At 71.6% G+C, this 56,750-nt stretch carries 50 protein-coding genes, 1 tRNA gene and 1 riboswitch (2 of these 52 cut by a window edge); of the genes, 19 read left to right on the top strand and 32 right to left on the bottom strand.

Annotated features, from left to right (window positions below):
• Positions 1–2,546, top strand: the 3' portion of a protein-coding gene (locus RT054_RS09065) for a carboxyl transferase domain-containing protein (RefSeq protein ID WP_313023200.1). Its footprint begins 661 nt before the window's first position; only the last 2,546 of its 3,207 coding nucleotides appear in the window; its start codon lies off the left edge, out of view; it ends in the stop codon at positions 2,544–2,546.
• A gap of 11 nt (positions 2,547–2,557) precedes the next feature.
• Positions 2,558–4,207, top strand: coding sequence for an AMP-binding protein (locus tag RT054_RS09060; RefSeq protein ID WP_312717689.1), 1,650 nt, complete (start codon positions 2,558–2,560; stop codon positions 4,205–4,207).
• A gap of 148 nt (positions 4,208–4,355) precedes the next feature.
• Here the strand turns inward: RT054_RS09060 and RT054_RS09055 are convergent.
• Positions 4,356–4,431, bottom strand: a tRNA-Thr gene (locus tag RT054_RS09055).
• Between the two features lie 253 nt (positions 4,432–4,684).
• Here RT054_RS09055 and RT054_RS09050 point away from each other — a divergent pair.
• Positions 4,685–4,831 (top strand): hypothetical protein, encoded by a 147-nt coding sequence (locus RT054_RS09050; protein WP_312717687.1) that lies wholly within the window; start codon positions 4,685–4,687, stop codon positions 4,829–4,831.
• A gap of 152 nt (positions 4,832–4,983) precedes the next feature.
• Here RT054_RS09050 and RT054_RS09045 read toward each other — a convergent pair whose 3' ends face one another.
• Both RT054_RS09045 and RT054_RS09040 read right to left on the bottom strand, forming a co-directional pair.
• Positions 4,984–5,610 (bottom strand): transglycosylase family protein, encoded by a 627-nt coding sequence (locus tag RT054_RS09045; RefSeq protein ID WP_312717685.1) that lies wholly within the window; start codon positions 5,608–5,610, stop codon positions 4,984–4,986.
• Positions 5,611–5,621: 11 nt separating this feature from the next.
• Positions 5,622–5,790, bottom strand: a riboswitch (cyclic di-AMP (ydaO/yuaA leader).
• Positions 5,791–6,193: 403 nt separating this feature from the next.
• Complete coding sequence (locus tag RT054_RS09040; protein ID WP_312717683.1) at positions 6,194–8,266, bottom strand: protein kinase domain-containing protein; 2,073 nt, start codon at positions 8,264–8,266, stop codon at positions 6,194–6,196.
• 627 nt (positions 8,267–8,893) lie between these two features.
• Here RT054_RS09040 and RT054_RS09035 point away from each other — a divergent pair.
• Together RT054_RS09035 and otsB are read left to right on the top strand one after the other, a co-directional pair.
• Positions 8,894–10,321 (top strand): trehalose-6-phosphate synthase, encoded by a 1,428-nt coding sequence (locus RT054_RS09035; RefSeq protein WP_312717682.1) that lies wholly within the window; start codon positions 8,894–8,896, stop codon positions 10,319–10,321.
• A complete protein-coding gene (gene otsB, locus RT054_RS09030; protein ID WP_313023199.1) occupies positions 10,318–11,154 on the top strand; it encodes a trehalose-phosphatase in 837 nt (278 codons plus the stop codon). The genes RT054_RS09035 and otsB overlap by 4 nt, the downstream gene beginning before the upstream one ends.
• Before the next feature lie 28 nt (positions 11,155–11,182).
• Here the strand turns inward: otsB and RT054_RS09025 are convergent, their stop codons facing one another.
• Positions 11,183–12,232 (bottom strand): LacI family DNA-binding transcriptional regulator, encoded by a 1,050-nt coding sequence (locus RT054_RS09025; protein WP_313023198.1) that lies wholly within the window; start codon positions 12,230–12,232, stop codon positions 11,183–11,185.
• A gap of 188 nt (positions 12,233–12,420) precedes the next feature.
• Here RT054_RS09025 and RT054_RS09020 point away from each other — a divergent pair, with 188 nt between their 5' ends.
• The 5 genes from RT054_RS09020 (at position 12,421) to RT054_RS09000 (ending at position 18,390) form a co-directional block, all read left to right on the top strand.
• Positions 12,421–13,725, top strand: a complete 1,305-nt coding sequence (locus RT054_RS09020) for an extracellular solute-binding protein (RefSeq protein ID WP_313023196.1) — start codon at positions 12,421–12,423, stop codon at positions 13,723–13,725.
• A gap of 137 nt (positions 13,726–13,862) precedes the next feature.
• Positions 13,863–14,819 (top strand): sugar ABC transporter permease, encoded by a 957-nt coding sequence (locus tag RT054_RS09015; protein WP_312717676.1) that lies wholly within the window; start codon positions 13,863–13,865, stop codon positions 14,817–14,819.
• A gap of 1 nt (position 14,820) precedes the next feature.
• Complete coding sequence (locus RT054_RS09010) at positions 14,821–15,759, top strand: carbohydrate ABC transporter permease (protein ID WP_313023194.1); 939 nt, start codon at positions 14,821–14,823, stop codon at positions 15,757–15,759.
• 159 nt (positions 15,760–15,918) lie between these two features.
• Positions 15,919–16,998 carry a sn-glycerol-3-phosphate ABC transporter ATP-binding protein UgpC gene (locus RT054_RS09005; protein ID WP_312717671.1) on the top strand — a complete coding sequence of 360 codons (1,080 nt, stop codon included), beginning with the start codon at positions 15,919–15,921 and terminating at the stop codon, positions 16,996–16,998.
• 135 nt (positions 16,999–17,133) lie between these two features.
• Complete coding sequence (locus tag RT054_RS09000) at positions 17,134–18,390, top strand: DUF4032 domain-containing protein (RefSeq protein ID WP_313023193.1); 1,257 nt, start codon at positions 17,134–17,136, stop codon at positions 18,388–18,390.
• An 80-nt stretch (positions 18,391–18,470) separates the two neighbouring features.
• Here the strand turns inward: RT054_RS09000 and rlmB are convergent, their stop codons facing one another.
• From rlmB to RT054_RS08975, 5 genes are all read right to left on the bottom strand, one after another.
• The gene (gene rlmB, locus RT054_RS08995; RefSeq protein WP_312717667.1) at positions 18,471–19,454 is read right to left on the bottom strand and encodes a 23S rRNA (guanosine(2251)-2'-O)-methyltransferase RlmB; all 984 of its coding nucleotides are present in this window, start codon (positions 19,452–19,454) and stop codon (positions 18,471–18,473) included.
• Position 19,455: 1 nt separating this feature from the next.
• Positions 19,456–20,901 (bottom strand): cysteine--tRNA ligase, encoded by a 1,446-nt coding sequence (gene cysS, locus RT054_RS08990; RefSeq protein WP_312717665.1) that lies wholly within the window; start codon positions 20,899–20,901, stop codon positions 19,456–19,458.
• A gap of 314 nt (positions 20,902–21,215) precedes the next feature.
• The gene (ispF, locus tag RT054_RS08985) at positions 21,216–21,725 is read right to left on the bottom strand and encodes a 2-C-methyl-D-erythritol 2,4-cyclodiphosphate synthase (RefSeq protein ID WP_313023192.1); all 510 of its coding nucleotides are present in this window, start codon (positions 21,723–21,725) and stop codon (positions 21,216–21,218) included.
• On the bottom strand, positions 21,722–22,387 hold the full coding sequence (gene ispD / locus RT054_RS08980; protein WP_313023191.1) for a 2-C-methyl-D-erythritol 4-phosphate cytidylyltransferase: 666 nt from the start codon (positions 22,385–22,387) through the stop codon (positions 21,722–21,724). Before ispD ends, ispF begins: the two co-directional genes overlap by 4 nt.
• Positions 22,388–22,440: 53 nt before the next feature.
• Complete coding sequence (locus RT054_RS08975) at positions 22,441–22,923, bottom strand: CarD family transcriptional regulator (RefSeq protein ID WP_312717658.1); 483 nt, start codon at positions 22,921–22,923, stop codon at positions 22,441–22,443.
• Positions 22,924–23,238: 315 nt separating this feature from the next.
• Here RT054_RS08975 and RT054_RS08970 point away from each other — a divergent pair, with 315 nt between their 5' ends.
• Complete coding sequence (locus tag RT054_RS08970; RefSeq protein WP_313023187.1) at positions 23,239–23,913, top strand: hypothetical protein; 675 nt, start codon at positions 23,239–23,241, stop codon at positions 23,911–23,913.
• 244 nt (positions 23,914–24,157) lie between these two features.
• Here RT054_RS08970 and RT054_RS08965 read toward each other — a convergent pair whose 3' ends face one another.
• Both RT054_RS08965 and RT054_RS08960 read right to left on the bottom strand, forming a co-directional pair.
• Positions 24,158–24,838, bottom strand: a complete 681-nt coding sequence (locus RT054_RS08965) for a response regulator transcription factor (protein WP_313023185.1) — start codon at positions 24,836–24,838, stop codon at positions 24,158–24,160.
• Positions 24,835–26,019, bottom strand: a complete 1,185-nt coding sequence (locus RT054_RS08960; RefSeq protein WP_313023239.1) for an ATP-binding protein — start codon at positions 26,017–26,019, stop codon at positions 24,835–24,837. Before RT054_RS08960 ends, RT054_RS08965 begins: the two co-directional genes overlap by 4 nt.
• A 257-nt stretch (positions 26,020–26,276) precedes the next feature.
• Here RT054_RS08960 and phoU point away from each other — a divergent pair, with 257 nt between their 5' ends.
• Complete coding sequence (phoU, locus tag RT054_RS08955; RefSeq protein WP_313023184.1) at positions 26,277–26,936, top strand: phosphate signaling complex protein PhoU; 660 nt, start codon at positions 26,277–26,279, stop codon at positions 26,934–26,936.
• Between the two features lie 123 nt (positions 26,937–27,059).
• On the opposite strand, the gene RT054_RS08950 is transcribed toward phoU, so the two are convergent.
• The 3 genes from RT054_RS08950 to mshA form a co-directional block, all read right to left on the bottom strand.
• Positions 27,060–27,803 carry a phosphoglyceromutase gene (locus tag RT054_RS08950; RefSeq protein ID WP_312717649.1) on the bottom strand — a complete coding sequence of 248 codons (744 nt, stop codon included), beginning with the start codon at positions 27,801–27,803 and terminating at the stop codon, positions 27,060–27,062.
• Positions 27,804–27,941: 138 nt separating this feature from the next.
• On the bottom strand, positions 27,942–28,628 hold the full coding sequence (locus RT054_RS08945; protein WP_313023181.1) for a YbjN domain-containing protein: 687 nt from the start codon (positions 28,626–28,628) through the stop codon (positions 27,942–27,944).
• Positions 28,629–28,839: 211 nt separating this feature from the next.
• On the bottom strand, positions 28,840–30,141 hold the full coding sequence (gene mshA / locus RT054_RS08940) for a D-inositol-3-phosphate glycosyltransferase (protein ID WP_313023179.1): 1,302 nt from the start codon (positions 30,139–30,141) through the stop codon (positions 28,840–28,842).
• A gap of 326 nt (positions 30,142–30,467) precedes the next feature.
• Between mshA and RT054_RS08935 the strand changes: the two genes are divergently transcribed.
• Positions 30,468–31,208, top strand: a complete 741-nt coding sequence (locus tag RT054_RS08935; protein ID WP_313023176.1) for a class I SAM-dependent methyltransferase — start codon at positions 30,468–30,470, stop codon at positions 31,206–31,208.
• Positions 31,209–31,271: 63 nt separating this feature from the next.
• On the opposite strand, the gene RT054_RS08930 is transcribed toward RT054_RS08935, so the two are convergent.
• From RT054_RS08930 to RT054_RS08885, 10 genes are all read right to left on the bottom strand, one after another.
• Positions 31,272–31,643: a phosphomannose isomerase type II C-terminal cupin domain gene (locus tag RT054_RS08930; RefSeq protein ID WP_312717642.1), complete on the bottom strand. Its 372-nt coding sequence runs from the start codon at positions 31,641–31,643 to the stop codon at positions 31,272–31,274.
• Positions 31,644–31,947: 304 nt separating this feature from the next.
• On the bottom strand, positions 31,948–32,811 hold the full coding sequence (locus tag RT054_RS08925) for an alpha/beta hydrolase (RefSeq protein WP_313023175.1): 864 nt from the start codon (positions 32,809–32,811) through the stop codon (positions 31,948–31,950).
• A complete protein-coding gene (locus RT054_RS08920; RefSeq protein ID WP_313023173.1) occupies positions 32,811–33,149 on the bottom strand; it encodes a DUF2516 family protein in 339 nt (112 codons plus the stop codon). Before RT054_RS08920 ends, RT054_RS08925 begins: the two co-directional genes overlap by 1 nt.
• A 194-nt stretch (positions 33,150–33,343) precedes the next feature.
• Positions 33,344–33,769 (bottom strand): D-aminoacyl-tRNA deacylase, encoded by a 426-nt coding sequence (dtd, locus tag RT054_RS08915; protein ID WP_313023172.1) that lies wholly within the window; start codon positions 33,767–33,769, stop codon positions 33,344–33,346.
• Complete coding sequence (locus tag RT054_RS08910) at positions 33,769–34,875, bottom strand: hypothetical protein (protein WP_313023171.1); 1,107 nt, start codon at positions 34,873–34,875, stop codon at positions 33,769–33,771. The genes dtd and RT054_RS08910 overlap by 1 nt, the downstream gene beginning before the upstream one ends.
• Positions 34,876–34,877: 2 nt before the next feature.
• A complete protein-coding gene (locus RT054_RS08905; protein ID WP_313023169.1) occupies positions 34,878–35,882 on the bottom strand; it encodes a helix-turn-helix domain-containing protein in 1,005 nt (334 codons plus the stop codon).
• A 358-nt stretch (positions 35,883–36,240) separates the two neighbouring features.
• On the bottom strand, positions 36,241–37,299 hold the full coding sequence (locus tag RT054_RS08900; RefSeq protein WP_313023166.1) for a folate-binding protein: 1,059 nt from the start codon (positions 37,297–37,299) through the stop codon (positions 36,241–36,243).
• A 245-nt stretch (positions 37,300–37,544) separates the two neighbouring features.
• Positions 37,545–38,048, bottom strand: coding sequence for an FABP family protein (locus tag RT054_RS08895; RefSeq protein WP_313023164.1), 504 nt, complete (start codon positions 38,046–38,048; stop codon positions 37,545–37,547).
• 25 nt (positions 38,049–38,073) lie between these two features.
• Complete coding sequence (locus tag RT054_RS08890; protein ID WP_313023163.1) at positions 38,074–39,132, bottom strand: hypothetical protein; 1,059 nt, start codon at positions 39,130–39,132, stop codon at positions 38,074–38,076.
• A gap of 12 nt (positions 39,133–39,144) precedes the next feature.
• Positions 39,145–39,393 carry a MoaD/ThiS family protein gene (locus tag RT054_RS08885; protein ID WP_313023162.1) on the bottom strand — a complete coding sequence of 83 codons (249 nt, stop codon included), beginning with the start codon at positions 39,391–39,393 and terminating at the stop codon, positions 39,145–39,147.
• Positions 39,394–39,620: 227 nt separating this feature from the next.
• Between RT054_RS08885 and RT054_RS08880 the strand changes: the two genes are divergently transcribed.
• The 4 genes from RT054_RS08880 (at position 39,621) to RT054_RS08865 (ending at position 44,721) form a co-directional block, all read left to right on the top strand.
• Positions 39,621–40,286, top strand: a complete 666-nt coding sequence (locus RT054_RS08880; RefSeq protein WP_313023161.1) for a response regulator transcription factor — start codon at positions 39,621–39,623, stop codon at positions 40,284–40,286.
• 82 nt (positions 40,287–40,368) lie between these two features.
• Positions 40,369–41,316 (top strand): mycothiol synthase, encoded by a 948-nt coding sequence (mshD, locus tag RT054_RS08875; protein WP_313023160.1) that lies wholly within the window; start codon positions 40,369–40,371, stop codon positions 41,314–41,316.
• A 182-nt stretch (positions 41,317–41,498) separates the two neighbouring features.
• The gene (locus tag RT054_RS08870) at positions 41,499–43,751 is read left to right on the top strand and encodes an RNA degradosome polyphosphate kinase (RefSeq protein ID WP_312717619.1); all 2,253 of its coding nucleotides are present in this window, start codon (positions 41,499–41,501) and stop codon (positions 43,749–43,751) included.
• Positions 43,714–44,721, top strand: a complete 1,008-nt coding sequence (locus RT054_RS08865) for an NUDIX hydrolase (protein ID WP_313023158.1) — start codon at positions 43,714–43,716, stop codon at positions 44,719–44,721. Before RT054_RS08870 ends, RT054_RS08865 begins: the two co-directional genes overlap by 38 nt.
• 729 nt (positions 44,722–45,450) lie before the next feature.
• Here RT054_RS08865 and pstB read toward each other — a convergent pair.
• From pstB to treY, 7 genes are all read right to left on the bottom strand, one after another.
• A complete protein-coding gene (pstB, locus tag RT054_RS08860; protein WP_312717616.1) occupies positions 45,451–46,230 on the bottom strand; it encodes a phosphate ABC transporter ATP-binding protein PstB in 780 nt (259 codons plus the stop codon).
• Between the two features lie 33 nt (positions 46,231–46,263).
• Positions 46,264–47,364: a phosphate ABC transporter permease PstA gene (pstA, locus tag RT054_RS08855; RefSeq protein WP_313023156.1), complete on the bottom strand. Its 1,101-nt coding sequence runs from the start codon at positions 47,362–47,364 to the stop codon at positions 46,264–46,266.
• Position 47,365: 1 nt separating this feature from the next.
• Positions 47,366–48,304: a phosphate ABC transporter permease subunit PstC gene (gene pstC, locus RT054_RS08850; RefSeq protein ID WP_313023155.1), complete on the bottom strand. Its 939-nt coding sequence runs from the start codon at positions 48,302–48,304 to the stop codon at positions 47,366–47,368.
• Between the two features lie 125 nt (positions 48,305–48,429).
• Entirely contained in the window at positions 48,430–49,536 is a 1,107-nt protein-coding gene (gene pstS, locus RT054_RS08845) for a phosphate ABC transporter substrate-binding protein PstS (RefSeq protein WP_313023154.1), read from the bottom strand.
• Positions 49,537–49,828: 292 nt separating this feature from the next.
• Positions 49,829–50,428: a hypothetical protein gene (locus tag RT054_RS08840; RefSeq protein ID WP_313023153.1), complete on the bottom strand. Its 600-nt coding sequence runs from the start codon at positions 50,426–50,428 to the stop codon at positions 49,829–49,831.
• A 26-nt stretch (positions 50,429–50,454) separates the two neighbouring features.
• On the bottom strand, positions 50,455–52,260 hold the full coding sequence (treZ, locus tag RT054_RS08835; protein ID WP_313023152.1) for a malto-oligosyltrehalose trehalohydrolase: 1,806 nt from the start codon (positions 52,258–52,260) through the stop codon (positions 50,455–50,457).
• A 43-nt stretch (positions 52,261–52,303) separates the two neighbouring features.
• Positions 52,304–54,775 carry a malto-oligosyltrehalose synthase gene (treY, locus tag RT054_RS08830; protein ID WP_313023151.1) on the bottom strand — a complete coding sequence of 824 codons (2,472 nt, stop codon included), beginning with the start codon at positions 54,773–54,775 and terminating at the stop codon, positions 52,304–52,306.
• Positions 54,776–55,040: 265 nt separating this feature from the next.
• Between treY and RT054_RS08825 the strand changes: the two genes are divergently transcribed.
• Positions 55,041–55,829 (top strand): alpha/beta hydrolase, encoded by a 789-nt coding sequence (locus tag RT054_RS08825; protein WP_313023150.1) that lies wholly within the window; start codon positions 55,041–55,043, stop codon positions 55,827–55,829.
• The gene (locus tag RT054_RS08820; RefSeq protein ID WP_313023148.1) at positions 55,826–56,377 is read left to right on the top strand and encodes a hypothetical protein; all 552 of its coding nucleotides are present in this window, start codon (positions 55,826–55,828) and stop codon (positions 56,375–56,377) included. The genes RT054_RS08825 and RT054_RS08820 overlap by 4 nt, the downstream gene beginning before the upstream one ends.
• Here RT054_RS08820 and RT054_RS08815 read toward each other — a convergent pair.
• Positions 56,351–56,750, bottom strand: the 3' portion of a protein-coding gene (locus RT054_RS08815; protein ID WP_313023147.1) for a hypothetical protein. The gene runs 182 nt beyond the window's last position; only the last 400 of its 582 coding nucleotides appear in the window; its start codon lies beyond the right edge, outside the window — the gene reads right to left on this strand; it ends in the stop codon at positions 56,351–56,353. The two genes, RT054_RS08820 and RT054_RS08815, sit on opposite strands and share 27 nt — an antisense overlap.

The raw sequence follows: 56,750 nt of genomic DNA, 5'->3' as shown, positions 1-56,750 counted from the left end.
CCCGGGACTGCTCCCTCCAACGGCGGCGACAGAAGGTGATCGAGACCGCTCCCGCCCTGCTGACACCGGCACTGCGCGACCGGATCACCGACGCGGCCGAACAGCTCGTCGGTGCGACGGAGTACGTCGGCCTCGCGACCGTCGAGCTGCTCGTCACGGGTGACCGGTTCGTCGTCATGGAGGTCAACCCGCGCCTGCAGGTCGAACACACCGTGACCGAAGAGGTGACCGGCCTCGACCTCGTCCGCGGTCAGCTCGACCTCGCGGCGGGGGCTTCGCTCGAGGAGGCGCACCTGACGCCGGTTCCCGAGCGCGGAGTCGCGCTGGAGGCGCGGATCAACGCCGAGACCGTCCTTCACACCGGTGAGGCCTACCCGTCGGCAGGCACGGCGAGCACGGTCGAATGGCCCTCCGGGCCAGGGGTGCGGGTGGACACCCAGCTGCGAGCCGGCGTGGAGGTCACCGGGCGCTTCGACCCCCTCCTCGCCAAGATCGTCGTCCGCGGCGGCGATGCGGAGGAGGCGCGACGGGCACTCATCGACGCCCTCGACGAGACGCGGATCGACGGCGTGAGGACGAACGTCGCCTGGCTGCGGGCCCTGCTCGACGCCGACGACGTGCGCTCCGGGCGGGCGCGCACGACCACCGTCGACACCCTCGCCGCGCCGCTCGCCGCCATCGTCGGCGAGGGGGTCGGTGCGGGCATCGGAGACGGCGGCGCCACTCGGGACGGGGCCACGGGCGGGACCGACGACGAAGGCACCGTGCGCTCCCCCATGCCCGGGGTCCTGTCCGGGTTCGAAGTCTCCGCCGGTGACGTGGTCGCGGCCGGCGCGCCCGTCGCCGTCGTCGAGGCGATGAAGATGGAACACGTCCTGCGCGCCCCGACCTCGGGCACGGTGCTCGATCTGCTCGCCGACCCGGGGGCGGGGGTCACGGCGGGAACACCGCTGCTGCGCCTCGACACCCACGACGTCGACGACGTCGAGTCCTCGGTCGACGAACTCGTCGACCTCGACGCCGTGCGGGACGATCTGCGGCTCGTCACCGACCGCCACGCGACGACCCTCGATGCGAACCGCCCCGACGCCGTGGCCCGTCGGCGACGCACGGGCCACCGCACCGCGCGGGAGAACATCGCCGACCTCGTCGACCCCGGCAGCCTGCGCGAGTACGGCGCGCTCGTCGTCGCGGCCCAACGTCGGCGCCGCAGCGTCGAGGAACTCCGCGAGGCCACCCCGGCCGACGGCATCGTCACGGGCCTCGCGAGGATCGGCGGCGCCCCGGTGGCCGTCCTCGCCTACGACTACACCGTGCTGGCCGGGACACAGGGCTACCTCAGCCACCACAAGACCGACCGGATGCTCGAACTCGCCCGGGAGCAGCGGCTGCCCGTCGTCCTGTTCGCCGAGGGCGGCGGCGGGCGGCCCGGCGACACCGACACGACCGTGGTCTCCGGGCTCGACGTCGAGACGTTCTCGACGATGGGGTCGCTCTCGGGGCACGTGCCGAGCGTCGGCATCGCGGCCGGGCGCTGCTTCGCCGGGAACGCGGCGCTCCTCGGGTGCTGTGACGTCGTCGTCGCGACGCGTGACGCCTCGATCGGCATGGGCGGCCCGGCGATGATCGAGGGCGGCGGCCTGGGCACCTACCGGCCCGAGGAGATCGGGCCTGCGCCGATGCAGGCGCGCAACGGTGTCGTCGACGTCCTCGTCGAGGACGAGGCGAAGGCCGTGGCCGTCGCGCGCCGGTACGTCGACCTGCTCACCCACCGCGAGGTGCGTGGCGAGGCACCCGACCAGCGGCGCCTGCGTCACGTCATCCCGGAGAACCGCAAGCGCGCCTACGACGTCGGTGACGTCGTCACGACCCTGTGCGACGTGGGGACCCCCCTCGAGCTGCGGGCGGAGTTCGGGTCCTCGGTCCGCACCTACCTCGCCCGCGTCGACGGCGCCGCCGTCGGGATCGTCGCCAACGACCCGAGACATCTCGGCGGCGCGATCGACGCGGACTCCGCCGACAAACTCGCCCGCTTCCTCCAGCTCTGCGACGCTCACGGCCTCCCGATCGTCTCGCTGTGCGACACACCGGGATTCATGGTCGGACCGGAGACCGAGGCCACGGCCACGGTCCGCCACTTCTCCCGTGTGTTCGTCGTCGGCGCGCGGCTCCGGGTGCCGGTGTTGTGCGTCGTCCTGCGCAAGGGCTACGGACTGGGCGCGCAGGCGATGGCGGGCGGGAGTTTCCGCCGTCCGGTGGCGACGATCGCCTGGCCCACCGCCGAGATCGGTGGGATGGGCCTCGAGGGCGCCGTCCGCCTGGGATTCCGGCGCGAGCTCGAGCAGGCCCCGGACGAGGAGTCCCGCGCGCACCTGTTCGACGAGCTCGTCGCGCGGATGTACGAGCAGGGCCGCGGCGTGAACGCCGCCGAGGCGTTCGAGATCGACGCCGTCATCGACCCGGTCGAGACCCGCGCCTGGATCCGCGGCGCGCTCGACACCCCCCGTCCCCTCGACGCCGGTCACCGACCCGTCGACACCTGGTGAAGGAGACCGACATGGACCTGCAGAGCTACCTCGACGACGTCCGCGCACGACAGGCGGCGTCGCGTCCCGCGGACACCCCGGGCGAGGTCTCGTACCCGCTCGGCGAACGGACCCTGTCCGCTCACGTCGACCACTGGGCCGAGGTCCGCCCCGACCGACTCGCGATCGTCTGCGGTGAGGCGCGCCTGACGTGGGCCGACCTGCACGCCCAGGTCGTCGCCGTCGCCGCGGCGATGCGCACGGAGGGCGTCGGCCCGGGCGACCGGGTCGGCGTCCATCTGCCCAACCGTCCCGAGTTCGTCGTCTCGATGCTCGCCGCGCTGCGACTGGGGGCGGTGTTCGTGCCGGTCAATCCGATGTTCCGGCCGCAGGAGCTCGCTCACGAACTGACCGACGCGGGAGTGCGGCTCCTCGTCACCCTCGACGCGTTGGCACCGGTGGTGGGCGCTGTGCGCGACGAGGCGCGCGACCTGCGGACAGTCGTCGTCATCGGCGAGCCGGTCGACGGGATGCTCGCCTGGGAGGACTTCACCGCCTCCGGTGCGGGCGTCGACATCGAGGACGCCGGGGACCTCGACTCCCTCGCCGCGCTCAACTACACCGGCGGCACGACGGGCCTGCCCAAGGGGTGTGAGCACACCCAGCGGCACATGCTCTACACGGGCGCGACGGCTCTGGGCGCCAGCGGCGAGATCGACGCCGACGACTTCGTCGCGCTCTGTTATCTCCCCGTCTTCTGGATCGCCGGGGAGGACCTCGGCATCCTCATGCCGGTCGTGTCGGGAGGCACGAGTGTCCTCATGGGCCGCTGGGACGCGGGACTCGCCCTCGACCTCATCGAGCAGGAGCGGGTGACGATGATGGTCGGCACGGTGGAGAACTATCTCGAACTCCTCGCTCGGGACGATGTCGCCGATCGCGACCTGTCGTCGCTGCGGGACCCGGCGGCGGTCTCCTTCGTCCGCAAACTCGACCCCGAGGTGCGTCGAAGGTGGCGGGAGGTGGCCTCCTCGACGCTCCGGGAGGCGGCGTACGGCATGACCGAGACCCACACGATGGACGCGACGGCCTACGGCATGGACGCCGGCGACCGCGATCTCCACGAGGAGCCGGTGTTCTGCGGGGTGCCGGTGCCCGGCACCGACATCGTCATCCGCGACTGGGACACCGGTGATCTCGTGCCCCTCGGGCAGGACGGCGAGATCCACGTGAGCAGCCCGTCGGTGATGACAGGGTACTGGCGCAACCCCGAGGCGAGCGCCGCGCAGCTCGTCGACGGCTGGCTGCGCACGGGCGACAGCGGACGGCTCGACGAGAACGGGTGTCTGCACTTCCTCGGCCGGCGCAAGGAGCTCATCAAGGTCAAGGGGATGAGCGTGTTCCCCGCCGAGATCGAGATGGTGGTCGCGCGCCTCGACGGCGTCGCGTCCTGCGCCGTCGTGCCGACCCCCGACGCCGACCGCGGCGAGGTTCCCGTCGCGTTCGTGACGCTGACCCCGGGGTCGACCGCCACGGCCGACGACCTCCGCTCTCAGGCCGCCGAACAGCTCGCGTCGTACAAGGTTCCCCGGATCGTCCTCCTCGACGCCTTCCCCATGACCGCCACCGGCAAGATCCGCAAGGTCGAACTCGAGGAACGTGCCGCCCAGAGCACGGACTGACCTCGCCCCGCCCCTCGCCGCCCGCGGCCCGGATTCCGACACGGCGAACCCCCGGCCCGGTGTCATCCAAGGTCGCAGGCAAGGTTGCGTGCGGGGGGTCGTCATCACGACCACCTCACCGCATCCCTGCCTGCGACCTTGTCGTGAGTGGAGCTGGCGAGGGGACTCGAACCCCTAACCACCTGTTTACAAGACAGGTGCGCTACCGATTGCGCCACGCCAGCGGGTGCCCGGTCGTCGCGGACGGCCCGCGAACGAATGAGCTTGTCCAGTCTAGCCGTTCGTGAAGGAGGGTCCGGCGACCCGCACGCCGGGGCGTTGTCGCAGGTCAGATACATGCGGCGGGGGTGGTGCACCGATACCGAATCGTGCTCTCACACCCCTGGCCGACGGCCCACAGAGCCCCATCATGGTCACACGTGCCCGGCGACCGCCGAGGCACACCTCACCAGCGTCGTCGACGCGGAAGGGACTGCCATGATCACGCTCGGGCTGATCCTGCTCATCCTCGGCTTCCTCATCAAGGGCATGGCCGTGCTCAAGACGGTCGGGCTCGTGCTCATCCTCATCGGGCTCTTCCTCAACTTCGTCCCGATCGGGGGCACCCGCCGACGCGTCTTCTGAACGACTCGGGTGAACAGGCGGACGAGCCGGGAACGCCGAGCCGCGAGGAGGGGATCAGGCACCACGAGCCCGAATCCTGAACGCCCCCGAAGACGAGACGACGACGCCCCGACCTCCAGGAGGAGGTCGGGGCGTCGCGCTGAGAAGAGACGTCAGCGAGCGAGACGGTGCGCGCCGGTCAGGGCTGCGCCGCTCAGGTAACGCTTGCCGCTGAGGCGGATGCCCAGGCGACGCTCGGTCTTGCGGACCGTCTCCGGGCCGACGATGCCGTCGACACGGGCACCGACCTTGCGCTGGAGCTTGCGCACCTCCGCGCGGGAGAGGACGCCCTTCGAGGACGTCACGCGCTGGGTGCTACGGGAAGCCGCCACCGCGCTGCCACCGCCGGAGGCACCGTTGGAGCGGGTGAGGCCGGCCTTGCGGCTGCAGACGGGCCAGGCGCCCGGCCCCTGCATGCGGAGGAGGTTCTTCGCCACGGCGATCTGCTGTGCCTTCGTGGCGTGGTGGGGCATGCTCGCGTACCGGCTGCCGCCGGCCGCGCGCCAGCTGCTGCGCGAGAACTGCAGGCCACCGTGGTAGCCGTTGCCGGTCGAGATCTTCCAGTTGCCGCCGCTCTCACAGGCAGCAACCCGGTCCCAGACGCCGCCACCGGCGGCCTGGGCCTGAGGGGCGCCGACGGCCATGCCGCCGACGATGGTGGCGCCGCCCACGACGGCCGCCATGAACGTACGGCGGGCCTTCGACACAGGGGTGACGGCGCGATGCTTGGCGTTGTACATGTGGATGGTCGGTTTCCTCTCCTGACGGCGCCTGTGGGGTTAGCTGTCGGGTTCGGGCGTCAGGCTGCCCGGCCGAGAGAACTCGGCTTCACCCCGAGGCCGTCTCACGACGACCGGACCGGATCGCGGTCACTGGGTCCCCCACCTTCGTCTGCCCGGGATATCCGGCAAGGCACGCCCCGACGAAGCTCGGCGCGGGTGTGCGCAGTGGTCTGGTTGGCTGTGTAGTTGGTGTCGGCCCCCGAGGACAGGACCATGCACCTGTCGGCCAAACGCTGGCGACTCTAGGCGAGGACCTTGACCTGAGCAATACCCCGGTCACGGTTGCGCAACGAAACGGTCACAGGAACGGGTCAGGTTCGGGGCGAAAGTGCACGTCGTCGTCCACCACCAGCATCCTCGACCGTGACCGTAACGTGATCAATCCGACATGAACGCATGACCCACGTATGGCTCCTCCCGCCGCCGTGACGGTCCGGAAGCGGCCCAGCCCGAGTCGATGGATGCGCGTCGCCGGTGACGCACTCGCCCGGAGCCCGCCGGGAAGCCCGCGGCCAAGCGTGGCTGGTCCGATGACGGAGGCTCAGACCCCGATCCAGCGCGTCAAGGCCGGCACGAGGCCGCGCAGACCGTCCAGCAGACCATCCAACGGCCACCACGACAGCTCCCACCCACTCGACTGCGTGAGGAGCGCGAGCACCGCCGCCGAGACGCCCGCGGCGACGCTGAGGACGATCGCGCCCGTGTGCCCCGGCGCGACGGTCCGCACGAGGACGCGCGACCCGAGCCGCACGGTGGTCCCACCCGGGCCCCACCAGGCGACGATCAGCCCGCCCGCGGCGCCGAGCATGAGCGCCGGGGAGAGGGACAGCGGCAGCCCGTCGACGTTCCCCGCCACGGCACGCAACCCGAAGACGAGGCCTGCGCCGACGAGGAGCGGGAGCACGCCCGCGACGAGCGCCGAGAACATCGCGCCGATGAGGTGCCACGGGGTCGCGAGCGCCGCGACCGCCACGTCGGTGTCCCGCGGTCCGCGGGAAGCCCGCCGCAACAGGACCGTCGTGAAGAGTCGGTCGGTGAGCCGTGCGAGGCCCGACCACCCCAGCGCGACGAGGATCCCGAGCCCCGGTCGGTAGGCGATGAGGGCGACGAGGAACAGACCGACCGCGAGCAGCGTGCCGGTACGCGAGGACACCGGGCGAGGTGGGGCGGTCGGCGACCACCCTCCGCCCGGCACACCCGGATTCGCCGCCGGGTAGGCGGGCCCCGGACGGTCCTGCCCGTTCCCGCGCCCGTCACCGGGATGCCCGTAACCGGGACGGGCGTGGCCGGGACGGTGGTCGGGACGCGTCGTCACATGGCGTGGGGGCGGGTAAGCCGTGGCCCCGCCGGTCCCGGCCGGGGACGCGCGGAATGCGGCGTAGGGCGACGAGGGTGCGGGGGGTGCGGGCGGCGCGGGGTCGTGCCGCGGCGGCACCGTGGGCATGAGGCGGGTCGAGACGACGGGGTGGGACACCGTCGCCGGAGCCTGGCTCGCGGCACCCGCAGGCACGCCGGAGGACGATGCGGAGGCATCGGCGTCGCCCCGGTGACGCCGCGGGAAGGCCCGCCCGACGAGCTGCTCGAAGCGCTGCGTCGGCGTGCTCTCCTCGCGGGCGGCCGGACCAGGGACCGCCTGGGTGGCCGCCGTGTCCGCCATGGCCGCCGAGGACCCGCGGTCGCTCGCCGAGTCGTCGGGCCTTCTCGCCGAGGGAGTCGCACCGCCGGGCGCATGGTCCTGCGCAAGGGTCGTCGTCGCCGCCGATGCCGCCGACGGGACCGGCAGCGGCGGGAGCACCGTCGCCGCGAGGGAAGGGTTCTCGAGCACGCGACGCGCCGTCTCCAACGTCGGTCGCCGTCGAGGGTCGGGGTCGAGTCCGGCGTTGACGAGCTGGGCCACCCACCCCTCCAGGCCCGTGAGATCGGCGGCGCCGCGGCGCACGCGGTCATGGACGGCCTCGGTGCGGCCGCCCCCGAAGGGCGCGCGCCCCGTCGCGGCGAACGCGAGCGTGGCCGCGAGACCCCAGAGATCGGTGGCCGGGGTGGCGTCATGACCGTCGAGGAGTTCGGGCGCGAGATATCCCGGTGTCCCCATGACGAGGCCCGTGGACGTGAGCCGCGATTCGTCGGCCACGTGGGCGATGCCGAAGTCGATGACCACGGGCGACCCGTCCGCCATGAGGACGTTGCCGGGCTTGAGGTCGCGGTGGACGACATCGGCGTCGTGGATCGCGCGCAGGGCGTCGAGGAGCGTGAGGCCGACATCGCGCAGCGCCCGCCCCTGCAGCGGGCCGTGCTCGCGGACCCACGCGTCGAGCGGCTCGCCCGGCACGTACCGCGTGACGATGTAGGGACGGGTGCCCTCGACGTCGGCGCCGAGGAACGGGGCGACGGCGTGGTGCTCGACGCGACGCAGGGTCGCGACCTCGCGGGCGAGTCGCGCTCGGGCCGTACGGTCGTGGGCGACGTGCTCGCGCAGCACCTTGACCGCGACCGCGCGCCCGGAGGGGTCGACGCCGAGGTGGACGACCCCCATGCCGCCCTCGCCGAGGACGCCGTGCAGGCGGTAGTCGCCGAGGCGCTCCACGGCGCCCGGTTCGACCGGTTGCGTCGTCACGACCTCTCCTCACTTCCGACCGGTGACGGTCCGCGGCGCGGCTCGTCGGAGCCGCTCTCCCCGAGCCCGATCCCGGCATGCGCGGGACCATGCCACTGTACGGACTCGCCGGGAGAACACCCTGGAGGCGATCTGAGCGCCGACTGCGCGCTCGATGGGCACTGGTCCGGTCCTCGCAGCAGGCGCGATCGGGCCCAGCGCCGGGCGTCACCGGCCCGTCGGCCGACGACGCCACCGCCGAACCCAGACGGGCCCCCTCACGTCCACTGCGACCGGCGCATGGACGCCCGGCCACGACGACCATCCAGCAACACCCGGGGGGGTGCCCAGGAACGCCCGGGAGGAGGGCGCGCGCCTGCGGTGCCGAGCGCTGCGGGGCCTCCCGCCCGCCGGCGACCGGCTCCCTCCTGGTCCTGCGAGAGTCGCCTCACCCTGCCTCCGCCGAGACGCCCCCGGGGGGCCGCCTCCGGCGCGCAGCCGTCGCGCACCGGTGCACCCGCGGCGCCGCCCACCTGCGCAGGCGCCGCCGTGGCGTGTGGTCCGTCACCCCGGGCGCCCGCCCGCGTCCCGCAGGCCGCGCCTACGATGAGGGCAATCACTTCGCGATGCGAGCAGGAGCTGACAGCGATGAGCGACAACCGGCCTACCTACGACTTCGTCATCGCGGCCAATCGACTGCCGGTCGACCGAAGCGAGGGGGAGAACGGCCCCGAGTGGAAGCGGAGCCCAGGGGGTCTCGTCACCGCGATGGACTCGGTGATGCGCGGACGGGACGGCGCCTGGGTCGGATGGTCGGGTGAACCGGGCGAGGCGCCCGAACCCTTCGACGACGCGGGGATGCACCTGCACCCGGTCGCGTTGTCGGCCGAGGAGGTCCGCGACTACTACGAGGGCTTCTCCAACGACACACTGTGGCCGATCTACCACGACGTCATCGTGCCCGCGACCTTCCACCGCCGTTGGTGGGGGGCCTACCGCACGGTCAACCAGCGGTTCGCGGAGGAACTGGCGGTCGTGGCGGCCGAAGGCGCCACCGTGTGGATCCACGACTACCAGCTGCAGCTCGTCCCGGCGATGCTCCGCCAGCTGCGCCCGGACGTGCGGATCGGCTGGTTCAACCACATCCCCTTCCCCCCGGTCGAACTCTTCGCGCAGCTGCCCTGGCGCGGCCACCTCATCGACGGTCTCCTCGGCGCGGACTTCCTCGGCTTCCAGCGCGAGGACGACGCATGGAACTTCCAGCGCGCCTGCCGACAGCTCGAGGGCTACGAGACCCAGGGCGACACGATCCGCACGGACGGTCGCACCGTGCGCGCCGCCGGTCTGCCCATCTCCATCGACTTCGCCGACCTCGAGTCCCTCGCCCGCAAGCCCGAGGTGCAACAGCGAGCGCGAGAGATCCGTGAGTCCTTCGGCGACCCGCAGGTCCTCATGCTCGGCGTCGACCGGCTCGACTACACCAAGGGAATCCGCCATCGCCTCAAGGCGTACGGCGAGCTGCTGGGCGACGGGGAGTTCACGCCCCCCGACGTCGCCCTCATCCAGATCGCCGTGCCGAGCCGCGAGCGCGTCGAGGCGTACAAGACCCTCAAGGACGAGATCGAACTCACCGTCGGTCAGATCAACGGCGACTACTCCACCGTCGAGTCCACCGCCGTGCAGTACCTCCACCAGAGTTTCGACCGCGCCGAGATGGCGGCGATGTATCAGGCGGCCGACATCATGCTCGTCACCCCCCTGCGCGACGGCATGAACCTCGTCGCGAAGGAGTACGTCACCTGCCGCATCCACGACGACGGCGCGCTCGTGCTCTCCGAGTTCACCGGCGCCGCCAAGGAACTCGGCGACGCCTACGTCCACAACCCGCACGACATCGAAGGCCTCAAGAACCGCATCGTCCAGGCGATCAAGGACGCACCACAGGAACGGCAGCGCCGGATGATGCGCCTGCGCCACGCGGTGCGCTCTCACGACGTGCAGAAGTGGGCCGCGGAGTTCCTCGACGCGCTGCAGTCCGTGCCGCGGGACAACGCGCAGAAGGCTGCCGGCGCATGACCGAGGCCGGGCAGCACGCCGGTGGGGACGCTCGCCGGGAGACGGGGGGTGTCCCCGCGGTGCTGCCGGAGGACGTCCGGGCAGGGATCGCCCGGGTGGCCGCGCTCGATCACGTCGTCCTCGCCACGGATTTCGACGGCACGCTCGCCCCGTTCGTCGAGGACCCGATGGACGCCCGACCGCTGCCGGGGGCGATGGCCCTCCTCCGCGAGGCCGCGGGGCTCGACGGCGTGAGCGTGGCCCTGGTGTCGGGCCGCGACGTGGACACGCTGCGACTTCTGTCGGGGGTGACCGACGGTGACGACATCGACCTCGTCGGCTCCCACGGCGCCCAGAGTTCACGCGCCGACATGACGGCCGGCGCCCTGCTCGACGACGACGCCCGCGCCCGGCTCGCCGAGCTCGACGCCGCCCTCGTCGAGGTCCAGCAGCACCACCCCGCGGCCCGGATCGAACGCAAACCCGCTGCGGTCGCCCTCCACACCCGCGGACTGCCCGAGGACGTCGCCGCCGCGGCCCTCGCCGACGCCGGCGCCCTCGGCGACCGTGACGGCGTCCATGCCCTCTCCGGCAAGAGCGTCGTCGAGCTCGGCGTCGTCGAGACGAGCAAGGGCATCGCCCTTCGCGCCCTCCAGCGCCTGGTCGACGCCGACGCCGTCGTCTACCTCGGTGACGACGTCACCGACGAGCTGGCGTTCGCGATGTTGCCCGCCGCGGACGGGCACCTCACGATCAAGGTCGGAGAGGGCGACACCACGGCGTCCTGCCGGGTCGACTCCATCCCCGCCGTCCTGGACGTCCTCGCGGAGTTCGTGCGTCTCCGCCTGCGGTGAGGAGCGCTCCCCCGCGGCGGCCTCCGGGTCAGCCGGAGGTCGATCGCGGCGCCGGTCGCGGGCGCACGCGCGGTGCCGGCCCGACGGACTCCCGCTGCACGAGGCTGTTGCGGAACACGAGTTCGGCGGTCGCCACGTGTCGACCCGTGATGGCGTCGAGGAGGGCCGTGACCGCCGCGCGGGAGATGCCCTCGGTGTCCTGACGCACCGTCGTCATGGGCGGTGCCGTGAACGCCATGACCGGGGAGTCGTCGTAGCCGATGACCGAGACGTCGCCCGGCACCTCCAGACCTCGGGCCCGCGCCGCCGCGAGCACGCCGAGCGCCATCATGTCGCTGCCGCAGATCACCGCCGTGCACCCGTCGTCGATGAGTGACTCCCCGGCCTCCCGGCCTCCGTCGACGGTGAACAGCGTGTGACGGACGAGGTCGGTGACGTCGGCGACGTCGGCGTGCTGCGCCATCGCCTGGCGGAACCCCATGACCTTGCGTCGCGAGGGGACGAACCGCAGCGGCCCCGTGGCGAGACCGATACGTCGGTGACCCAGCCGGGTGAGGCACCGGACTCCGAGTCCCATCGCGCCGATGTCGTCGTCGCTGACGAACGGGACATGGAGGTCCTCGCGGTAGCCGTTGATGCAGACGATCGGCAGGCCCGCGTCCACCAGGTCCCGGTACCGGTCGAGCTCGGCGGTGGAATCGGCGTGCAAACCCGACAGAAAGATGAGGCCGGAGACGCCACGTTCGCGCATCATCTCGACGTACTCGTCCTCGGAGGTGCCGCCGGGGACCTGGCTCCCGACGATCGGGGTGTACCCCCCGCGAGCGAGGATGTCGCCGATGCACTGCACGTAGGCGGGGAACACCGGGTTGACGAGCTCGGGGACGACGAGACCGACGAGCCCGGCACTGGATCGGCGCAGCTTGGGGGGCCTGTCGTACCCGAGCAGGTCGACGGCGGCGAGGACCGCGGCGCGTGTGTCGTCAGACACGCCGGGCTTGTCGTTGAGGACACGACTCACCGTCGCCTCCGACACCCCCGCACGCCCGGCCACGTCGGCCAGTCTCGGTGGTCGCATCGATGCCTCCTCCGTCGTGACGGGTGGCCCGCCGTTCGGCAGCATCCCTCACGTGACCAATGATTGCAACGCCTTCTGCAACTCTTGCCGCAATCTTCTCGCAAAGTCTTCCGCAAACCCTTGCAGCATTGTTACCGTTCCCCCACGGACGTCGAGGTCCGACCCGAGCGACACCTAGGAGCCCAGACATGCGTCGCAGCCAACTGGCCACAGCCCTCATCGCCACCTCCGTGGTGGCGCTCGCCGCCTGCGGCGGCAACCAGCCCTCCGGCACCGGAGACGCGGGCACGCAACAGACCCCCACGGCGAACCCGAGCGCCGTCACCGGCAGCCTCACGTGGTGGGACACCTCGGACGCCACCAACGAGGCCCCCGTCTTCAAGGAACTCATCGCCGACTTCAACAAGCAGTACCCGAACGTCAAGATCAACTACCAGTCGGTGCCGTTCGGCGAGGCCCAGAACAAGTTCAAGACGGCCGCCGCCGCGAAGTCCGGCGCCCCCGACATCCTTCGCGCCGAGGTGGCGTGGGTCCCCGAGTTCGCCTCGCTCGGTTACCTCTACAAGCTCGACGGCACCCCGCTCGCCGCCGGTCAGGACGATTTCCTCCCCGCCGCGCACGGATCGACCCAGTTCAACGGCGGCACCTATGGCGTCCCGCAGGTCACCGACACCCTCGGCCTCATGTACAACAAGAAGCTCCTCGCCGACGCCGGCGTCCAGCCCCCCACGACCTGGGACGAGATGAAGACCGCCGCCGAGGCGATCAAGTCCAAGACCGGCAAGGACGGCGCCTACCTCAACCCGGCCGGCTACTACCTCCTCCCGTTCATCTACGGCGAGGGCGGGGACCTGCTCGACACCGAGGCCAAGAAGATCACCGTCAACGCCGCACCGTCGGTGGCCGGCATCACGAAGGCCCAGGAGCTTCAGGGCTCCCCCGGCTTCGTCAAGGCCCCCGCCACCGAGGCCTACAAGGCGATGATGGACTCGTTCAATGCGGGCAAGGTCGGGATGATCGTCCAGGGCCCGTGGGAGACCGCGGCCGTCACGAAGGCCACCGGCTTCGGCGGGGCCGACAACCTCGGCATCGCCCCCGTGCCGGCCGGTTCCGCCAAGCAGGGCGGGCCCGTCGGCGGACACGACTACGTCGTCTGGTCCGGCATGAGCGAGGACAAGGCACAGGCCGCGATCGCGTTCATCGAGTTCATGTCGAGCGCCGAGTCCCAGGCCAAGATCTCAGACGAGCTCGGGCTGCTCCCCGCCCGCAAATCCGCCTACGACAAGGTGACGACCCCGCTGGTCAAGCAGTGGCAGACCCCGATGGAGAAGGCCGTGCAGCGCGCGTGGATCCCGGAGGGCGGCCAGCTCTTCGCCCCGCTCGACCAGGCCGCGACCTCGCTCATGATCAAGAAGGCCGACCCCAAGGCGACCCTCGACGGCGTCGCCCAGAAGTACAAGACCGAGGTCGTCAAGGACTACGCGACCGAGTGACCTCCGTGGGGGCCGGCACCATGCGGCCCCCGCACCGGTGCCGTGCGGCGACCACGTCCGTCGCACGGCACCACCACCCCCGACCTCCACCTCAGGAGTTCCGCCGTGCGTGACATGGTTGATCCCGGGGGCGTCCGATGAGTCGCCTCCGCCGCGTCTGGGACAAGCACTGGTACGCCTGGGCCTTCGTGGCCCCGGTCGTCATCGTGCTCGCCGTCCTCGTTTTCTACCCGCTCGTCCAGGGCATCTGGCAGTCCTTCACCAACCTCACCGAGGCCAACCAGGTCCCGGAGATCTGCACGCGGACACTCGGTGGTGGCCAGGTCTGCGAACCCAACCCCAACCGCGCCGAGTTCGTCGGCCTCCAGAACTACGCCGACCTCCTCACCGGCCGGGTCGGCGAGTTCTGGCACCAGCTGATGATCACGCTCATCTGGACCTTCTCGTGCGTGTTCTTCCACTACACCCTCGGCCTCGGCCTCGCCGTCCTGCTCCACCGCGAGATGCGGTTCCGCAGCATCTATCGCGTCCTGCTCATCCTCCCGTGGGCGGTCCCGGCGTTCGTGTCGGCGTTCGCGTGGAAGTTCCTCTACGACCGTGACGACGGTGTCATCAACGCGGTCGTCACGACGTTCGGCGGCCAGGCCATCGACTTCTTCGACACGATCCCCAAGGCCCTCGCCTCGACGATCGCCGTCAACGTCTGGCTCGGCGTGCCTTTCATGATGGTCGCCCTGCTCGGCGGACTCCAGTCGATCCCCGGCGAGCTCTACGAGGCCGCCGAGATGGACGGCGCGACCGGGTGGCAGCGGTTCACCAACGTCACCCTGCCCGGCCTGCGACCGGTCTCGAACTCGGTCATCCTCCTCGGCACGATCTGGACCTTCAACATGTTCCCGATCATCTTCCTCGTCAGCCGCGGCGGCCCCGCCGGCGGCACGGAGATCCTCGTGACCGGCGCCTACCGCGCCGCGTTCGAAGGCATCCGCAACTACGGCTTCGCCGCCGCCTACGGAGTCGTCATCCTCTCGATCCTCATCGTGTTCTCGCTGTTCTACCGACGGATGCTCCGCAACCAGGGAGAGGTCTGGTGACATGACCCGGTCTCACGACGACACCGCGCCCATCGCGCCCGTCGCCACCGCGGACGTTCCTGCCGCGGTACCCCCGGCCCGGACGCCCCACCGTCCACGGCGACGCGGTCACCGCCACCGCAGCCCGATGGCGTCGGTCCTCCTGCACGCGACGCTGCTGCTCGCCGTCTTCGTCGCCGTCTTCCCCATCGCCTGGATCGGTTTCGCGTCGTTCAAACCCGGGCAGGAGGTCGCTCAACTGGGGATGCCCTCGCGGTTCACGCTCGAGAACTACCGCAGCCTGCTCTCGACCACCGACTTCGTCACCTGGTTCCGCAACTCCGTCGTGGTCGCGATCTTCACGATGCTCATCGGCATCTCGATGTCGGCGACCGCGGGATACGCCATCAGCCGGTTCAACTTCCCCGGCAAGCGGAGCCTCATGTGGACCTTCCTCATCACCCAGATGTTCCCGGTGTCGATCCTCATCGTGCCCATCTACACGATCATGAGCCGCCTCGGCCTCATCAACACCCACATCGCGCTCGTCATCGCCTACTGCACGATCGCCGTGCCGTTCTGCACGTGGATGCTCAAGGGGTACTTCGACTCGATCCCCTCCGACCTCGACGAGGCCGCCCACATCGACGGCCTCGGACCATTCGGCACGTTCTGGCGGGTCATCCTGCCCCTCGCCCGCCCAGGTCTCGCCGTGACGGCGTTCTACACCTTCCTCACCGCCTGGGGTGAGGTCGCCTACGCGAGCGCGTTCCTCAACACCGACGACCGCTACACCCTCGCCTATGGCATGCAGATCCTCGTACCGCGTCCCCCGGCGCTGCCGCACTGGGATCTGCTCACCGCCGCCGCCGTGCTCATCACGATTCCCGCGGGCATCGTGTTCTTCTTCGCCCAACGTCACCTCGTCGCCGGCCTCACGGCGGGCGCGACGAAGGGGTGATGCGCCCCACCGGCAGGCTCCGGGCACACCATCTCGTCGCGACGTGCATGATGGGCGGCACGGCACGACGGGTCTGCGACGGCGCACCCCGCACCGCCGCGTACTTCACAACGGATCGTCCGGCACGTTCCTGCCGGTGAAGGAAAGGACAAAGACGTCATGGCAACGGTGAGGTTCGACAAAGCCACCCGCCAATATCCGGGGAACGACACTCCCTCGGTCGACCAGCTCGATCTCGACATCGCCGACGGGGAGTTCCTGGTCCTCGTCGGGCCCTCGGGGTGCGGGAAGTCCACGAGCCTGCGGATGCTCGCCGGGCTCGAGGAGGTGAACAGCGGCCGCATCTTCATCGACGACACCGACGTGACCGACCTGTCGCCGAAGGACCGCGACGTCGCGATGGTGTTCCAGAACTACGCGCTCTACCCGCACATGTCGGTCGCCGACAACATGGGCTTCGCGCTCAAGATCGCGGGGGTCGACAAGGCCGAGATCCGTCGCCGTGTCGAGGAGGCCGCGAGGATCCTCGACCTCGAGGACTACCTCGAACGCAAGCCCAAGGCACTCTCCGGTGGCCAGCGCCAGCGGGTCGCCATGGGTCGCGCGATCGTCCGGGAGCCCAAGGTCTTCCTCATGGACGAGCCGCTCTCCAACCTCGACGCCAAGCTGCGCGTGCAGACCCGCACCCAGATCGCCTCGCTGCAGCGCCGCCTCGGCATCACGACGGTCTACGTCACCCACGACCAGGTCGAGGCGATGACGATGGGCGACCGTGTGGCCGTGCTCAAGGACGGGCTGCTCCAGCAGTGCGACACCCCACGCCGCATGTACGACCACCCCGACAACGTCTTCGTTGCGGGTTTCATCGGCTCGCCGGCGATGAACCTGTTCGAGGTCCCGGTCACCGAGGGCGGCGTGCGCTTCGGCTCGGCCACGCACCAGGTCGAGCGCAGCGTGCTGCAGGGAGCCGGATCGACCGTCACCCTCGGTGTCCGCCCCGAGGACATGAGGATCACCGACGCCGACGGGCTCGACGTCGAGATCGACGTCGTCGAGGAGCTCGGCGCCGATGCCTACGTCTACGGTCATCTCGCCGGCACCACGCCGACCGACCGTCCGATCGTCGCCCGCGTCGACGGCCGCACCCCGCCTGCGAAGGGCGAGGTCGTCACCTTCCTGCCCGCCGAGGGTCAGGTGCACCTCTTCGACGTCGAGAACGGACACCGCCTCGGCGATTGAGGCGATGACGCACCTCGTCCGCACGGGTCAGGTCGCGTACGGCCCGAGCCGTATGCCCGACGGAGGCCACCTTCCACGCACACGGGAGGTGGCCTCCGTCACGCCCGCGACGACCTCGTCTGACACGATGGGGAGGTGCCGCTGCAATACCTGACGTCCTATGCCGACCCGGCGCTGTTCGACCTGCCGTGGTCGACGCCTCTGGAGGAGTGGGACGACAGTCACCTCGCGGCCCTGCCCCGTGGGATCTCGCGACACATCGTGCGATTCGTCAAGCTCGGACGACGGATCGTCGCCGCCAAGGAGATCCGCGACGACGTCGCGGTCCGCGAGTACGAGATGCTGCGCAACCTCACCCGACTCGGGCTGCCCAGTGTCGCCCCCTATGGGGTCGTCAGCGGACGGGCGACCCCTGAGGGCGAACCGCTCGACGCCATCCTCCTCACCGATCACCTCCAGTTCTCCCTCCCCTACCGGGCTCTGTTCAGCCAACGCCTCCAGCCGGACACCGTTCTCCGGCTGCTCGACGCCCTCGCCGTGCTGCTCGCCCGCCTGCACCTCGCGGGGTTCTGGTGGGGTGACGTGAGCCTGTCGAACACGCTGTTCCGCCGCGACGCGGGGGCCTTCGCCGCCTACCTCGTCGACGCGGAGACCGGGCAGCTGTTCCCCTCTCTCTCCGACGGTCAGCGTGCCCACGACCTCGACATCGCACGGGTCAACATCGCCGGCGAGCTCATGGACCTCGCGGCGGGCGGGGTCATCCCCGACGAAGCCGACCCCATCGACATCTCCGAGCGCATCCTGCTGCGCTACGCCCAGCTCTGGGAGGAGCTCACCGGCCTCGAACGCTTCGAGCGGGGCGACCGGTGGCGTCTCGAGGAACGGGTCCGCCGTCTCAACCAACTCGGTTTCGACGTCGACGAGTTCGAGATGTCGACCGACCTCGACGGGGCCTCGATCCAGATCCAGCCCAAGGTCGTCGACGCCGGCCACCACCGCCGCCGACTCCTCCGCCTCACGGGGCTCGACGTGCATGAGAACCAGGCGAGGCGTCTCCTCAACGACCTCGACGCCTTCCGCGCCGGCGCGGGCCGCGACCACGACGCCGAGGAACTCGCCGCCCACGACTGGATGCTGCGGGTCTACGAGCCCGTCGTCCGCAACATCCCCGAGGAGCTGTCCGCCAAGCTGGAGGACGCCCAGATCTTCCACGAGGTCCTCGAACACCGCTGGTACCTGTCCGAACGCACCGGCAGCGACGTCACGACGCAATGGGCCTTCGCCGATTACCTCGCCCACGTCCTGCCCGACAAGCCGGACGAGAAGTCCGTCGTCGGCGTCGACACGGTCGAGATGCCCGTCGTCGCCATGTTCCCCCCCGACGAGACCTGACCCACCCGCCCTCCTGCCTCCCCCAACCGGGCGACGTCATCGATGACGTCACCCGGACCACAGTGGGGGCGGGGCGGAGGTCAGCTGGCGCGGCGGCGGGCGACCTCGTAGAGCGCGACGCCGGTGGCGACGCCGGCGTTGAGGGACTCGACCGCCGCAGCCATGGGAATGGAGGCGATCTGGTCACAGGTCTCACGGACGAGACGGGACAGACCCTTGCCCTCGGAACCGACGACGACGACGAGGGGTTCGGTCGCGAGCTCGAGGTCGGGCAGCGAGACGTCACCCTCCATGTCGAGCCCGACGACGAAGAAGCCCTGCTTGCGGTATGCCTCCAGCACCCGGACGAGGTTCGAGGCCTGCGCCACCGGGACTCGCGCCGCGGCGCCCGCGCTCGTCTTCCACGCCGACGCCGTCATGCCGACGGACCGACGCTCCGGCACGATGACGCCCTGACCGCCGAACGCCGCGACGGACCGGATGATCGCGCCGAGGTTGCGGGGGTCGGTGATGCCGTCGAGCGCGACGACGAGTGGGATGCCGGCGGTCTGCGGGTCGACGAGGTCTGCCGGGTCGGCGTATTCGTAGGCGGGCATCTGGAGGGCGAGGCCCTGGTGGGACGCGCCGTCGGTGAGCCGGTCGAGCTCGCCCCGCGGGGTCTCGAGCATGGGGATCCCCCGCTCGGAGGCGACCTTGACGGCCTCGCGCACGCGGTCGTCGGAGTCGATGCGGCTTGCGACGTACAGGGTCGTCGCGGGGATCTCGGCGCGCAACGCCTCGACGACGGAGTTGCGCCCGGCGACCATCTCGCTCGTGCGCGGCCCCCGACGTCCGCCCCCGCCACCGCCGGCAGGGCGTGACGTCTTGCGGCCCTGCGGCGTCGAGGCGGCGGCCTGAGCCGCGCGCTTCTTCTTGTGCGCCTTGTGGTAGACGCGGTCCTCGGCCTTGGGCGTCGGGCCGCGGCCCTCGAGGCCGCGACGGCGCTGGCCGCCACTGCCGACGACGGCGCCCTTGCGCGAGTTGCCCTTGCGGGTCGCGCCGCGGCGCTGGGAGTTTCCGGGCATGTCAGTCCTTGTGGTCGTCGGCGTGGCGGGCCAGGGACCAGCGCGCGCCGGAGGGGGTGTCCTCGACCGCGACACCGGCCGCGGTGAGGGAGTCTCGGATGGCGTCGGCCGTGGCGAAGTCACGGTCGGCGCGAGCGGCGGCACGGGCGGCGAGACGCTCCTGCACGAGGGCGTCGAGCGCGCCCTCGAGACCGGAATCCGCCGTCGCGCCTCCCTGCCACACGGGGTCGTAGGGGTCGACGCCGAGGACCGAGGTCATCGCGAGGACCTGCCGCGCGGCCAGCCGCGCAGCTCCCGTGTCACCGGAGTCCAGCGCCGAGTTGCCGGCGCGCACCGTGTCGTGGACGACGGCGAGGGCGCCGGCCACCCCGAGGTCATCGTCCATCGCCGCGGCGAACCCACCCGGCAGCTCGGTGACCGGGAGCAGCGGCTCCTCCCGCAGGGCCCGACCCCCCGCCCGCTCGAGGAAGCCCTCGATGCGGGTCACCGCCGTCTCGGCCTCGGTGAGGGAACTCGGCTGGTACTCGAGGGTCGACCGGTAGTGCGAGGCGCCGATGTAGTACCGCACGGCGAGCGGCCGCGCGACCTTCGTGATCTCCTCGACGGTCATCCCGTTGCCGAGCGACTTGCTCATCTTCTCTCCCGCCGCGGTGAGCCAGGCGTTGTGCATCCAGTACCGCGCGAAGCCCAGCCCGGCCGCGCGCGACTGGGCCTGCTCGTTCTCGTGGTGGGGGAAGCGCAGGTCGACACCGCCGCCGTGGATGTCGAAGGTGTCACCGAGGTACTTGCGAGCCATCGCCGAGCACTCGAGGTGCCACCCGGGCCGGCCTCGGCCGTACGGGGTGGGCCAACTCGCCGTCTCCGGCTCCCCGTCCTTGTGACCCTTCCACAGCGCGAAGTCGCGGGGATCCTTCTTACCGCGGGGGTCGGCGTCGGCGGCGGCCTCCATGTCGTCGATGGACTGGCGGGTGAGCGCGCCGTACTCGGGGAAGGAGCGCACGTCGAAGTACACGTCGCCGCTGCCGTCGGAGGCCGCGTAGGCGTGGCCCCGCCCGACGAGGGTGTCCATGAGCTCGACCATCTCGGTGATGTGCCCCGTGGCACGCGGTTCGTACGTGGGCGGAGCGATGCCGAGGGTGTCGAGCGCGGCCGTCGTCTCGCGCTCGTGGGCGTAGCTCCAGGCCCACCACGGGGCGTCGTTCTCCGCGGAGCGGCGCAGGATCTTGTCGTCGATGTCGGTGACGTTGCGCACCATCGTCACCTCGTAGCCGTGCCCGTACTCGAGCCAGCGCCGCAGGATGTCGAAGGCGACCGCGAAGCGCAGGTGGCCGATGTGCGGCGTGCCCTGCGTCGTGAGTCCGCAGATGTACATGCCGACCTTGCCCTGCTCGAGCGGGACGAACTCCCGGAGGTCGCGGGCGGCGGTGTCGTACAGGTAGAGACTCACCGCGCCAGCCTACTAGGCGCGCCCGCGCGCCCCGACCGGCGCGGGACGGGGCACCTCGGGGTCCACCGGGTGAGACCACCACGCCGCACCTGGCTCGTCGGGCCGTGCGCAGCGGTCGGGGCGGCTCACGGACGAGGGCTCTTCGGCGCATGTGGCAACAACGGCGACGTCGATCTGGCGCGGAGAGCGCCGGTTCGGAGAAGGTGCAGTTCACGGCGCCGGGCGGCATTCGGTCACCGCGTCGACTCCGCCGACGTTGCCACATCGACGACGCAGGTCTCCCCTCGGGACGAGCGAGTGGGTGGGCCCGGCCCTCAGGAGCGGCGGAAGAGCAGTGCCACGGCGACGGCCGCGGCACCCTCGCCGCGGCCCGTCAGCCCGAGCCCATCGGTCGTCGTGCCGCTGAGGGCCACCGGCGCTCCTGCGGCCTGCGACAGTGCGGCCTGCGCCTCCGCGCGGCGGGTACCGATCTTGGGTCGGTTGCCGATGACCTGCACCGACACGTTGCCGATCTCGAAGCCCTCCGCCCGCACGAGGCGGGCCGCCTCGGCGAGCAGCACACAGCCCGAGGCGCCGGCGAACTCCGGACGCGCGGTGCCGAAGTGAGCGCCGAGGTCGCCGATCCCGGCCGCGGAGAACAGCGCGTCGCACGCCGCGTGGGCGGCGACGTCGGCGTCCGAGTGCCCGTCGAGCCCGACCTCGCCGGGCCACTCGATGCCACCGACCCACAGCGCCCGTCCGGAGTCGGGGGCGGCGAAGGCGTGGACGTCGGTCCCCACGCCGACGACGAAGGGGGCAGGTGGATGAGCGGCGGACTCGCTCACGAGGTCACCTGCGCGGACCGCAACCGGCGTTCGGCCGCGTCGAGGTCCTCGGGGGTCGTGATCTTGGCGGCCCAGGGCTCGCCGTCGACGACGTGGATGGGGGCGCCGGTGAGTTCGACGAGCCCGGCGTCGTCGGTGACCGTGACGTCGGGGTTCTCCTCGTGAGCGTGCACGAGGATCTCACGCACGAACCCCTGGGGGGTCTGGATGGCGCGCAGCGTCGTCCGGTCGAAGGTGGCCGTGACCGCGCCCGTGTCATCGATGCTCTTGATCGTGTCGACGACCGCGAGGCCCGGAATCACGGCTCCATGACCGCGGCGGAGGGCCTCGACGACGCGGGCGAACAGCGAGGGCGGAGCCAGGGCCCGCGCCGCGTCGTGCACGAGGACCAGACCGTCGTCCGGCCCGAGTGCTGCGAGACCCGCCGCGACCGAGGCGCGTCGCTCGGCGCCCCCGACGACGACGTCGGCCCGAACCGCAAGACCGGTCTCGGAGTCACGATCCGAGGCCCCGAGGGCCTCGCCGACGATGTCGCGGGCCGCCCCGAGCCACTCGCCCGGCGCGACCACGACGACATGGCCGATCTGTTCACACGCGAGCGCCTGATCGAGGGCCCACCGCAGCAGAGGACGACCCTGGAGGTCGACGAACGCCTTGGGCATGTCGGCACCCAGGCGCTGCCCACTGCCGGCAGCGACGACGACGACCGCAGCGTTCAGGAGGCCAGCACCTCGTCGAGCATGTCGGAGGCCTTGTCCTCATCGGTCTTCTCGGCGAGCGCGAGCTCGGAGACGAGGATCTGGCGGGCCTTGGCCAACATGCGCTTCTCCCCGGCCGACAGGCCGCGGTCGCGCTCCCGACGCCACAGGTCGCGGACGACCTCGGCCACCTTGATGACGTCGCCGGAGGCGAGCTTCTCGAGGTTGGCCTTGAAGCGGCGGGACCAGTTGGTGGGCTCCTCGGCATGCGGGGCGCGGAGGACCTCGAACACACGGTCGAGACCGTCCCGGCCCACCACGTCACGCACGCCGACGAGGTCACAGTTGTCTGCGGGGACCTCGATGGTCAGGTCGCCCTGGGCGACCTTGAGAACGAGGTAGAGCTTCTCCTCACCTCTGATGGTGCGCGTCTTGATCTGCTCGATGAGTGCCGCACCGTGATGCGGGTACACGACCGTCTCGCCGACATTGAAGACCATATTCTCGTATTCCCCTTTCGCGGCCTCCAGGATACCACGGCGGCCCCTTGCCGGAAACACGAGCGCCGACATCCGTGCTGGTCAGAGACGGTGTGCTGAGGAAGTTCGCCGACATCCTCCCTTGACAACTGGACGAGCGTTCCGTACGCGCGCGCCCCCGCGGGCGGAACGAAGCGGCGCCGGCGCGAGGGCGGTCGTCACACCCCTCAGCTCCTCGTGACGTGAGACACCCCCGCGCCCGTCGCCGGGGAATCACGGGCAGGTCGCCGGGGCCGACGCGCGGATGCACGGGCACTGATTGGGTAGTCTTGCCGCGTGACTCGACGAATCCCCGCCGCACCGACCTCGCGCCGACGTGCGTCGCGCGCGATCCTCCTCGCGCCCATCGTGGGCCTCGCCCTCGCGGGTTGCCAGTGGACCTCCCCGATCCAGACGGAGAAGCAGTACGACCCCGCCGATGGTCGTTCGGTCTCGCTGGGTGGCGTCAAGGTGGACAACCTCCTCGTCGTCGCCGAGAAGAAGGGCGCGGAGGGCACCCTCGTGGGCCTCGGTGTCAACAACACCAACCAGCCCGTGCAGGTCACGTTCGCCGTGCCCGAGGGCCAGCCCATGAGCATCGACATCAAGCCCCTGTCCTCGCAGCAGGTCAGCGAGCCCGAGGGCGGTCGCAGCACCAAGGTCGCAAACGTGCCCGTTCCGCCCGGCGCCCTGCTCGACGTCACGGTCACCTCGACGGGTGTCGGCAGCCAGACGATCCAGGTTCCGGTCGTCGCCCCCTACGGCGCCTACGGCGCGTACAACAAGGGCGGCACGATCACCCCTACCGTCGCCGAGGGCGGGGACCACGGCCAGAGCGGCGAGGCCACGCCGACCGAGTCGCCTGCGCAGACTGCTGCACCGACACCGACCACGACGGCCACCACGGCCCCGGCCTCCCCCGCCACCACGGCTCCGGCCGCGACGCCCACCGCCTCACCCACCACGCCCTGAGCGCACCGTCGTCGCTCGGGTTCCCACGGGCACCCGGCGAGGTCACCGGGAGTCACGTCACGAGTCTCACGCGGCGTGACGTGCCGCGAAGGGCCTCCGATCGACACGTCGTCCCGCACACCCCCGGGTGTGCGGGACGACGTCGTTCCCGGCGGATGCCGAACCGTCGGGCAGCCGGGGCGCAGCGTCGGCCGCGGTCAGCAGAGGCCTCGCCCCTTCGCCGGTCGGCATCACGACGGCACGGTCACGGCCCTTCGAACTTGTACCCCAACCCCCGCACCGTGACGATGTGGACCGGCTTGGCCGGGTCGGGCTCGATCTTGGCCCGCAGGCGCTTGATGTGCACGTCGAGCGTCTTCGTGTCGCCGACGTAGTCGCTGCCCCACACCCGGTCGATGAGCTGCATGCGGGTCAGTACGCGACCGGCGTTGCGCAGCAGCATCTCGAGGAGTTCGAACTCCTTGAGAGGCAGGGGCGTGTGCTCCCCCTCGACGGAGACGACGTGCCGCTCGACGTCCATGCGCACCGGGCCCGACTCGAGGGTGTTGGGCAGCAGTTCCTCGGGCTCCTGCCGGCGGAGCACGGCCTTGATGCGGGCGAGGAGTTCACGGCTGCTGTACGGCTTGGTGACGTAGTCGTCGGCGCCGATCTCCAGACCCACGACCTTGTCGATCTCGCTGTCCTTGGCCGTCAGCATGATGATCGGCACCGAGGAGCGCTGGCGCAGCGTGCGGCACACGTCGATGCCGGAGAGGCCGGGGAGCATGAGGTCGAGGAGCACCAGGTCGGCGCCGGTCCGCGCCATCTGCTCGAGCGCCTCGGGGCCGGTCTCGGCGATGGCGACGTCGTAGCCCTCCTTGCGCAACAGGTAGGCCAGCGGGTCGGAGAACGACTCCTCGTCCTCGACCACCAGGATCCGAGTCATGTGCTGTGCTCCTTCGAGAGGGGATTGGGGCTGAGAACATCGGACTGGGCGCGCGGGAGGCGCATCGTGAACGTGGACCCGCGCCCCTCCTGGCTCCAGAGTGTGACCTCGCCACCGTGGTTGGCACAGATGTGCTTGACGATGGCGAGTCCCAGACCGGTGCCGCCGGTGGCGCGCGAACGGGCGGCGTCGACGCGGTAGAACCGTTCGAACACGCGCTCCTGGTCCTCGCCGGAGATGCCGCGGCCCTGATCGGTCACCGAGATCTCGACGATGTCCTCGACGGCGCGGGAGACCACGGTGATGCGGGTGTCCTCCGGCGAGTAGGCGATCGCGTTCGTGAGCAGGTTGGTGAGCGCGGTGACGAGCATGGAGGAGTCGCCGTAGACGAACAGGTCCTCGGCGGAGGAGACCCGGAAGCTCATGCGCTTGCCCTCGGCGAGGGTGAGCATGAGGTCGACCGACTCCTGCACGACCTCGTCGATGTCGACGAGCTGGGGGTCCTCGGGGGTCTCGGCCGTCTGGAGCCGCGACAGGTCGACGATCTCCTTGACGAGGCGGGTGAGGCGGGTGCTCTCGATCTTGATGCGACGGGCGAACCGCGCGACGGCTTCGGGGTCGTCCGCGGCGTCGAGGACGGCCTCGGCGAGCAGCGCGATGCCGCCGACGGGCGTCTTGAGCTCATGGCTGACGTTCGCCACGAAGTCACGTCGGACGGCCTCGACCCGACGGGCCTGTGTGCGATCCTCGAGCAGGAGCAGCAGGTGGCGATCCCCGAGCGGGGCGGCGCGTGCGGCAACGGTGATCTCCCCGGTACCGAGCGGCCCGCGGGGCAGGTTGAGTTCGGCCTCGTGGATGGCATGGGTACGCCGGGCGGTGCGGGTGAGCTCGAGGAGGTCGGGCTGGACGAGGGTGTCGTCACGGACGAACCCGAGCGCCCGGGCGGTGGGGCTCACGGCGACCGCACGTTCATGGGCGTCGAGGACGATGGCGCTGGACCGCAGGACCAGGAGCACGTCGGAGACGGCGGCGTCGGCCCTCGCCTGCGCCTCGACCGCATCGATGGCCGTCTGCGCGTCCCGAGAGAGGTCGCCGTCCCCACGTCGCCGACGACCGAGTCCCCACCCTCCCGCAGCGCCGAACAGGAGACCCGCGCATCCAGCGGCGACGGGCACGAGCATCGGGTCCACGGTGCCAGCGTAGGGGTAGGCGGGGCCTGCGCTGCGCCCATCCGGCCGGGTCGGCCCAGGTCAGGCTCGCCGACCAGTGAGAGTTCACCGCAGATGCCCTCCCCGTTCATCCGCGCCTGCGAAGTTTGGGCTCGCGGCGAACCCGCCGGTCGGTCGATCCTGCCCCGGGGCATCCCACGGCTAGGCTTCGACCGTCAAGCCCACCCTGATCCGGCGCCCCGGCGGCGTCGATACGCGAGAAGGACACCATGCGCGACGCCTTCCACGAAGATCTCGACCGGATCTCCGACCAGCTCGTCGAGATGACCCGTCTCGTGGCCTCGGCCATGAACCGGTCCACCACGGCGCTGCTCGACGCCGACCTCGAGCTGGCCGAGGGCGTCATCAGCGCCGACGTCGAGATCGACACCCTCCGTTCCGACCTCGACGAGCTCGCTGTCGGGCTCCTCGCCCGGCAGCAGCCCGTGGCCACCGACCTCCGCATCGTCGTCACCGCGCTGCACATGGCCACGAGCCTCGAGCGCATGGGCGACCTCGCCGAGCACGTCGCCAAGGTGGCACGGCTTCGGTACCCCGAGAGCGCCGTCCCCCCGGAGCTCCGCGGCATCATCTTCGAGATGGGCGAGATCGCCGACCGCCTCGTCCTTCAGGCCGGGGCCATCATCTCGTCCAAGGACATCGAGGCCGCGAGGAACCTCAGCGGTGAGGACGACGAGATGGACACCCTCCACCGCCGCATCTTCACCATCCTCGCGTCCCCCGAGTGGACCCACCCCGCCGACGTCACCGTCGACATCACCCTGTTGTCGCGCTACTACGAGCGCTTCGCCGACCACTCCGTCGCCGTCGCCCGCCAGGTCGTCTACCTCGTCACCGGGCAGTGGAAGTCGCTCGACGACGTCGACTGACCTCCGCCTCGACACCCCACCTCTCGGGCGCTCCTGCCGCCCGAGCGCAGATCGGCCCGGCTCCCTCGGGGGGAGCCGGGCCGAGTCGTGTCCGGGTGCGCCACCTCGCCGGTGCGCAGCGCCTCACTTGCCCTGGTTGGCGACGGCCTGGATGGCGTCCTTGGCGGCCTCGGGGTCGAGGTAGGTGCCGCCCTTGGTCACGGGCTTGAAGTCCTCGTCGAGTTCGTAGACGAGCGGGATGCCGGTCGGGATGTTGAGGCCGGCGATGTCGTCGTCGCTGATGCCGTCGAGGTGCTTGACCAGCGCGCGGAGGCTGTTGCCGTGGGCTGCGACGAGCACGGTCTTGCCCGCCTTCAGCTCCGGGATGATGTCGGACTCCCAGTACGGCACGAGCCGCTCGACGACGTCGGCGAGGCACTCCGTGGCGGGGTTCTCGCCGTCGATGCCCTCGTAGCGCACGTCGTGCGCCTGGCTGAACTCGTTCTCGGGGTCGATCGGCGGGGGCGGGGTGTCGTAGGAGCGGCGCCAGAGCATGAACTGCTCCTCGCCGAACTCCTCCTTGGTCTGCTTCTTGTCCTTGCCCTGCAGCGCGCCGTAGTGGCGCTCGTTGAGGCGCCAGGACCGCTTGACCGGGATCCAATGACGATCGGCCGTGTCGAGGGCGAGGTTGGCGGTCGTGATGGCGCGGCGCAGCACCGAGGTGAACAGGATGTCGGGCAGCATGCCCTTCTCCTTGAGCAGCTCGCCACCGCGTGCCGCCTCCGCCCGACCCTTGTCGGAGAGGTCGACGTCGACCCAGCCGGTGAACAGGTTCTTGGCGTTCCACTGGCTCTCGCCGTGGCGCAACAGCACGAGGGTGTAGGTCATGAACCCACTCTAGTCAGCGACCCTCGCCGTGCGGCGCGAGTGGAGGGGCGGGGGCCGGTGGTCCCCGACACCTCGCGGGCCGTGCGGGGCGCCGCCCGTGAGCTCCCGTGAGATCCCGCGATCGGCCGAGGGCGCGCCTCAGCCCCGGGCGTCGGTGCCGTCCGACCCGTCTCGACGGGGTCGGTCATGGGGAAGGCGTCGTACCCCGTCCGCACCCCCGTCGCGGTCGATCGGTTCCTCGGCCGTCGTCCCGCCCGCGGTCAGGCCGTTCTCGCCCTCGACGCTCGCCTCATGGCTGTTCTCGGAGTCCTGACCGTCCTCCTCCTGCTGGAGGATCTCGCGGAAGGCCTCGAGGTTCGCGAGGGACTCCTCACGGGAGACCCGCCACTGCCACTCCTTGCGCATCGAGCCGAGGAACCCGAGGACGAGGAGCTCGTTGAAGATGTCGTCGGTGCCGGCGAGGACGATGCCGAGGATCTGGTCGAGGAACTCCTCGTCGAGGGCCCCGATCGGCACCTGGCCCGTGAGGTACACGTCGCCGGAGTCGTCGATCGCGTAGCCGAGGACGGGCATCGTGAGGTTACGGCGGAGGAGGAACCGATACACCGACAGGTGGTTCTCGTCGGGGTTGCGGATGACGAAGGCCGACACCGACAGCACCCTGTTGCCGGCGATGAGGGAACAGGTCGTGCGGAGCTTGTTCTCGCCGGGGAGGGTGAGGACGAGTTCGCCCGGACGGCTTCCGTCCTCGACGTCCACGCCTTGCTCGGTGGCGTAGGAGCGGATGAGGTCGCGCGCGGCGATCGCCTCCGGGGACTGGGGCATGTGGGTCACCTCTGCTGTGGTCCGGCGGCAGTGCCGTGTCGTGTGGTCGTCGGGTCGTTCGTCGTCCCCCGGGCGCGGGGCCGGTTCGTCGTCGCTCGGCCTCCACCGGTGTCGTTCGTGACGGGTGAAGGGTGGTGGCGACCTGCGGGAGTCCTGTCCGTGTCGGCGCTGAGGGGCGCCGCTGAGTCGTGGGTGGTCGGGTGGTGAGGCCTCACGACCCGTCGGCGTGGAGCCGACGGGCGCGAGAAGTCATCGCCTCACCGTAAACCCGCACGAGCGAGTCCGCCGTCCGGTCCCATCCGAACCCCGCCGCGTGGCTCGTCGCCACCCGTGAGAGCCGGGCGCGTTCGGTGGGATCGTCGAGGAGGGCCTCGAGCCCGCGGCTCCACTCGTCGGTCGCGTGGGTGGGGAGCAGCACCCCGCCGCCGACGGCGAACGGGAGCCCGCCGACGTCCGCGGCCACGACCGGCGTCCCGCAGGCCTGCGCCTCGACCGCCACGAGTCCGAAGGACTCGTTGTACGACGGCACCGCGACGAGGTCGGCCGCGCGGTACCACTCGGCGAGGTGCTCCCGGGTCGTCGGGGGCTCGAACACCACACGATCGGCGATGCCGAGCTCGGCGGCGAGGTCGGCCAACCAGTGAGGCCGTTCCAGTCCGGACCCACTGGGCCCGCCGAGCACCGCGACCCGCAGCCGCGCACCGAGGTCTGGGCGTCGGGACCGGAGATCCGCCACGGCGCGAAGAAGCAGGTCCGGAGCCTTGAGCGGTTGGATGCGGCCGACGAACAGCACGAGCAGGTCGTCGTCCTCGACGCCGACGGCGACTCGTGCCCGCGACGTGTTCCCCGGGGTGAACAGGTCGAGGTCGACGCCGGGGTGGACGACCCGGACCCGGTCGGGGTCGGCGTCGTAGAGCTCGACGAGCTGCCGGGCCTCGAGGTCGGTGTTCGCGACGAGACGGTCCGCCGCCTCGACGACCTGGACCTCACCGATCTCCCGTCCGCGGGGCTCGGGGCGGTCGCCCTCGGCGAGTCCGATGTTCTTCACCCGCGCCATGGTGTGCATCGTGTGCACGAGTGGCACGTGCCACCGGTCGGCCGCGAGCCAGCCCACCTGCCCCGACAGCCAGTAGTGGGAGTGGACGACGTCGTAGTGCCCCGCCGGATGCGCGGCGACCTCGCGCATGACCCCGGCCGTGAAGGCGCAGAGTTGCCCGGGCAGGTCCTCCTTGGACAGACCGTCGAAGGGCCCGGCCACGACGTGCCGCACGTTCACCCCTGGGGCGAGTTCGACCGATCGCGGCTGCCTGCTGCCGGTCGCGCGGGTGAAGACCTCGACCGCGATCCCTCGCGCCGCAAGCCGCCGCGCCGTCTCGACCACGTAGACGTTGAGGCCCCCTGCATCGCCCGTCCCCGGTCGCTCCAACGGGGAGGTGTGCACGGTGATCATCGCGACGCGCCGAGGCGTCGGGACGGTCTCGCCGCACGGCGAGGGAGACGACGAGGCGATCATGAGGCACATCCTGCCTGCCCGCCCGGCGACCCGCGGACACGGGTCGCCGTCATGGCAGCACCCGCGAGAAGGCGGACGGAGTCGCAGGTCGGCGGGGGTCGCGGCGGGTGGTGGCTCGGACTCGTCTGCCCCCGCGCGCACGACGAGCGTCGAGGTCGCGAACGGCGGCCCGGAGACCGCCGAGGTGCGCCGTCGGTCGGTTCCGGTACGGGGGCTCGCGTCGCGCTGCGGAGGCCCCGTACGGTGAGGTCGTGCGTGCAGTCCGTCCGGATCGTCCCGTGGGGGTGATCACCCGTGGCACGACTGGTGCGAACCGGCTACGGCGGATGGACCGGTTCCTCACCCACCGCAGCGCAGCCCTGCTGCGGCGGCCCGGGCCCGCACCGCTCGTCGTCGATCTGGGCTACGGCGCGGCGGCGACGACGACCGTCGAGCTGCGTCGGCATCTCGCCGCCCTCCGGGCCGACGTCGAGGTCGTCGGTGTCGAGATCGACCCGGCGCGCGTCGCCGACGCCCTCCCCCACGCCGACCCGCCAGGGCTGAACTTCGTGCGTGGCGGCTTCGACCTCGGTGCCCTCGCGCGCCGGCCCGTCCTCGTCCGCGCGGCGAACGTCCTGCGTCAGTACGACGAGGCCGAGGTCGCGGGCTCCTGGCGCCTGCTGCAGGACCGGCTCGCACCGGGCGGACTCATCCTCGAGGGCACATGCGACGAGATCGGCCGCCGCGCCACGTGGGTCCTCCTCGACGAGCAGGGACCACGCTCGCTGACGATCTCCCTCGCGTTCGCCGGCTTCGCGCTCCCGTCGGACGTCGCGGAGCGACTGCCGAAAGCCCTGATCCACCGCAACGTCCCCGGTGAACGCGTCCACGCCTACCTCGCGGCCCTCGACGCGGCGTGGAGGAACACGGCGCCGCTCGCGCCGTACGGACGTCGGCAGCGGTTCCTCGCGACGTGCGCCGCACTCCGGGAGCGGGGGTGGCCGGTTCTCGACGGGCCCCACCGATGGCGACTCGGCGAGGTCAGCGTGCGGTGGGAGGCCGTCGCCCCCGGAGGCGCGGCAGCGTGAGGCCGGAGAACGGCATCGGAGCCTCGCGGTGAGAACCCCGAGGCCCGGCGAGGCCGCGCCCGCTCAGGAGCGGGAGTAGTCGTCCTCGAGACGCTCGATGTCGTCCTCGTCGAAGTGCCCGAAGCCGACCTCGAGCACGCGGGCAGTCGCCGATCCGCTGTTGCCCATGCGGTGGACCGCGCCGAGCGGGATCCACACCAGCTCCCCTCGAGTCGCCTGCCACGTGCGGTCGTCGACGGTGATGTCGACCGGGGCGTCGTCGAGCACCTGCCACATCTCGGCGCGCTGCGCGTGCTTCTGCAGCGACAGCCGCGAGCCGGGCGCGACGGTGATGACCTTGACGGTGACGTTCTGGTTGGTCGCGAAGTTCTGGAACGCCCCCCACGGCCGCTCGACGGTGAAGACGTCGTCGCGCTTGTCGTTGATCTCGCTCATGTCGCGTTCCGTTCTCGTGTGCCGCGGCTGGCCGCGAAGGGCATGGTGTCGACTCGGCCGACGTGGTTCCCCCCAGGACGGTCCGGCGCCATCATATCGGGGGACTCGGACCCACCCGTGGTCGTTCCATCCAGCGCGGTCGTTCCATCCAGCGTGGTCGTTCCAGGGTGACCGGGTGACGCGCGGGTCGGGCGGGGCGTGCCGGGTGGCACCGCTCTCGAAAGGGCCGGCGGCAGGACGACCTCACGTCGCGTCGGTCGAGCGGGCGTGGGCCGGCACGAGAACGGGGCGTCGGGGCCTCTGCTCAGGCGTGTTCGTGGTGGGAGGAGGACGCGAAGGCGCCCGAGGACGACTCGCAGGGCGGCACGGGGTCGGCGAGGAACGTGGAGACGAGTTCACGCACCCGGGCGCGGTGTCCCCACAGCACACCCCCGGGCGGCAGGATCTCCAGCTCGGCGTTCGGCAGCTCCGCAGCGAGATCGCGGGCCACGTCGGCGGGGTGGACGTCGTCCCCCTCCTGACCGATGACGAGGGCTGGCGTCGTCACCGCGCGCAGCACCTCACGGTCGGTGAGCGGCACCTCGAAAGGCACCGTGCGCAGCGCGCGCGAGACCGGCGTCCCGGCGAGGAAGGCAGCCTGCTCGACCGCCCACCTGCGGACGACCGGCTCGTCGCGAATGTCGGAGGGTTGTTCGGCGAGGAGGAGACCCGTGATGCCGGCGCGGTCGTGCGCGTCGACGAGGTCGGCGAGGGCGAGGAACCGGCCCGGGACACCGTCGGTGCGTCGACGGTCGACGGGCGTCGGGAGGACGAACACGAGCCGGTCGAACCGGTGAGGGGTCCGAGCCAGCAGCGTGCACAGGGCCCCCGCCCCCATGCTGACCCCCAGACACCGCGTGGCGGCCACGTGATCCGCCACGGCGCGCAGCTCGGCGGCGAGGGCGGGGTAGGTCCAGTCCGTCTCGGGCGCCTCGGAGGCGCCGTGGCCGCGGAAGGAGAGGAACGTGCGAGCGCCGTGGACACCGCTCGCGAACGGTCTCGTCGTCGAGATCGACCCGGTGAGGCCGTGGGCGAAGAGCGTCGTCGGCTCCCCCTGGCCGACGGTGAGGTACTCGATGTCGCCGGTGGGCCCGGCGAGCAGGGAGGTGGGGCGGGTGGGCCGCCGCATCACCACGAGCCGTAGGGGCCCTGACCGCTCGCGCCGCCCTTACGGCGGCGGTAGGCGCGGTGGGGTGTGATGGCGGGACGGACGTCGGCGAGGTAGACACCGACCGCGACGACCGCGATGAGCGCGAACATGTTGAGCACGGATTGGATCGACACGAACAGCACTGCGAGCGACACACCGAGCGCGATCGTCCAGAACGTCTTGCTCTGCTTGCCCTCGACGGCGAACGCGGCCTTGTCGTGCCGCAGGGCGTCGATGAACGCGAAGAGACCGAGCGCGAAGACGGCCACCCCGAGTGCGAGGGTGACGGCGTTCTGGGCACCGAACACGAGTTCCATCGCCCCAGACTACGGGAGCGGCGGCACCGGGCCGAGGGGTGAGGAACACCGAGCCCGCCGCTCGTCGTCCCCCACCCCGTCGCCGTCGGGGAGCCACGCCGGACGCGCCTCGCCCCGACCCCCTGACGGCGGGGATCGGGGCGGGCTGGGCACGGTGGGCGACCAGCCGTGCCTCGACGCCGGAGGCAGGGACCTCAGACGTCGACGACGAGCGTGAACGGGCCGTCGTTGCACAGTACGACGCGCATGTGCGCACCGAAGCGGCCCGTGGCGACGGTGATCCCGCGTTCACGAAGCCCCGCGGCGACCGCATCGACGAGCGGCTCGGCGATGGCACCCGGGGCGGCGTCACTCCACGAGGGACGCCGCCCCTTGCTCGTGCGGCCGTACAGGGTGAACTGGCTGACGACGAGCACTCCGGCGCCGGCGTCCTCCACCGACGCCTCACCGTCGAGCATGCGCAGCTCGGCGATCTTGCGCGTCATCGTGGCGACCTCCGCGTCACCGTCGGCGTGCGTCGCGGCGACGAGGGCGAGGACGCCGGGACCGTCGATACGGCCGACCTCCTCACCCTCGACGACGACGCGGGCGCCGTCGATGCGCTGGAGGACCGCACGCATCAGTCGAGCTGGTCGTTCTCGCGAACGGCCGCGGCGACGTCGGCAGGGGTGGGGATGTCGATGTCGTCGGAGGGCGTCTTGACGATCTGGATCTCGGAGCCGGCGGAGGCTGCCGGGGCCTTGGGGGCGCTCGCCGGGGTCGACGGGGTCGGGCCGCTCTTGGGCGCGGCCTTCTTCGTCGTCTTCTTCGCGGTCTTCTTGGCCGTCTTGGCGATCGGCGAGCCGGCGGCCGAGGGCGATGCGGCGGACGTGCCGCGGGCGGCGGACGTGCCGGTCGCGGTCGAGGTGGCCTCGGCGGCGGCTGCGGCGGCCTTGCGTGCGCGGGGCGAACGGCGGGCGGTCGTCGTGGCGCCGGCCTCGATGCCCGCGGTGACGCGGTCGTGACGCACGGGCGCGTCGGCCTCGCCCCCGGTGGGGCTCGTGGCGGTGACCGAGGTGTCGATGACGGCTGCGCGGCGACGGGCCTCGGGTCGACGGGTGGTGTGGGCGTCGTCGTGACCGGCGTGCGTGACCGCCTCGACGACCTTGCCGGCGGCGCGCGTCGCGTCGTCGGCGACCTTGCTCGCGGCCCGCGTCGCGTCGTCCGCGGCACCCGTGACGGCGTTGCGGCCACGCCCGACGGCGACGCCGGCCTGGCGGGCGAGACGACGGGCCTCACGGCGGGCGCGGGCCTCCTCCGCGTGCAGGTGGGCCTCGCCGGTGGCGCGGGCACGGTTGATCGCCGGGATCGCCTCGGTGACGGTGTGCTGGCCCCGCTCGGCGAGCTGGGCGTAACCCTTGAGGAGCTCGCTCATGGCGAGACCGGGGGCCTTGCGGGCGCCACGGGCGACGTCGGCGACCTCACCACGCAGGGCGGCGAGCCCACGGCGGTTCTCCTCGGCACCGGTGTCGGTGGACCCCAGCGAGCGGAGCGTGTCGACGGTGAGCTCGGTGGCGCCGAGCAGCGCGTAGGCCGGCTCGAGCACCTTGGCGGTGCGGCCACGCAGGACCTTGGGGGTGGTGGTCACGGTGGTCGTCGCCTCCGGCTTGGTGGTGTCGGTCTTCGCGCTCAGGGCGATCGGGTCGGTGGGCTTCGTCGAGGACGTCGTGGGCTTCTTCGGTGACATGGTCACTCCTTCTCCGTGGGGGCGTCGGGGGTACGGGGTCGTCGGGTGGCAGGGGTCTGTGGGGCGCGTCGGTCGGCCGCGCGGCGGGTGGTGGGGCGGGGGGCCGGGCGGGTGTCGCCGCGCGCGTCGGTCCCTGCGGCCGCGGTGTCGTCCGCGGCACGATCGGCCGTCACTGTGGGTGTGCCGACGGACGAGGCGGTGGCGGTGGCGCGCGACCTGGTCGAGCGGGGCTTCGATCCCCCGCGTCGTCCGGTCGCGGTGGCCGACGGGGTGTCCGCCGAGGTGGACTCGGCAGCGACGGCGCTCGCCGTGATCCCCGCGGTCGCCCCGTTCACGAGGGTCGTGGCGATGGCCACGTCGACCTTCGGCCGGGCGGGGCTCACCGGGGGCTCGAGGCTCGCCCCGGGGGTGCTCGCCGCCGTGACACGCGCACCGGGCCCGAGGGTCGCGACCTGCGTCGAGGCGACATGCCCCTTCTCCGCGCGAGCGCGGGTCTGCGTCTCGCGGGTCTTCCCGCTCGCCTTCGCGTCACGGGTCTTCGCGTCACGGGACTTCGCGTCGCGGCCGTTGGTGGTGGGTGCCTTCGCCGCACGGGTCTTCGTGGCGGCGGCGGTGTCCGTGAGCTCTCCCTCGGTGACCTCGTCGGCGTCGTCGCGCGGCACGAAGGAGTCGTAGAGGTCGATCATGATGCGCCGCTGGCGGTCGGTGAGGTGGCGGTCGAGCGAGAGGGCGAGACGCACATCGACGGCGCTCGCCTCACGCGACTCGTCGAGCAGGCCCGCCTGCACGTACAGCGACTCGGCGGAGATCTGCAGTCCGCGGGCGAGGGAGTTGAGGATGTCGGCGCTCGGTCGACGCAGTCCGCGCTCGATCTGCGAGAGATAGGGGTTGCTGATGCCCGCCACCGCGGAGAGCTGGCGAACGGACAGCTGTGCGTTCTCCCGCTGCTCGCGCACGTACTCCCCGAGGTCGCGCATGCCGGGCACGTGCGGGGTGAGTCGGGGCATACCTCCATAGTGCTTGCAGGAGTTAGCGCATTGCAAGCGGGAGTGAGCAGCGACTGGGTCACATCGCCCCGCGGACGCCCTTGGGCCCCGGTGTCTTCCACCGTCGCCGGCCCGCGACCCGCGGAGGCGATCTCGGAGCGGCCGCACGGACGAGACGTGGGGAGGCTCGGCGACGACAGCCGCTGCCGCGACCGCTCGGCGCGACACCCGGCGCGTTCCCCACCGCTTCGGCTTCCCTCACCGTGCGGACCCACCCCCGGTACGGCCCCGGAGTGCCGCGGCGATGCATCGAGGCGTCGGCGGGTCGGGTCGACGCCGCCGTGGCAGGGCGGTCAGGCGGTCGGGGCGGTCGGGGCGGTCAGGGCGCGACGATCTCCGTCTGCGCCAGCGTCACCGGGGCCTCGTCCCCCACCGGGACGGTGGCGAGATCGACGTCGAGCGGCACGTTGCGTTTGACGACGGCGAGCGCGATCGGCCCGTCGACCTGGTCGCGGGCCACGCTCGTGAGCCGGCCGACGACACGACCCGCATGCGACACCTCGCATCCCGGCACCGGAAGCACGTGGCCGGAGCCGTCGAGGTGGGCGAACACGAGGCGACGGGGCGGGCGGCCGAGATTGTGGACGCGGGCGATCGTCTCCTGGCCGCGGTAGCAGCCCTTGTGCAGATGCACGGCCGTGCGCAGCCAGTCGACCTCGTGCGGGATCGTGCGGTGGTCCGTCTCGGCACCGAACCGCGGACGCCAGGCCCCCACGCGTTCGGCCTCCGCCGCCCAGAGCCCCGCGAGTGCCCGGTCGCCGACCGCCGCCGAGAGATCCGCGCGGGGAACGAGCAGTTCACGCCATGCCCGACCGGTGGCGGGGTGGGACTCCCCCGGGCCGTAGAGCGCGGTGTCACCGACGGGCCCGGGCCACGGGTCGACCCACGCCAGCGGTTCACCCGGGGCGCTCGGGGCGGCGATGGGCTCGCCCAGCACCGCGTACCGATCGGTGACGTCGGCGACCTCGACGCGCAGCATGAACCGCATCCGGTCGAGGAACTCGACGAGTGGAGCGGCGGCTCCCGGTTCGACGGTCAGCCACGTCGTCTCCCCGTCGTCGACGACGTGCATCGCGTTCTCCACGTGCCCCTTGGGCGAGAGGAGCAGGGTCTCCGTGCTCTGCCCGGGTGCGAGATCGGACAGATGCTGCGTCGTGAGCGAGTGCAGCCAGCTCAGGCGATCCGGCCCCGCCACGGTGACGACCCCACGATGGGAGAGGTCGACGACCGCGAGCCCCTCGGCGAGCAGCCGTTGCTCCCGCATCGGGTCGCCGTAGTGCGAGGCCACCGCCGCGTCGATCCCGGCACCGGGCACCGCGCCGGGACGCTCGAGCAGCGGGGAGGTCGGGGCGGGGGCGGCGGTCGACGAGTCACTCACCCGTCCAGCCTACGGTCGCCCTCCGCGCCGCCCGACGGGGCCGCTCCGCCGGCGACGCCGTCGAGGGTGGTGCGCCACCCGCCGAGGGCGTGACCCGTGGGAGCGTACGGTCGACGCCGACGTGGCCGCCGCCACCGTCGAAGGGTCGAACTTGGCCGCCGTCGTGGACCATCTCCTCCGCGCGGGCCCCATCTCCTCCGCCCGACGGGCCGGGCGCGCGACGGCCGGGCTCGCGACGAGGCCTCTCAGCCCACGCGCGTGAGCTGCGCCGAGGCGTGGCTCTGCATGGGGTGCCCCTCGGCGGCCATGTCCATGACCCACAGCAGCTTCTGCTCGACGAGCCCGTACATGCGGCGGGCGGCGGTGTAGTCGCGGGCCGCAGGGCTGCGCATGACGCCGTCGGTCGCCAGGTCGAGCACCGGGCGGTCGACCTCGCGACGTCCGACGTACATCTCGAGGATGCCGGTGGGGTGGACGAGGAGCAGTTCGATCTCGCCGTTGTCGAGGAACCGGAGGAACCCGGACTCGCGGGCACTGTCGCGGTCCTTCGAGCCGTCCTCGTTGAGGAGATGCGTGTGGCTCTCGATGGCGAGGAACGGGCGGCCGTCGTGGCTGATGACGAGCTCCTGGCCGAAGTTGCGGGAGTCCATGTCGGGGTAGCCGACGACGCCGACGCCCTCCCAGCGGCCGATCATCCAGCCCAGAGGCGCGACGGCCGGGTTCATCGTGGGATCGATCTCGAACGGCATGGTGGGTCCTTTCGGGGAGGCGGGGTCAGAGCGGGACGGCGCCCGTGAACCAGGCGAGACCGTACGCGATGACCCCGGTGGACAGCACGGATCCCGCCGCCGAGGCGATCTGGGCGCGACGCCCCCACAGCGAGGGGAGGACGGACTGGATCTGCCGAAGGGCGTAGCTGAACCCGCCCGCGAGCGCACCCGCGACGGCGACGAACGGCAGCGAGGAGGATCCGAACGCCGCGTGGACACCCCAGGCCCCGAACCCGCCGAGGACGACGGACGCCACCGCGCAGGCCGCGGCGACGCCGCCTCGGGGACGTCGACCGAGGCCGATGTCGGCGAGGGTCGCCGCGGCGGTGGCGCCCATCACCGCGGCGATCGCGTCACGGCCCTGGGGCTGGACGACGAGGGGGACGAGGCACGCGGCCGAGCTCAGGAGTGCAACACCGGCGGCGACCGCGGAGACGGATTCGACGAGCCGCGGCCGGGCGTCCCGCCGCACGAGCTGGTGGACGAACGACGCGATCATCGACAGGGCGACGAACCCGGGAAGGCGTTCGAGGGTCGTGGTCGGGCTGATCGCCGCCGGCACCAACAACAGGACGACGGCGATGAGCTGCACGATCGTCGTGCCCCGCGGGCTGGGGAGACGCAGCAGCGGCACCCATCCGATCGCGAGGAGGACCATCGGCAGCGCCAGGGCGGGCACCATCCACGTCACGCTGCCCGTATGCGCGACGACACCGAGGACGACGGCGACGACGAACGCGACCACCGTCACGACGGGGCGCCACGGGCGACGCGGCGGGCGAGGGCGGGTCCCCGGAGCGTCCGGGTGCGACCTCGCGGCGGCATGACCGTCCGCAGAGCGACCGTCGACACCGTGGTCCCCGGCGACGACGTGACTCCCGGCGACATCGTGATCCTCGGCGACCCCGGCCTCGGACGGCGCGGCGCTCGCGGCCGGGTCGGACGTGGCGGCCCTCGTCCCGACGGCGTCCATGCCGTCGTGAGCGGCGGCGGGAGCCGGGTCCTCCTGCGGGCGTCGGCCGTCCTGGGGGGACGCGTCTGCCGCAGGTCGGATGTCGTTCACGGTGTCATCCTGTCAGCCGCCCGCGAACGGGGGCAGGATCTCCACCGACACCCCGTCGGACAGCTGCGACCCTGCCCGGTCCTCGGGGCGCACGGGGGTCCCGTCGACGAGGACGGAGGCCACCTGCAACACCGGGCCGAGCTCGGGGTGACGGGCGACGGCCTCGTCGAGCACGGCCGCGACGGTGTCGGGCCTCGCCTCCTCGGCGTCGACCCCGGTCGCGGCCGCAGCGGCGGCCCAGTAGCGGAGCGTGACGGTCACCGTCTCACCTTCTCAGGACGGGCCGTGCCCATGCCAGCCGAGGCCTGCCCCGACGTCGCGAGATCGCGGGCAGGATCACAGCCGAGGATGTCGTGAGGTGGCTGCGATCACGACCGCGCCGCTGCATCCTTGCCTGCGACGTCGGGCCGGAGGGGGTGACGGAGCCGACCCCGTGTCGGCCGCGCCGGCCGGATTCGGCGTCGATGCCCCACCGTAGAGTGAGGGTCATGGCCCAGGTGGTGCTGCTCTCGAGGTCGCGGGAGTCGGGTGAGGACGTCCTGCCCGCGCTCGTGCTGCTCCCGCACCGGGTGCGGGTGGTGACCGACGTCGGCGCGCTGACCTCCGTCCCCGCGGGCACCGTCGTGCTCGTCGACGCCACGACCGACCTCGTCGCCGCCCGCGCCTCATGCCGCCAGATGGCCTCCTCGATGCCCGATCTCACGCTCGTGGCCGTCATCACCGAGGGCGCCCTCGCGGCCCTCACCCCCGAGTGGGGCCTCACCGATCTCCTCCTGCGGACCGCCGGTCCCGGTGAGGTCGATGCCCGCCTCCGGCTCGCCGCGGCCCGCGGCGACCACGCCCCCGAGGACGGCCCCGAGGTGCGCGAGGCCGGAGATCTCGTCATCGACGCCTCCGGGTACTCCGCCCGCGTGCGCGGGGTGCCGCTCGACCTCACGTACAAGGAGTTCGAGCTCCTCAAGTACCTCGTCTCCTCCCCCGGCCACGTGTTCACCCGCGCCCAGATCCTCGAGGAGGTCTGGGGGTACGACTACTACGGCGGCACGCGCACGGTCGACGTCCACATCCGGCGGTTGCGGGCCAAGCTGGGCCCCGAGCACGAGGGCCTCATCGGTACCGTGCGGGGTGTGGGGTATCGCTACGAGAGCCCCTGACCCCGCCCCGTCCCCGTCGAGGTCCCGCGATGCGGTGAACCCGGGGAAGGAGCAGGTGCCGCCCGACGAGCAGGAGCCGCGCATGACCGAGCAGACCTCTCCCCACCTCGAGATCCGCACCTCCCTCACCCCCGCGCAGGCGGCCGAGGTCCGCGACCTCGCGAGGCGGGCGGCCGACGCCGACGGGGTGGAGGCGCTCTCGGAACAGACCCTCCTGCACCTCGACGCCGCCCCCGGTGCGCACCGGCACGTCCTCGCCGGTCTCGAGGGCGGGAACGACGCGGGCGGCATGCACGGTGCGATCATTGGCTACGCCCACCTGGACCACACCGACCCCGAGGCGGGGGCCGAGATCGTCGTTGCGCCGGAGTCCCGCCGCCACGGGCTCGGCACGGCCCTGTGGGGCGCGGTGACCGACCTCGTCCCCGATGCCCGCGTATGGGCGCACGGCGACGTCCCCCCGGCGTCGGCGTGGGCCGAGCACGCCGGGCTGCGCGTCGTGCGTGAACTCCTCCGGATGGCGCGACCGCTCGAGGGTCTCGCCGACGCCGCGGTCGACCTCCCCGAGGGCTACACGGCCCGCACGTTCGCGCGCGCCGACGAGCAGACCGACACCCGGGCCGCCCTCGAGGCGGACATCCAGGCCTGGGCGGCCCTCAACGCGCGTGCGTTCGCCACGCACGCCGAGCAGGGACGCATGACGGCGGCGGACGTGCGCGCACGCATGGCCGAGCCGTGGTTCGACGCGGACGGGTTCTTCCTCGTCGCCGACCCGGAGGGGCGTCTCGTCGCGTTCCACTGGACGAAGACCGAGGACGGCGAGGGCGAGGTCTACGTCGTCGGCGTCGACCCCGACCGTCAGGGACTCGGACTCGGCAAGGCCGCCACCCTTCTCGGCCTCCGGCACCTCGCCCGCGCCGGCTTGACGCGGGTCACCCTCTACGTCGACGGCGACAACGCCGCTGCGCTCGCCACCTACCGCCGGCTCGGGTTCGAACGCATCTCCCTCGACGTGCAGTACGCGGCCTGACCCCGGCGTCGGTGGCACCTGCGGCGGGCCGCGCACGTCGCGCCCACCGGTCGGCGTGCCGTGGCGCACCCGGCGGGCCGTCCCGGGCCATCGCCGCAGGTGGGCCGCCCCCGACGCGCGACCACCGCGGCTTCGCCGATCCGCCCGGAGACGCCCTGCGCCGACCGTGGCACCATGAGCGCATGACGGCCACGAGCGACAGCGCGACCCCTGCCGAGACCTCCCCCGCCCACACCGGTGCGCTGACGGCGGTCACCGGCGAGACGACGTCCGCCGCGGGCGCGAGGCCCCGCGCCGCCAACGGCCGTTTCATGCCCGCCGGCCCCGCCGACGGCGAGCAGCTGCCCACCGACCGGTTCCTCGATCGGGAGATCTCCTGGCTGCAGTTCAACGAGCGCGTTCTGCAACTCGCGGCCGATCCCGACATGTACCTGCTCGAGCGCGCCCGGTTCCTGTCGATCTTCGCGAGCAACCTCGACGAGTTCTTCATGGTGCGCGTCGCGGGGCTCAAGCGCCGGATCGCCACCGGGCTCGCGGTGCGCTCGGCCTCGGGGCTCGAACCGCGCGAGCTGCTCGACCGCATCATGTCGACGGCCCAGGGCCTCATGGCCGCGCACGCGCGGATCTTCGACGAGCAGGTCCGCCCCGCGCTCGCCGAGGAGGACATCCTCATCGTCGGGTGGGACGATCTCGCGGCCCCCGAGCGCGCCCGCCTCGACGAGTGGTTCGCCGCGCAGGTGTTCCCGGTCCTCACCCCGCTCGCCGTCGACCCGGCGCACCCGTTCCCCTACATCTCGGGGCTGTCGCTCAACCTCGCGGTCGTCCTCGAGAACCGCAAGTCCGGGAGCGAGCACTTCGCCCGCGTCAAGGTCCCGCCCCTGCTCCCGCGCCTCGTTCAGATCCCCGCCGCCGACGGCGAGGAGGACCTCTACTCGGCGCGGTTCGTGCCGGTGGAGGAGGTCATCGCGGCACATCTGCCCGAGCTGTTCCCGGGCATGGTCGTGCGGGAGCACTTCAGCTTCCGCGTCACCCGCAACGAGGACCTCGAGGTCGAGGAGGACGACGCGGAGAACCTCCTCGCCGCGCTCGAGAAGGAACTCACCCGTCGCCGCTTCGGACCCGCCGTCCGCCTCGAGATCGAGGAACGCACGGACGACCACGTGCTCGACCTGCTCACCCGTGAGCTCGGCGTGAGTCCCCGCGAGGTCTTCCGCCTGCCCACCCCGCTCGACCTGCGCTGCCTCGACGTCATCGCCGACCTCGACCGCACCGAGCTCAAGTACCCGCCGTTCGTGCCCCGCACCCATCGCGACATCAACCGTCACGAGAGCGCGAAGGCCGCCGACATGTTCGCGGCCATCCGCCGCAAGGACGTGCTCGTCCAGCACCCGTACGACTCGTTCTCGACCTCGGTGCAGGCGTTCGTCGAGCAGGCGGCCGCCGACCCGCGCGTCGTCGCCATCAAGCAGACCCTGTACCGCACGAGCGGCGACTCCCCCATCATCGACGCCCTCGTCGCCGCCGCCGAGGCGGGCAAACAGGTCCTCGCGGTCGTCGAGATCAAGGCCCGCTTCGACGAGCAGAACAACATCGACTGGGCCCGCAAGCTCGAACATGCAGGCGTCCATGTCGTCTACGGCGTGGTCGGGCTCAAGACCCACTGCAAGCTCTCGCTCGTCATCCGCGCCGAGTCCGGTGGCCTGAGCCGCTACTGCCACGTGGGCACCGGCAACTACCACCCCAAGACCGCACGACTCTACGAGGACTTCGGCCTGTTCACGGCGGACCCCCACGTGGGCGAGGACCTCACCAAGCTGTTCAACCAGCTCTCCGGATGGGCGCCCCGCAGCAAGTTCTCCCGGCTGCTCGTCGCGCCGTCCTCGATCCGCTCCGGGCTCATCGAGCGGATCGAGGAGCAGATCGCCCGCGCCGAGAAGGGCCAGGACGCCTACGTCGGCATCAAGGTCAACTCCATCGTCGACGAGCGCATCATCGACAGCCTCTACCGCGCCTCGCAGGCGGGCGTGCGGGTCGACGTCCTCGTCCGCGGCATCTGCTCGCTGCGCCCCGGCGTGCCCGGCCTGTCGGAGAACCTCCGCGTGCGATCCATCCTCGGACGGTTCCTCGAGCACTCCCGCATCTTCGTCTTCGGCCCCGGCGGGCGGGACGCGGTCTACATCGGCAGCGCGGACATGATGCACCGCAACCTCGACCGTCGCGTCGAGGCGCTCGTGCGCATCACCGACCGCGGACACGTCGAGGAGCTCGTCAACGTCCTCACCCGAGGAATGAGCGACGAGTTCTCGAGTTGGCACCTCGCCGGTGACGGGCGCTGGACGCGCCATCACCGCGCCGAGGACGGCACCCCGCTGCTGGACCTGCAGAGCGTTCTCATCGATGAACACGCTGCCAAGCGCAGCGCCCGGCGTGGCTGAGGCGCGGGTCCGCGCGGCCGGCACCCTCCCCTGGCGTCGCCGCAAGGACCGCCTCGAGGTCCTTCTCGTCCACCGTCCCCATCACCGCGACTGGTCCTGGCCCAAGGGCAAGCTCGATCCGGGCGAGGAGTGGGCCGCCGCCGCCGTGCGCGAGACGTTCGAGGAGACCGGGCTCAAGGTGCGCCTCGGCCGTCCGCTCCCGCTGAGCGTCCACTCCCTGCCCCCCGACACCGGTGGCAGCGGCGGTCGGCGAGGCGCGCACCGCCGCAAGGAGGTCCGCTACTGGGCCGCCGAGGTCGTCGGGGGCGACGGCCGCCTCGAGAACGAGATCGACGACGTGCGCTGGGTGACGCCCTCCCGGGCACAGCGGCTCGCCACGTACCGGCGCGACCTGGAACAGCTGCGCACCCTCACCGCGAGCCCCGTCCTCACCCGGAGCGTCGGCATCGTGCGGCACGCGCACGCCGTCTCCCGCAAGAGGTACGACGGGGACGACGATCGCCTCCGTCCGCTGGACCCGCCCGGCGAGGCCCGCGCCCACGACCTCGCACCGCTCCTCGACGCCTACGGGTTCACGCGCATCGTCAGTTCCCCGTCGGTGCGGTGCGCCCGCACGATCGAGCCCTACCTCGAGACGACCGACGACACCGTCGAGGTCGCCTGGTGCCCCGAGCTGTCCGAGGAGGGCTTCGAGGCCCGCCCCGGCGATCTGTCGTCGATCGTCGACGAGGCGCTCGCCGGCTCCGACCCGGTGCTGTTCGGCAGCCACGGCCCCGTCCTGCGGCCGCTGCTCAAGGAGATCAGGCGACGACACCGTACCCCCGGCCGTGAGACCAAGCGGGTCCTCGACGCCCTGGCCCGCGACAACCTCGCCAAGGGCGAACTCGTCGTCCTGCACATCGGCACCGGGTCCACGCCGTCGATCCTCGCCGTGGAACGTCACCGCCCCGAGGGGCGGAGTCGGTCCTGACGGCGGCGTCGCTCCCCGAGGTCGCTCGATACGCGGTCGCTCGATACGCGGTCGGTCGCGCCCCACGGGGGTGAAGCCGGTCCGCGCGGCGCGGGACCACCGACAGCCCGGAGAGGTGGTGCACGGTTCTCGCGCCGGGTGGGAACAGAAGCCACCCTCTGCTACGTTGGGTCCTCGTGTGTGCCGGGCCGCGGCAGCCCCGGGCTCCAACATTCGCCGCTACGAGCGGCCTCGCGCCGAGAGGCGCTCCCGGTCCGGCACACACCTCACCCTCGTCGAGAACCCGCGCCGCGACCCCTCACGGCGCCGGCCGATCAGCGTCGCGGTGGTGAGGCCATCGTGACGGTCGCGGTCGTCACCGTCACGCCGACAGAGGCTCCTCGCCCGCGTGCGCGCAGGTGTGGTCGTGGGCGTCGTCGGCGGCCATGGACCTGGACCGGCGGCCCGGCCCACGCCACCCACAGTCGTCGCACACTCCATGTGCGAAGGACCCGATCTCCACGGTCTCCCGGTCGGGGACGTCGACGATCTGCGGTCGGGTCCTGGTGCGCTTGCCGATGCCGAACATCGAGACGAACTCCCGTCGTCGTGAGGAGATGGGCGGAGCGGCCGTCCTGGACGGCCGCTCAGATCGTTGCACGACCGGACCCGAAACTCCGCGCCGCAGGGACGCATCGTGAGGCTCCTCATAGGAGCCGGGACCACGGCGACGGAGTCGCGGGACCGGCCTCAGCCGAACCGGCCGGAGATGTAATCCTCGGTGGCCTTCTTCGCGGGGTTGTTGAAGACCTTCTTGGTCTCGTCGAACTCCACGAGCTGACCGGGCTTGCCACTGCCCTCGATGTTGAAGAAGCCGGTCTTGTCGGAGACGCGGGCGGCCTGCTGCATGTTGTGCGTGACGATGACGATCGTGTAGTTCTCCTTGAGCTCGCCGATGAGGTCCTCCACGGCGAGGGTGGAGATGGGGTCGAGCGCCGAGCACGGCTCGTCCATGAGGACGACCTCGGGCTTGACCGCGATCGTGCGGGCGATGCACAGGCGCTGCTGCTGGCCGCCGGAGAGTCCCGAGCCGGGCTTGTCCAGCCGGTCCTTGACCTCGTTCCACAGGTTGGCGCCGCGCAGCGAGCCCTCGACCAGCTCGTCGGCCTCGGTCTTGCGGATGCGCTGGTTGTTGAGGCGGACGCCCGCGATGACGTTCTCGTAGATCGACATCGTGGGGAAGGGGTTGGGCTTCTGGAAGACCATGCCGACCTTGCGGCGCACCTGCACCGGGTCGACACCCTTGGCGTAGATGTTCTGCTCGTCGATGACGACGTTGCCCTCGCAGTAGGCGCCCGGGATGACCTCGTGCATGCGGTTCAACGACCGCAGGAAGGTCGACTTGCCACAGCCGGAGGGACCGATGAGGGCGGTCACCGAGCGGGGCTCGATGAACACGTCCACGTCCTTCACGGCCAGGAAATCGCCGTAGTAGATGTTGAGGTCCTTGACGTCGATGCTCTTCGACATGTGCGTGATCTTCCTTCCGGGCGTGCTCGCCGGTCAGCGCCCGGTCTTGGGGGCGAAGAACTTGGAGATGAGGCGCGCGATGATGTTGAGCGCCATGACGATGAGGATGAGCGCGAGGGCCGCGGTCCAGGCCCGCTCGATGAACGGCGCGGGCGGCACGCCCGGCGTGGCGTACTGGTAGTACGAGAAGACGGGCAGGGTCGCCATGCGGCCCGAGAACGGGTTGAGGTTGACGCTGGTCGTGATGCCGACGGTGACGAGCAGCGGGGCCGTCTCACCGATGACGCGGGCGATGGCGAGGGTGACGCCGGTGGCGATGCCGGCCAGTGCGGTCGGCAGGACGACCTTGACGATCGTGAGCCACTTGGGCACGCCGAGCGCGTACGCGGCCTCGCGGAGTTCGTTGGGCACGATCCGCAGCATCTCCTCGGTGCTGCGCACGACCGTCGGGATCATGAGCACCGTGAGTGCGGTGGCACCGATGATTCCGGCCCGCGCGCCCTCGCCGAAGACGAGCACGAACAGGGCGTAGGCGAACAGACCCGCGACGATCGAGGGGATCCCGGTCATGACGTCGACGAAGAACGTGAGCGCCTTGGAGAGCCGGTTCTTGCGGCCGTACTCGACGAGGTAGATGGCCGCGAGGATGCCGATCGGGATCGAGACCAACGCCGCGATGCCGGTGATGATGACCGTGCCCATGATCGCGTGGTAGGCCCCACCGCCGGCGCCGACGACGCCGCGCATGGAGTAGCTGAAGAACTGGGCGTCGAAGCGGTGGTAGCCCTTGCCGACGACCTCGACGACCACCGAGACCAGCGGCACGAGGGCGAGGGCGAACATCGTCGTGACGATGCCGGTGACGAGGCGGTCCAGGGCGTGCCGCGGGCCCTCGACGAGGCGCGAGGCGACGTAGATCGTCACGCAGTACAGCAGCGCCCCGAGCACGATGATCCCGACCGAGTGCAGGCCCCACCCCAGCAGCGGGGAGAGGCCGAGGCCGAGCAGGATCGCGACGACGAGGATGCCACGGCGCACCGGGGTGGTGAGCGTGCCCTGGGTCATCGCGGCGCTCGTGGAGGGTGCGGCCGGGGGCGGCGCGGTGAGGGTGCTGTTCTTCTGGTCGGTTCTCATGTCAGTTCGCTCCCGAGAACTCGGCCCGGCGGGAGACGATCCAGCGGGCGAGCATGTTGACGGCCAGGGTGAGCGCGAAGAGCACCAGACCCGAGGCGATGAGGGTGTTGACGGCCAGACCACTGGACTCGGGGAACTGCAGCGCGATGTTCCCCGCGATCGTGCCGGGGTTGGCGCTGCCGATGAGGTTGAACGAGATGCCGCCGGACATCGACAGGATGATGGCGATCGCCATCGTCTCGCCCAGCGCCCGACCGAGACCGAGCATCATGCCGGAGATGACACCGGACTTGCCGAACGGGATGACCGCCATCTGGATCATCTCCCAGCGGGTCGCGCCCAGCGCGAGGGAGGCCTCCTCGTGCAGGCGCGGGGTCTGCAGGAAGACCTCACGGTTCACCGCCGTCATGATGGGCAGGATCATCACCGCGAGCACGATGCCGACGACGAACATCGTGCGACCGGTCGTGCTGGGCGGGCCGGCGAACAGCGGGATGAAGCCGAGCTTCTCGGACAGCCATGTGGTGACGGGGACGGTCTTGGGGGCCAACACGAACACACCCCAGAGGCCGTACACCAGGCTGGGCACGGCGGCGAGGAGATCCACCAGGTAACCCAGCGCCTGCGCCAACCGGCGCGGGGCGTAGTGGGTGATGAACAGCGCGATCCCGATGGCGAGCGGCGTGGCGATGAGCAGGGCGATGACCGCCGACAGCACCGTGCCGAACAGCAAAGGGGCGATGTAGGAGGTCAGGCCCTTGCCGCCGGGGATCTGTTCCGGGTCGGCGACGAGCGCCGGCCATGCCTGCCACAGGAGGAAGGCGGCGACACCGGCCAGGATGGCGAGGATGAGGATGCCCGAACCGGTCGCGGCACCGGCGAAGATGCGGTCTCCGGGGCGCGTCACCGCCCGGGGCGGTCCGGCAGTCTGCGTCGTCACTGGTGGTCTCTCTCGTGTCAACTGCGTGCGGGTGGATCAGGGGATGGGCATCGAGCCCGGTGACCGCGACGCGGTCCGGCACACCCGGGGCGGGTGCGCCGGACCGCGGAGACGGCGGCGTCCGGTCAGCCCGCCGCGATGGTGTTGATGCCCTTCATGGCGTTGTCGCGCGCGGTCGAGGAGATCGGCGCGGAGCCCGCGGACTCGGCGGCGGCCTTCTGGCCCTCCTCGCTGACGATGTAGGTCAGCCAGGCCTTGACCAGGTCGGCGGTGTTCTGGTCGGCGTACTTGCTGCACGCAAGGGTGTAGGTCACGAGGACGATCGGGTAGGTCCCGCCCTCCTTCGTGTCCCGCTTGAGGTCGATCGCGAAGTCGTACGGGGAGGTGCGGTCCTTGGCGGGCTCGGAGGCGTCGACGACCTTGGCCGCGGCCTCGGCGCTGTACTCCACGAACTCCTCGCCGACCTTGACCTTGGCGTGCTTGAGGTCACCGATCTGGCTGGCGTCGGCGTAGCCGATCGTGCCGTCACCGGCGTTGATGGCCTGCACGACGCCGCTGGTGCCCTTGGCGGCCTCGCCGCCGGAGATCGGCCAGTCACCGGAGGCCTTCTCGGTCCAGTCCTGCGGGGCGGCCTTGCTGAGGTAGTCGGTGAAGTTCTCGGTCGTGCCCGACTTGTCGGAGCGGTGCACCGGGGTGATCTTCGTGGCCGGGAGCTGGACCCCCGCGTTCTCGGCGGCGATCGCCGGGTCGTTCCACGTGGTGATCTTGCCGGAGAAGATCTTGGCGATCGTGGGAGCCGACAGCTTGAGCTCGTCGACACCCTGGACCTTGTAGGCGACCGCGATCGGGGAGATGTACGCCGGGAACTCGAGAAGGTCACCACACTTCTGCGGGACCTTCTTGGCCTCGTCGGCGTCGAGGTAGGCGTCCGACCCGGCGAACTGCACACCACCGGCGAGGAACTGCTCGCGGCCGGCGCCGGAACCCTGCGGGTCGTAGTTGACCGTCGCCTGCGGGTTGGCGCCTTCGAACTTCGCCTTCCAGGCGTCGACAGCAGCGGCCTGGGAGCTCGCGCCGACACCGGCGATCGTGCCCGAGACGCCGGCGGAGGTGGCCGGGGCGTTCTCGCCACCGCCGGAGGCGCCCTCGTTGGCCGCACCGCAGGCCGACAGGGTCAGTGCGAGGGCGAGGGTGGCCGGCAGGCCGACCCGGCCGAGGGTGTTGCGCTTCACGTCAGTGAGCCCTTTCCAGTGGGGTGTTCTCGTCGTCAACCGAGGGAACCCGCGCCACGGGGCGCGCTCGTCGGGCGTCGTGCCGGTCCCCTCCACCCGCAAGTTAGGCGGCCGGGCATGACGCGCTCGCCCCCGGCGGGTGAACGGGGCGTGAACGCCGCCCGTACACTCCCTGCTACTGAGACAGGCGTCATGAACGACCGCCCGAGAGGGTGTGATGGTCGTCCGTTCGGCGTGAGGCACGCCACAAAACGCCCCCGCGGCGTGGGACGGGCACCGGCCGCGCCCGGCCTCAGTCCAGCGACTCCTGGCGCCACAACCGGGCGCAGGCGGCGAGGTCGTCCGCCATCGTCGCGACCTGTCCCGCCCCACCGGCGAGACCGGGCACATGGAGGGATTCGACGGGGGTCGCATCGTCACGCGAGGCCCGGCCGGCGGAGACGACACGGCAGAACGCCGCGGCGCGATCCAGGGCTCCGGAGAGGTCGCCGTCGAAGACGCCGGTGAGGACGGCGTCGGCGAGCTCGGTGACCTCCTGCGGCCCGGGCGGGCTGCCGACCCCCGCGATCGCCCCGGAGACCTGCGCGTACGCGAGGCCGTCACGGTAGTCGCGACTCGCCCCCTCCCCGTCCCGTCGGACCCATTCCCGGATGGCGTAGAGGCGCCAGAGCGCGCCCGGCAGACTGCGCGCCGGCCGCCCCGCCCACAGCTCCGCGACCGTCGAGAGTCCGATCTCGTCGACCAGCGCCACGAGCCGGCGGGTGAGGTCGGGGTCGCGGCGGGCGCGCCCGGTGCGCACGACGACCGCCGCACTCTCGTGCGCGATCTGGGTGATGACCGCCGGGTCGAGACGTTCCTGCCCGAAGGAGTCCAGAGCACGGGCGTCGAGCATCACCGGCCGGCGCGGCCGCGGGGTCGTCACTCCGCCGCCGGCCCCACGACGACGACGGAGTCGCCGGCGAGATGGATGCGCTGCCCGTCGATGGTCGTCGTCACGTCGAGGGCGAGGAGCACCACCGAGCCGTGGCCGCCGTCCGGGAGGTCGAGGTCGAGGTCGACCTCGCGGGAGGAGAGATTGACGGCGACGCGGTGAGCGCCCCGGACGACGACGAACGCCCCGTCGACCGGCCCGGGGTCGACGCGGACGTCGGCCAGGTCACCGGAGCGCAGGTCCGGGCGCGATCGCCGCAACGCGAGCAGCGCGCGGTACCAGCCGAACATGCGCTCGTGCTCACCCTCGCCGATCTCGTCCCAGTCGAGGACGGAGGCGTTCACCGTGGCGACGTCCTGCGGGTCCGGCACGTCGTCGGCGGTCCACCCGTGGGTCGCGAACTCCTCGCGGCGTCCGTCGCGCACGGCCTCGGCGAGGTCGACGTCGGTGTGGTCGGTGAAGTACTGCCACGGGGTCGAGGCGGCCCACTCCTCCCCCATGAACAGCATCGGCGTGTACGGGCTCGTGAGCAGGAGCGCCGCGCCGACGGCGAGGCGGCGGTAGGGGACGGTCGCGGCCAACCGGTCCCCGGCGCGGCGGTTGCCGACCTGGTCGTGGGTCTGCAGCGAGGCCACGAACGCGGAGCCGTCGACGAGGTCGGGGTCGACGGGCCGGCCGTGGGTGCGTCCGCGGAAGGTCGAGTAGGTGCCGGCGTGGAAGAACGGAGAGGTGAGGACGGTCTCGAGGGCGTGTGGCGCGACGAAGTCGGCGTAGTAGCCCTGGGTCTCGCCGGTGAGGGCGACGTGGAGGCCGTGGTGGACGTCGTCGGCCCATTGGGCGTCGAGCCCGAGGCCACCCCTGTCGCGGGGCGTCACCGTGCGGGGGTCGTTGCGGTCGCTCTCGGCGATGAGGTACATCCGACGACCGTTCTCCTCGGCGAGGTCGTCCACCGCCGTCGTGAACTCCTCGAGGATGTGCACCGCGCTGTCGTCGTGGAGCTCGTGCACCGCGTCGAGCCGCAACGCGTCGAGGTGGTAGTCGCGCAGCCAGGAGATGACGTTGTCGACGAGGTAGGCCCGCACGTCGTCGCTCTGGGGACCGTCGAGGTTGACCGCCGCGCCCCAGGGCGTGTGGTGGCGGTCGGTGAAGTAAGGGCCGTAGGACAGCAGGTAGTTGCCGTCGGGCCCGAGGTGGTTGTGGACGACGTCGAGTGCGACGGCGAGGCCCCGCCCGTGGGCGGCGTCGACGAACCGCTGCAGCGCGAGCGGGCCGCCGTAGGGCTCGTGGACGGAGAACGGCGCGACGCCGTCGTACCCCCACCCGTGCACGCCGGGGAAGCTCGTGACGGGCATGAGCTCGACGATGTCGACGCCCAGCTCGACGAGGTGGTCGAGGCGACCGATCGCGGCGTCGAGGGTGCCCTCGGGGGTGAACGTGCCCACGTGGAGCTCGTAGATCGTGGATCCCTGCAGCTCGACGCCGGTCCACTCGTCGTCGGTCCAGGCCGACTCGTCGAGATCGACGACCTGCGCGAGCCCGTGCGGCCCGTCCGGCAGCCGCCGCGCGGCGGGGTCGGGCAGGACGGGGCCGCCGTCGAGGCGGTACCCGTACCGGGCGCCGTTCTCGGCGGGGATCCGCAGGGTCCACCAGCCACCGGGCAGGGACTCCATCGCGTGGCGGGTGCCGTCGAGCTCGAGGTCCACCCGTTCCTTCGCGTGGGGGGCCCAGAGGGTGAACTCGCGGCCTCCCTCGGTGTGGGTGCCGGCGGCGGCGATGGAGGGCTTCTGACTCATGACTCTCCCTGCAGGTCGGGGGTCGGCGTGGTGCGGGTGGTCGTCATCGCTGCACGAGGACGGCGACGGGTCGAACGGTGAGGAGGTCGGCGACGCGCACGTCCCCGCCCTCGTACGTGCTGCCGGTGAGGACGTCGGTCCAGTCCCCCTCGTCCAGGGGGAGGGTCGCCTCTCCCCATCCGCCGGCGGCCGCGAGGCGTTGCGGGGCCCGGGTGACGAGGACGGTGACCCGTCCGCGGGAGCGTCCGAACGCCTCGGCGAGGAACCCTCCGGAGCGTGTGCGGGTGAATCCGACGAGGTGGTCCGCGAGCAACGGCGAGGAGGGCTCGATCGGGGTGTACCCGGCGTCGAGGAACAACTCCGGGGACTCCCGTCGCAGCCGCAGCAGGGTCGCGGTGACGAGCATCTTCTCGGCGTCGAGGGCCGACAGGTCACCGACGGTCGGCAGCTCGCGCCCCTCGACACCGGCCTCGTCGACCGCTCGGAGCAGCGCCACGCGGCCGTCGTAGTCGACCGGGCGCCGGTTGTCCGGGTCGACGAGGGAGAGCTCCACGACCTCGCAGCCCTGGTAGGTGTCGGGCACGCCGGGGAGGGTGAGCTGGAGGACCTTCTGCGCGAGGACCATCGCCCGCATCGCGTCCGCGTTCTTCGCGAGCGCGGCGTCGATCGCGTCGTGGAGGCGTCCCTCGCGGGTGATGCGCTGGGCGAAGTCGAGGACGCGGCGTTCGTACTCCTCGTCCCCGTCGACCCATGCGGTGTGGCGCTTGGCCTCGCGCAACGCCTTGAGGAGGTAGGCCTCGAGGCGCTCGAACGGGATGCGGCCCACGCCGAGGATCGTCTGCCACAGCAGGTGGACGGTCGGGCTGTCGATGTCGACCTCGGCCGCCCGTTCGAGACAGACGCGGGAGCACTCGGCCCACGATTCCGGGTCACCCGCCACCGCGAGGATGCGGGCACGTACGTCCTCGCTGCGCTTGGTGTCGTGCGTGGAGAGCGCGACCATCCCGATCGGCCAGTCCGCGGCCTGGTGACGGGCCCAGGCGTGCAGCTCCGCCGGTGAGCCGTGGTCGAGGAGTTCGGGGTCGCCGCCGACCTCGTTGAGGGCGACGAGGCGGTGCCACCGGTAGAACGTCGTGTCCTCGATGCCCTTCGCCATCACCGGACCCCACGTCTGCTGCAGGCGTACGGCGAAGTCGGCCGCGGCGGCTTCGTCGTCGTCCTCCGGGACGGTGATGGGCGCGAGCGCGCGCAGCTCGGGGACGAGGTCGGGCCGGGCCTGTAGCGCGGCGCCGAACGCCGTGGCGAGGCGCTCTCGAGCCTGTGGGCTCAGCCGTTCGTCGGGCCGGACGTAGGCGCGGTAGACCTCCCCGGCGACGAGCAGTTCGACGATGGCCTCGCGCAGCCGGTCGGGGTCGGCCTCGGGGACGGCCTCGCGGGCGCGGCGGGTGAGGCGCTCGACCTCCGGACCGAGTGAGTCGGCGACGACCTGGCGCTTGGCGGCGTCGACGGCCTCGGCGACGGTGTGCTCCCCACCCGCCTCGTCCCAGCACCGCGTGATCGTCGTGGCGACGCTCGGGTCGGTGTCGACGAGCGCCGCGGTGATCGCGCGCATGCCGTCGTAGCCGGTCGTGCCGGCACACGGCCACGAGGTCGGCAGCTGCTCGGTGCCCTCGAGGATCTTCTCGACCCACACCGGCGTGCCCCGTCGCGCCGCCCGACGCAGCTGGTCGAGGTATCCCTCGGGGTCGGCGAGGCCGTCGGGGTGGTCGATGCGGAAGCCGTCGATGAGCCCGTCGCGGTTGAGGTCGAGCAGCAACGCGTGCGTGGCCTCGAAGACCTCGGGGATCTCGACCCGCACGGCGATGAGCTCGTCGACCTCGAAGAAGCGGCGGTAGTTGAGGGTGCTCTCCTTGTCGCGCCACGACGCGAGCCGGTAGTGCTGCCGGTCGAGGATGTCGCGAACACTGCTGTCCTCGTCCCCCTCGGTGCCGAGCGCGACGGGGAGGACGTGCTCGTAGTAGCGCAGGACGGGCTGGCGGACACCGTGGATCTCCTGCTCCTCGCGGGTGATCTCGCCGGCCTCGATCACCGTGTCGAGGTCGCCGCCGAGGATCGGCAGGCCGAGTCGCCCACCCCCGGCCCTCCAGTCGATGTCGAACCAGTCCGCCGTGGGCGCGTCGCGTCCGTCCTTGAGGACCTGCCACAGCGGGCGGTTGACGTACTCGGGCGCGACGAACGCCATGTGGTTGGGGACGACGTCGACGACGATCCCCATGTCGAAGTCCTTCGCCGTCGCAGCGAGCCGTTCGAACCCCTCGCGTCCGCCGAGGGCGTCGCTGATGCGCTCGTGATCGACGACGTCGTAGCCGTGCATCGAGCCCTCCGCCGCCTGGAGGATCGGGGAGAGATACAGGTGCGACACGCCGAGGGAGGCGAGGTAGGGCAGCTGAGCCCGGGCGTCATCGAAACCGAAAGCCTCGTGCATCTGCAGGCGGTAGGTACCGGTGACGTTCATGGGAGTGCGGCTCCTCGTGGTGACGTGGGATGCATGCGCGCGCGGCGTGCGCGCACCACGGTACTTGCCGCTCACGGCGACTCCCCCCTCGACTCCCCGACCGTCTCCGGCGGGGACCGTCACCCGAGGCGACCGCGCGGTGGGCCGGTGGGCGGCGCGACCGGCGACCCGCTCCGGCGGCCGGTTCCCGCGCCTCCGGGCACTTCCCCGCACGCTCCGCGAGGGCTACGCTGACCGCATCACTACGATCATAGTAGGAGGGGTCATGTTCGTTGAGGACGTCGGCCGCGGGCCGGCACTCGTCTTCGTCCCCGGCCTCGGGGCCGACCATCAGATGTACGCCCCCCAGGTCGCGGCGTTGACCGAGTTCCGTCGCCTGGCCCTGGACCTGCGTGGAACCGGTCGGTCGCCGTCGCTGGACGGCATCGCCGACGCCGACGTCCTCGCCGTGCAGGCCGACGACATCGCCGACGCCCTGCGGAGCCGTGGGATCCCCCGGGCCCACCTCGTCGGCATCTCCTACGGAGGGCCCGTCGTCGAGACGTTCATGCTGCGCCACCGTGACCTCATCGCCTCGGCCGTCATCTGCGACAGCCTGTGCGACCGACCACCGCGCACGCTCGCAGGACACCTCGTGATGATCGGTGCGGCCGCCCAACCCGCGACGCTGCGGCTCCTGCCGTCGCGGTGGAGCGCCGCGCTCATCCGGCTCGTCTACCGCAGGCGCTGGCCGGAGGCTGGGGAACTCATGGTGCGCTCGCTCGCCACCACCCGTCAGGACGACATGATCAAGCAGCGCCGCGTCGTCAACGCGGTCCGCCTCGCGGACGACCTTCGCGGCTGCGACGTGCCGACGCTGTGCCTGGTGGGCGACCACTCCGCCGTGGCCGTGGGGATGATGCGGCGGGTCGAGGAGGTCCTCGCGAACACCGAGTTCGCGATCATCGCGGACTCCTTCGACCCGTCGAACCTGTGTCGCCCCGAGGTCTTCACGGCGCACGTGCGGGACTGGGTCACCCGGCAGGAGCAGGCCTCCCCCACGGCCGCCGCATGAGTTCGGCGCGAGAAGGCACCGGCCCGACCACCGCCCCGGCCTCACGCCGTGCCCTGGCCCTCGCCGCCGCCGTCGACGTCTTCGGGCGCGACGGACTCCACGGACTGACGCACGGCCGCGTCGATGCGGCCGGGTCACTGCCGCGCGGCACGACGAGCAATCACTTCCGCACCCGGGCGGCCCTCGTGCAGGCGGTGTGCGAGGAGGTGACCGACCGACGCCTCGCCGAGGGTGCAGGCCCACACGACGACCGGCTCGCCCTCGCCTGGTGCGAGGTGCTCATCGCCTCCCGCCGCGAACCGTGGATCGCCGACGCCGTCGCCCCGCTGCGCGCACGCATGCGGGCGCTCGTCGAGGCCGGGCGCGATGACGACATCCCGTTGACGACGCCGCAGCTCATGGCGCTTCTGACGGGCATCGAGTTCGCCGAACTCGTCACGGGCGAGTCGCTCGGCGTCGTCGTGACGATGCTCCACGAGGCCCGAGTCGGCACCCGAGGGGACTCCTCCCGGCGCGCGCGCTCAGGAGGCGACGGCGAACAGCGGTGAGGCGGCGACGCTGCGGGGGTTGCGCAGGAACCGGTGCCATTCGACGGCCCACGGCGACGCGTCGGGATGCGTGACCGCCGTGGGACTCTCGAACGCGGGCCGGCGCGCACCGGTGGGGCTGTAGTCGAGTTCGCGAAGAACGCACTCGAGCCCCGACTCCTCGACCTCCAGGAGCACCTCGCCGGCGTGGTGCTCCGTCGCCCACGCCTCGACTCGCGCGATCAACCGCTGCGCGGTCGCCGGATCCTCCTCCGGGGAGGGCAGCACGAGGAGGTGACGGACGACGACGTGACGCTCGGCGCGGTCACCGTCGACGTAGGCCGCGATCAACGCGTGCGCCACGCCCTCGGCATCGACGGCGAACAACACGAGG

It is taken from the genome of Mobilicoccus sp. (assembly GCF_032060985.1).
Classification (GTDB): Bacteria; Actinomycetota; Actinomycetes; order Actinomycetales; family Dermatophilaceae; genus Mobilicoccus.
This window is presented reverse-complemented; position numbering and strand designations above follow the sequence as displayed.

What these genes read in the sequence shown, in the direction of transcription:
- mshA (WP_313023179.1), bottom strand. Translation starts at nt 30,141, where the DNA reads ATGATCGCCTCGTCGTCTCCCTCGCCGTGCGGCGAGACCGTCCCGACG.
- RT054_RS09025 (WP_313023198.1), bottom strand. Translation starts at nt 12,232, where the DNA reads ATGCGACCACCGAGACTGGCCGACGTGGCCGGGCGTGCGGGGGTGTCG.
- RT054_RS08935 (WP_313023176.1), top strand. Translation starts at nt 30,468, where the DNA reads ATGGACCGGTTCCTCACCCACCGCAGCGCAGCCCTGCTGCGGCGGCCC.
- RT054_RS08965 (WP_313023185.1), bottom strand. Translation starts at nt 24,838, where the DNA reads ATGACTCGGATCCTGGTGGTCGAGGACGAGGAGTCGTTCTCCGACCCG.
- RT054_RS08925 (WP_313023175.1), bottom strand. Translation starts at nt 32,811, where the DNA reads ATGCGGCGGCCCACCCGCCCCACCTCCCTGCTCGCCGGGCCCACCGGC.
- RT054_RS08825 (WP_313023150.1), top strand. Translation starts at nt 55,041, where the DNA reads ATGTTCGTTGAGGACGTCGGCCGCGGGCCGGCACTCGTCTTCGTCCCC.
- RT054_RS08880 (WP_313023161.1), top strand. Translation starts at nt 39,621, where the DNA reads ATGGCCCAGGTGGTGCTGCTCTCGAGGTCGCGGGAGTCGGGTGAGGAC.
- rlmB (WP_312717667.1), bottom strand. Translation starts at nt 19,454, where the DNA reads ATGCCCGGAAACTCCCAGCGCCGCGGCGCGACCCGCAAGGGCAACTCG.
- RT054_RS09020 (WP_313023196.1), top strand. Translation starts at nt 12,421, where the DNA reads ATGCGTCGCAGCCAACTGGCCACAGCCCTCATCGCCACCTCCGTGGTG.
- RT054_RS08960 (WP_313023239.1), bottom strand. Translation starts at nt 26,019, where the DNA reads ATGCTCGTGCCCGTCGCCGCTGGATGCGCGGGTCTCCTGTTCGGCGCT.
- pstA (WP_313023156.1), bottom strand. Translation starts at nt 47,364, where the DNA reads ATGAGAACCGACCAGAAGAACAGCACCCTCACCGCGCCGCCCCCGGCC.
- RT054_RS09005 (WP_312717671.1), top strand. Translation starts at nt 15,919, where the DNA reads ATGGCAACGGTGAGGTTCGACAAAGCCACCCGCCAATATCCGGGGAAC.
- RT054_RS08865 (WP_313023158.1), top strand. Translation starts at nt 43,714, where the DNA reads ATGAACACGCTGCCAAGCGCAGCGCCCGGCGTGGCTGAGGCGCGGGTC.
- RT054_RS08920 (WP_313023173.1), bottom strand. Translation starts at nt 33,149, where the DNA reads ATGGAACTCGTGTTCGGTGCCCAGAACGCCGTCACCCTCGCACTCGGG.
- dtd (WP_313023172.1), bottom strand. Translation starts at nt 33,769, where the DNA reads ATGCGTGCGGTCCTCCAGCGCATCGACGGCGCCCGCGTCGTCGTCGAG.
- RT054_RS08950 (WP_312717649.1), bottom strand. Translation starts at nt 27,803, where the DNA reads ATGACCTACACCCTCGTGCTGTTGCGCCACGGCGAGAGCCAGTGGAAC.
- RT054_RS09060 (WP_312717689.1), top strand. Translation starts at nt 2,558, where the DNA reads ATGGACCTGCAGAGCTACCTCGACGACGTCCGCGCACGACAGGCGGCG.
- RT054_RS08910 (WP_313023171.1), bottom strand. Translation starts at nt 34,875, where the DNA reads ATGTCACCGAAGAAGCCCACGACGTCCTCGACGAAGCCCACCGACCCG.
- RT054_RS08945 (WP_313023181.1), bottom strand. Translation starts at nt 28,628, where the DNA reads ATGCCCCAGTCCCCGGAGGCGATCGCCGCGCGCGACCTCATCCGCTCC.
- RT054_RS08975 (WP_312717658.1), bottom strand. Translation starts at nt 22,923, where the DNA reads ATGGTCTTCAATGTCGGCGAGACGGTCGTGTACCCGCATCACGGTGCG.
- otsB (WP_313023199.1), top strand. Translation starts at nt 10,318, where the DNA reads ATGACCGAGGCCGGGCAGCACGCCGGTGGGGACGCTCGCCGGGAGACG.
- RT054_RS08895 (WP_313023164.1), bottom strand. Translation starts at nt 38,048, where the DNA reads ATGCCGTTCGAGATCGATCCCACGATGAACCCGGCCGTCGCGCCTCTG.
- RT054_RS08905 (WP_313023169.1), bottom strand. Translation starts at nt 35,882, where the DNA reads ATGCCCCGACTCACCCCGCACGTGCCCGGCATGCGCGACCTCGGGGAG.
- RT054_RS09050 (WP_312717687.1), top strand. Translation starts at nt 4,685, where the DNA reads ATGATCACGCTCGGGCTGATCCTGCTCATCCTCGGCTTCCTCATCAAG.
- treY (WP_313023151.1), bottom strand. Translation starts at nt 54,775, where the DNA reads ATGAACGTCACCGGTACCTACCGCCTGCAGATGCACGAGGCTTTCGGT.
- RT054_RS08870 (WP_312717619.1), top strand. Translation starts at nt 41,499, where the DNA reads ATGACGGCCACGAGCGACAGCGCGACCCCTGCCGAGACCTCCCCCGCC.
- RT054_RS09015 (WP_312717676.1), top strand. Translation starts at nt 13,863, where the DNA reads ATGAGTCGCCTCCGCCGCGTCTGGGACAAGCACTGGTACGCCTGGGCC.
- RT054_RS09045 (WP_312717685.1), bottom strand. Translation starts at nt 5,610, where the DNA reads ATGTACAACGCCAAGCATCGCGCCGTCACCCCTGTGTCGAAGGCCCGC.
- RT054_RS08930 (WP_312717642.1), bottom strand. Translation starts at nt 31,643, where the DNA reads ATGAGCGAGATCAACGACAAGCGCGACGACGTCTTCACCGTCGAGCGG.
- RT054_RS09035 (WP_312717682.1), top strand. Translation starts at nt 8,894, where the DNA reads ATGAGCGACAACCGGCCTACCTACGACTTCGTCATCGCGGCCAATCGA.
- RT054_RS08840 (WP_313023153.1), bottom strand. Translation starts at nt 50,428, where the DNA reads ATGCTCGACGCCCGTGCTCTGGACTCCTTCGGGCAGGAACGTCTCGAC.
- pstB (WP_312717616.1), bottom strand. Translation starts at nt 46,230, where the DNA reads ATGTCGAAGAGCATCGACGTCAAGGACCTCAACATCTACTACGGCGAT.
- phoU (WP_313023184.1), top strand. Translation starts at nt 26,277, where the DNA reads ATGCGCGACGCCTTCCACGAAGATCTCGACCGGATCTCCGACCAGCTC.
- ispD (WP_313023191.1), bottom strand. Translation starts at nt 22,387, where the DNA reads ATGCCCAAGGCGTTCGTCGACCTCCAGGGTCGTCCTCTGCTGCGGTGG.
- RT054_RS08820 (WP_313023148.1), top strand. Translation starts at nt 55,826, where the DNA reads ATGAGTTCGGCGCGAGAAGGCACCGGCCCGACCACCGCCCCGGCCTCA.
- mshD (WP_313023160.1), top strand. Translation starts at nt 40,369, where the DNA reads ATGACCGAGCAGACCTCTCCCCACCTCGAGATCCGCACCTCCCTCACC.
- treZ (WP_313023152.1), bottom strand. Translation starts at nt 52,260, where the DNA reads ATGAGTCAGAAGCCCTCCATCGCCGCCGCCGGCACCCACACCGAGGGA.
- RT054_RS09010 (WP_313023194.1), top strand. Translation starts at nt 14,821, where the DNA reads ATGACCCGGTCTCACGACGACACCGCGCCCATCGCGCCCGTCGCCACC.